The sequence below is a fragment of the Beggiatoa alba B18LD genome, from assembly GCF_000245015.1.
Lineage (GTDB): Bacteria > Pseudomonadota > Gammaproteobacteria > Beggiatoales > Beggiatoaceae > Beggiatoa > Beggiatoa alba.
Genome location: NZ_JH600070.1, coordinates 2014305 through 2071975, shown reverse-complemented (window position 1 = coordinate 2071975; position 57671 = coordinate 2014305). Strand labels below are relative to the sequence as shown.

Sequence of the window (57671 nt, the reverse complement as noted above, 5' to 3'; positions counted from 1 at the left end):
GCTATGTTATTCATGGTTGGCTCTTTAGCTGCTTGCAATACCCTTGCAGGCGCAGGCAAAGATGTACAAGCAACAGGTAAAGCCGTAGAAGATGCTGCTAAGAAATAATTTAAATTAGCCCGTTTGTAAAAAAAGACCTGCTAGGTTTTGAAAACTTAGCAGGTCTTTTTTTGCCTGAATCAGAATTCACAGAATTTTCAGAATTTAAAACCCTTAAACCAAAAAATTAAGGTTAATCATGCTTTTTAATTCTGCTAATTCTGAAAATTCTGTGAATTCTGATTCAGACAAGTTGTTGTCTTTTTAAAAGAAACTCGCCGAACTCAGGTTATTTTAGAAAACTCGCAAAACTAGCGTTAATTAATGCGTCGGCTTCATTAACTCTTCTAAACTTGGAGCGGGAACAAGCGGATGTGTGCCTGTTGTGCTAGGTTCGCCAATAGCATCACCAACAGCGGTTTGAGCGACTTCTGTGCTGACAAAATCAGATTGTGGTTTTAATAAACGCTCCATCTTATATTCAGGCAAGACATACGCCCAACCTGTTAAAGTTTGTTGCAATTTCTCGGCTTCTTTGCGTGCAGACTCCACAGGGTCAGGCTTATCTTTTTCTGCTTCTGTGCTTTCCTTCGCTGTCTTATCCGTTGTAGCAGTTTCCTCAGATTTAGCAGGCGCGTTAAAACTAACGGTAAATTGTCCATAATGTTTGCCGTCTTTTTCCACCGTTTTTAAGGTAACGCTTAAACCATCAAACGTGGTGAATGTCGCCGTAACGCCTGTTTTTTCATCGCCTTTTAATTCTTTACTGGCAATCACATCGTCTAACGTTAAATTGCTCAATGTCGAGGCTAATTGATTAATCATGCTGGGCTGGCTGACGTGTGCACCTTCGGGCAGGGTCGCAAGTTGATAATTTTCATCATTGGCATTGACTTTATTAATCTGAATTTTTTGCCCGTCTGGCTGAGTCACCTCAACGGATTGAATCCGTTGCAGGGCAATATTAGTGAGTTCTTTAGAAATCCATGACAGTGGGGCTTTTTCAATGGGTAGCGAGCCTTGCACTAACCAGCTTTGTTTATCCCCGACTTTACGAACGAAAATTTCTTGTTGAGTATTATCGGCTTTTGCCAGTTGCTGATTACCGACTAAAAGGCTTGCAACGCTAGAATCGTCGGGCTTTTTCAAAGTGATTAAGGTCGATTTGGCATTAGTCGCGGTTACATCTTCCACGCCAATTTTATCGTACCATTCAGAATTAACTGTTTTTGGTTCTAAGACTTTTAAATGGCTGATGCCCATTAAGACATTGCGCACTTTGGTTAAATCCGCAGGATAATTACTTTTTTCTTTCATGCCCCATAAGCCATCGATAGAGCGGCTTAATGTCATGCTTTGTTCAGCAGTTTTAATGTCAATTTCGCTGACTTCGTTAATAACAGACATTAAATCAGGGAATAGGATACTGGCTTGTTTGTTGTCTGTTGAATTAGCTTGATGTTTTTGTTGTGTGAGTTGTACCGCAAAAAAAATGGTAATTGCCGTTAAGACGGCAAGAATACTTAAACCTTTTATATTCATTGCAATAAATCCTTAAAAAGCAAGTGAATTGTGCATAATTGTGGGACAGGCAGTTTTAAAGTCTGCCTATCCCTTTCTGCCGATTTTTCCGAAACGATTAAATTAACGCTTCAGCTGTTGTCGACGGCGTAAGCGATAGACACCAAAGAAAATACCTGCAAAACCAACGAGGAAAGGCACAAATGCGATATTGATAAATTTCAATCCCGCTTCTAAACCTTCAATGTTTTTTTGCAACTCATGTTGTACATCGCGTAATTCCTTACGGATTTTGACTTTTTCTGCGCGGAAGCGTTCGACTTCTTGCTGTTGTTCCGCTGTTAATACCAATTTATTGCCGTCTTGGCGTTGGTCTTGGAGTTTACGCAATTGCGCTTCAGTGTCTTCTAAACGCGCTTGTAACTCTTTGGCTTTTTGTGAAAATTGTGCTTCTGCCTCTTGTTTTAAGGCTTCAACCCGCGTGAATGGGCGGGCAAAACTGCCACGATTGCGCACGCTGATTAAATCATTACTGCCTGATAAATTATCCAGCGCGTTGGTGACAAAAGAGCCATTAGCGGCTAAAGGCATAGCAACCCGTTGACCTAAAAAGTTTTGCACCCGTACCCACATTTGGTCATCTAATAAATCGGTATCAGCGACGACAATCACGTTAATTGAATCTTTAGATTCAGTGAGTTGCTCGACGGGTTTATCGTCTTTCTTCTCGGCTTCAGGTTGTGCAGGGTCTTCGGCTTTCTTCTCAACATGGGGCTTACCGTCGGGAAACGCTGTTTTTACTTTGCCTGTAATGCGTACAGCAAGGGTAAATTTACCTTCAGATTTAAAATTTTGCACCAAGCTAGTAGGGTCGGACATGAATTGCAATTGAGCAGAATCTATCTGCATGGCTTTATCGCTGGTTTCAATTAAAGGGGTGATTTGGGTTTGCGCACCCTCTTTTTTCTTCAAAATCCCTGTTGATGCAAAGGTAATCATGTCTAATTTCGCCGTGATAACATCGTCGCTATTAAAATTCGGCGTGTTTAAATCTATCCATACAGGGTAATCAATAATAATGGGACGACCACCACGCGCTGCTTGAACTTTTTTCGCAAGACTCAAATCACCAACAACTTTACTTTCTACCAATTCCACGCCCCAATTATCTAATAAACGTGGTAAGGCGGAATTACGCGCTTGTTGCATCGCTGCCATGGGGTTATTAGGGTCATTTTGTGGCGTTTCGACTTCGGAGAATGGGTCGATAAAAGCGAGTAAACGCCCACCACGTAAGACGAACTGGTCTAAAGCGTATAAAGTGGCATCGCTTAAATTTTTCGGATGTACCAGCATCAACACGTCAATATCAGCAGGAATACTGTCGACGGTCATTTCTAAAGGACGTACTTCAAACAATTTACTGATTTGTTCATAAATCATCCAAGGTTCAGCCCCCCCGCGTTGCAAAAAGGCGGGCATCCGACTGCCTTGCATCGGTAAACTGCTCATTAAACCAATGACTTTTTGTTTTGGGTTGGCTAAACGGTAAATGATTTGGGTTAAATCATATTCCAGTAGTTCAGCCCGATTTGGTTGGAAAAAGCTGATAACTTCCTCTGTACCGATGGCATTTGTACCAACAAGACCGAAATAAAAGAGGGTATCATCAGTAATCGGCACACCTTGCAATCCATAACCAACGGCGCGGTCTTCCTCTTCCGTAAAGGGTTCTGGGTCTATCAGTTGTAAATTAATTTTACCCATAGACAGACGTTGATATTCTTCCAATAATTCGCGGACACGAATCGTATAGCTGTTTAAGCTGGGTAAATTGGTAGCGAGTTTTTCCGAGAGATAAAAACGCAAAGTTATCGGCTCTTGTAAACTATTAATAATATTTTTAGAGCCTTGCGATAAGGTATAAAGTTGATTTGCGGTAAAATCTAAACGGGCAGATTTTAATGCGGTATTGCTGGTGATATTGACCGCAATCAGTAGCGCAAGCCCCAGCAGTAACCCTGTTGTTGTTAAAAGTTTATTCATGGCGTATAGACTCCTAGTCGGCTTTTTTCATTTCAATCAAGGTTGCTGTGGCAAACAACCAGAAAATAATGAGAGAAGTGAAATAAATAACACCACGTATGTCGATAATCCCTTTACTTATCGTATCGAAATGCGTCAAAAAGCTAAACGCGCTAATGGTTTCGACAATAATTTGTGGAGCCCAGTTAAAAAAGTCTAAAACCATCGGGAAGCCACTGAGAATAAAGGCTAAACACACAACCGCCGTTAATATAAACGCAATCACTTGATTTTTAGTCAAGGCTGACATGCAAGAGCCTATCGATAAAAACGCGCCTGCCATGAGAAAACTGCCCAAATAGCTGGCGAAAATCACGCCGTTATCAGGATTGCCGAGATAATTCACGGTGAGCCAGAAAGGGAAAGTTAAACATAGCGCAATCCCTGTAAATGCCCATGCCGCCAGAAATTTACCTAAGACTGCTTCAGTAATCGTAATCGGTAAAGTCAACAATAATTCAATATTGCCACTTTTACGCTCTTCCGCCCATAAACGCATGGCAAGTGCAGGAATTAAAAACAGATAAAGCCAAGGATGAAACATAAAAAACGGTTGTAAATCTGCTTGTCCACGGGCAAAAAAATTGCCGAGATAGAAGGTAAAAATACCGCTTAAAAATAAGAAAATAATAATAAAAATATAGGCAATGGGGGTGGCAAAATAGCTGTTAAACTCACGCTTAAAGACCACCTGCAAATTGTGCAACATGCAAGCCTCCTGCTTAATTAATGGGTTGCTGTAGTAATTTGACGGAAAACGTCATTTAATCGCCCTCTTTCCGCATGTATTTCTTCTACAATCCATTGCTGTTCGTGTGCTTTTTGGCTCACTGCGGTAATAATAGATTGATTCGTTTTAGGAAAGAGTTGGTAACTGAGTAGCGCATCTGTTTCAACCAAAGGTTCTAAGGTTTCTATACTGGCGATACTGAGTAAAGACTCTCGTACACTTTGAGTAGATAATTGATTTTTCTGTAAAGTTAGCGTTACTGCATTGTGATAACGTGATTTTGCCTCTAAGGCTTCAGGCACACCATCCGCCAGAATTTTACCCCGCGCAATGATAACGGCACGACTACACACGGCATCGACTTCTTCCAAAATGTGGGTAGAAAGAATAATGACTTTTTCCTGCGCCATCGTTTTGATTAAGCTACGAACTTCATGCTTTTGATTAGGGTCTAATCCATCGGTGGGTTCGTCTAAAATCAAGACTTCAGGGTCATGTAAAATCGCTTGAGCTAACCCCACACGGCGTTTAAAGCCTTTTGACAGTGTTTCAATCGGTTGTTGCAATACGCCTTCTAAATTTACCCGTGCAATGGTTTCATCGATACGTTGGCGTTTTTCCACGCCTTTAAAACCGCGAATATCGGCGATGAAATCCAAAAAATCTAAAGGGGTCATGTCAGGATAGGCAGGCGCACCTTCAGGTAAATAGCCAATACGACGTTTTACCGCTAACGGTTTTTTTAAAATATCATCGCCAGCGACTAATACTGTGCCAGCCGTTGGCGTTAAAAACCCTGTAATCATTTTCATGGTGGTGGATTTACCCGCGCCATTAGGGCCTAAAAATCCGAGCACCTCCCCACGTTGGACTTGAAACGAAATATTATCGACGGCGGTAAACGTGCCGAATTGTTTCGTTAATTGTTTTATTTCTACAGTAGTTTCCATTGTTTAGCTATCTCATGAATTATTAAAATCAAGGGAAAGACAGGAACTTAAGTAACGATAACATCATTATTAAACGTGTCGTTAAGTAGGGATAGGCTATCTGAATTCAAGCGATTGCCGTAGTCATAAGAATTCGATGAGAAAAAGAAGGGTTTTATTTTTAAGCTGTTAGATTCGCTATTAAATTTTATTAATCTGCTTAAGTTAGCTTTAAGACACTGTTTTATTGTTTTTTTTGTATTAGAATATGATTTTTCTAAAAATCTAGTTGTTTAATACAAAGATGAAGAGGGTTTAATCAACATGGGGATGTTTGACTTTTTGGGCATAGGAACGGTGATTTCTGGCGCGGGTGGTGTGGCATTGGGTGCAACCATTATGGGCGTTATGAAAGGCAGGAAATTAGACAAACTGGAAGAGCGTTTAGGCGGTGCAGATACGGCAACACAAGAACGAGTTATCCGAAAAATTGCGATATTAAAAACGTTAGCCTATCGCGATGGTGATTTTTCCCCCATTGAGCGTATTTTTATTTACCGTTATATATTGGGACACAATGAATTATCTACTGATACTAAAGTAGCGTTAGCATTGGATTTAGATGAGCCACTACCTGCTACTTTTTCCTCGATGCTAGACCGTTTACGGGCGTTAGTATCTTTTAGTGATTTGTTTATTTCACAAGAGGAAGCCATTGGTTTTATTTGGGTGATGCGAGAATTAGCCAGTGTCGATGGCTCTTTTGATAAAGATGAGCTTGAATATATCCAAAAAATTTGTAAAGACTGCAAAGTCCCTGCTCATGCCATCCCAAGTGAACAGTTGTTATTAACAGATGCAAGTAATATTTAATACAAAACGGGTTAAATTTCTTAAGCTTCAGCGATTGGTAGATTTAACCTGAGTTTGGCGATTTTCTTTTAAAAAGACAACAGCTTGTCTGAATCAGAATTAACAGAATTAACAGAATTAACAGAATTAACAGAATTTAAACCCCTTAAACCAAAAAATTAAGGTTAATCATGCTTTTTAATTCTGCTAATTCTGAAAATTCTGTTAATTCTGATTCAGACAAAAAAAGACCTGCTAGGTTTTTAAAACCTAGCAGGTCTCGGTTTTATTTTATAAAACTTGCAAAACTCAGGTTACTATAAAACGATGCGGAGGACTACCAGTCCTAAATTTAAATCACTTTATGGTACGGTTACTATAAAAAGGTTTTTCCCTCACCTCATGGCTGCCCGATTCCTTTTGAGCGTCAGGCGAGGTGAGGGAAAATAAGATTAACGTTTGTCTATCGTGACGTAGGGACGGCTTTCGGGTCCGATGTATTCCGCGCTAGGACGGATTAATTTGTTGTTGCCACGTTGTTCCATAACATGTGCTGCCCAGCCTGTGATGCGGGACATGACGAATATGGGGGTGAATAAGGGGGTAGGAATGCCCATGAAGTGGTAGGCACTCGCGCTGTAAAAGTCTAAGTTGGGGAATAATTTCTTTTCGTCCCACATGACTTTTTCAACGGCTTCAGAGATAGCGTAAAGGTTTTGTCCGCCAACGTCTTCGGATAAGGTTTTAGACCATGCTTTGATGGTGGCGTTGCGGGGGTCGTATTTGGAGTAAACGGCGTGACCAAAGCCCATGATTTTGTCTTTGCGTTCTAACATGGCTTTTAAGCCTGTTGTCGCTTCTTCGGCATTGTGGAATTTTTCAATTAATGCCATGGCAGCTTCATTCGCACCACCGTGTAAAGGTCCGCGTAATGAACCGATTGCGCCTGTGATGCAGGAGTAGAAATCGGAAAGGGTCGCGGAGCAAACGCGGGCAGTGAAGGTGGATGCGTTGAATTCGTGCTCGGCGTACAGGACTAATGAGGCATCCATGCAACGTTTGTGTTTTTCGTTGGGGGCTTTGTCGTGGAGCATGTGCAGGAAGTGACCCGCTAGGCTTTCTTCGGGGGTGTAGCCGTCAATGCGTTGTCCGTAGGTGACAAAGCGGTACCAGTAGCAGAGGATACCGGGGAAGGTGGCTAGTAAACGGTCGGCAACGGTGTGTTGTTGTTCGAAGGTTTCTTCAGGTTCTAATGTGCCGAGAATAGAGCAACCTGTGCGCATGACATCCATCGGATGGGCGTTTGCGGGGATGAGTTCTAACGCGCTCTTTAAGGCACTGGGTAAGGCGCGGAGGCTGCGTAAGCGTTGTTTGTAGTTGTCTAATTCAGCTTGGGTAGGCAGTTTGCCGTAAAGGAGTAAGTAGGCAACTTCTTCGAAGGTGGCTTTTTCGGCGAGTTCTTCGATTTCATAGCCGCGATAGGTTAAGCCTGAGCCTGCTTTACCTACGGTGCAAATGCTGGTTTGTCCTGCGACTTGTCCGCGTAAACCGCCTGCATTTTTGTCGACAACTTTGGCTTCTGACATGTTATTTTCCTTCTTTGCTAAATAGTGCGTCTAATTTTTGTTCGTAATCGTGATAACCGAGAACTTCGTAGAGTTCGTTGCGGGTTTGCATCAGGTTTACAACGTCTTTTTGTGTTCCTTGTTGGCGAATCGCGCCATAGACTTGAATGGCGGCGTTGCTCATGGCACGGAAAGCGGACAGGGGATATAACACGAGTCTCGCGCCTACGTTGCCCAATTCTTCCACGGTGAATAAGGGGGTTTTGCCAAATTCGGTAATATTCGCTAAAACAGGGACTTTAACGGCTTCGGTAAAGCCTTTGTAGTCTTCTAGGGTGTAGAGGGCTTCGGCGAAAATCATGTCTGCGCCTGCTTCTACATAGGCACATGCGCGGTCAATGGCGGCTTGTTTGCCTTCGTTGGCGTAGGCATCGGTACGTGCCATGATGACGAATTGTGAATCGGTTTTTGCGTCAACGGCTGCTTTAACGCGGTCTGCCATTTCTTCGGTAGAAACCAGTGATTTGTTGGGACGGTGTCCGCAACGTTTGGCTTGAACTTGGTCTTCAATGTGAACAGCGGCAACCCCTGCGCGTATCATTTCTTTAACGGTGCGGGAGATGTTAAAAGCCGCTCCCCAGCCTGTGTCGATGTCAACTAATAAGGGAACTTCGGTGGCGGCGGTGATACGGCGAGCATCTTCTACCACGTCGTTTAACATGGTAATGCCTAAGTCTGGTAAGCCAAAGGACGCATTGGCAACGCCTGCTCCAGATAAATAGATGGCTTTAAATCCAGCGCGTTCTGCGAGCATTGCGCTGTAAGCGTTGATAGTGCCGACAACTTGTAGTGGTCTTTCGGTGTCGACTGCATTGCGGAAGCGTGCGCCTGCGGAGGTGGCTTGCGTCATTGCTAAACTTTCCTTTGTTAGGTAAGGGGTTGTTGTGTATGACAGTTAGCGTTTACGTCAACTGCAAGGGTAAATTTATAAAAATAAGTTTTTTCATCGGTGTACAAAAGGGTACACCGATAAAATTAAAAGTTAATCGTTATACGACAACTCGAGCGTGATAACCGAGTTTTTCCAATGATTCGGTAATTTCATCCAGAATCATGGGGTCGTCAATGGTTGCGGGCATTTTGTATTCTTGCCCATCAGCAATTTTTTTCATCGTTCCACGCAGAATTTTGCCTGAACGGGTTTTTGGTAAGCGTTTTACTACGGTTGCCACTTTAAAGGAAGCAACAGGACCAATTTTATCGCGTACCATGCGAACTAATTCGTCGACAATTTCTTTGTCTGAGCGGGAAACCCCTGATTTTAAAACGACCATACCTAAAGGTAGTTCGCCTTTGAGTTGGTCAGCGACACCAATCACGGCGCATTCTGCAACATCAGGATGTGAGGCAAGGACTTCTTCCATCGCGCCTGTAGAGAGGCGATGTCCTGCAACGTTGATGATGTCGTCAATCCGACTCATGATGTATAAGTAGCCATCTTCGTCGATATAGCCTGCATCGCCTGTTAGGTAATATCCAGGATGGGCATCTAAGTAGGAGCTTTTAAAGCGTTCGTCGTTATTCCACAAGGTGGGTAAACATCCCGGTGGCATAGGTAGGCGAATGACAATTGTCCCCATTCCCGCGCCTTTGATTTCTTGTCCGTTTTCGTCTAGGACACAAACGGCATGACCTGGTACAGGTTTGGTGGGTGAACCCGGTTTGATGGGCATGGCTTCAATGCCTAAGCAGTTTGCCGCAATTGCCCAGCCTGTTTCCGTTTGCCACCAGTGGTCAACAACGGGTTTTTGTAGAATTTCTTGCGCCCATTGTAAGGTGTCGGGGTCGCAACGTTCGCCCGCGAGGAATAGGGCGCGGAAGTTGGACATATCGTATTTTTTTAAATATTCCGCGTTCGGGTCTTCTTTTTTAATCGCACGGAAAGCCGTTGGTGCGGTAAAGAGAACGCTAACTTTATGTTCGGCAATTACACGCCAGAATGCACCAGGGTCGGGCGTGCCGACGGGTTTGCCTTCATAAACAACGGTTGTGCAGCCATAAATTAGGGGGGCATAAACGATATAAGAGTGTCCAACAACCCAACCCACATCAGAGGCAGCCCAGAAAACATCCCCAGGTTGTACGTTGTAAATGTGTTTCATTGACCAATTAAGGGCAACAGCATGACCACCATTGTCACGTACAACGCCTTTAGGAATACCTGTTGTGCCTGAGGTATAAAGGATATATAAAGGGTCTGTTGCAGCCACAGGAACGCAATCAATCGGTTGGGCTTTTTCGGTTAAGCTCACCCAATCTAAATCCCGTCCTGCTTGCATACTGGCTTGAACTTGCGGACGTTGGAAAATAATACATTTATCGGGTTTGTGGTCAGATAATTGAATCGCTTCATCTAACAAGGGTTTATAAGGTATAACTTTTTTACCTTCTAAACCACAAGAGGCGGAAATCATCATAACGGGTTTTGCATCGTTAATCCGTGTCGCTAATTCTTTAGACGCGAAACCACCAAAGACAACAGAATGAATTGCCCCAATCCGTGCGCAAGCAAGCATTGCAATCACGGCCTCAGGAATCATGGGCATGTAGATAATGACGCGGTCGCCTTTTGCGACTCCATTGCTATGCAATACACGGGCAAATTTTGCGACTTGTTCGCGTAATTCGTTATAGGTGTATTTTTTAACCGTTTCGGTCACTGGACTGTCATAAATAAGGGCTAATTGTTCGCCCCGTCCTGCATCAATATGACGATCTAAAGCGTTGTAACATGTATTAATTTCTGCCCCTGAAAACCAACGATAAAAAGGTTTACAGGTATCATCCAATACTTTTACAGGCTGGGTGTACCAATGTATCGACTTTGCAGCGTCTCCCCAGAAACTTGCAGGGTCTTGGATAGATTGGTTATACAGGGACTTATAGTCCAGTTTACTCATATCCCTCTCCTCTATTGTGGTGGTGTTTTGTCTGGTGTACAGGTTGTTATATTTAATTTCTGCATTATAGACAGACTCAATCTATAAATAAATAGCTATTGAAATAATTAATAATGGTTATTCACTGAATTGCTTGACGCACCTAATCATGCTTGAAGTTTGAAGATAAACAACTATGTTTTTAAAGAGTTTTGTAAAAAAGCCAGTATTAAATTACTTATTGAAATTAAAGGAGTTTATGATGCGTGTTTTATATAAATCGCTTGCTTTGTTGGTCGTAACGGAATTGATCAGTACGTCTGCAATCGCGGTAGAACCTAGCTTAAGCTTATGTACGGGAAGTAAAACAGGTACTTATTTTCCTGTGGGGGAAATGATTGCAACACAGGCAAAAGGCGTGTTAACCGTGAATGTGGTAGAAACTAAAGGGTCAGCAGATAATCTTAAGAAATTAAAGGATAAAACTTGTCAAGCAGCAATTGTACAAGCCGATGCTTATTTTGCAGAAGAAGATACGCAAGTACGTAGTGCTTTAAAGCTAGAACAAACAGCAACTTTATATGATGAATATGTGCATTTAATTTGCAATCGGGAATCTGGCGTTAGTGGCGTGGGTGATTTAGAAGATTATCCTGATAAATACACCTTGCTTGTTGGTGTTAAAGGCAGTGGCTCTGCGCTGACTTGGCGGTCATTTGGGTTATTAGATGAGGATTACAGTAAAGTGCCTACTTTACCGATAGGCGAAGGACGCGCTTTAGCACAACTCGTAGAAGGCAGAGAAGCACAATGTTTGCTCTATATCGGTGGTTTAAACTCCGATACGATGAAGAGCTTTAATGCACAAGGGGATAAGCTGAAGTTAGTCCCAGTCGACGATGGCGATTTTGACAATAAAACCGACCAACTGGGCAAACGGATTTATCATTTTACGAAAATTCCTTCAGGCACTTACGATAAGCTACAAAGTGGCTTTTTTAGCAGTAGTGTCACAACGTTAGCGGTGCAAGCGGTGGTCGTGACTGATAAAACTTGGATAGAAGCCAATTCAGATGCTTATAACGACTTTGTCACAGCGGTTTTTGATGCGACTCCGCATATTAAACGCTTAGTAACAGGGAATAAATAAGCGGTATTAATTTACTGTTTAGGATAGATAAAGAAAAGGACTGCCAGTCCTTGAAGGACTGGCAGTCCTGATATGTGGCTTTCTCATTGATAAAATTACGATTTTATAACTTTCTCAAATTCAGTTTTCATCACACCACAAACAGGGCAAACCCAATCGCTGGGCATATCTGCCCAAGCTGTCCCCGCAGGAATGCCCGCATTTGGTATGCCTATCGCTTCTTTATAAACAAAACCACAAGCAAGGCAAATATAAGCCTCATCATTTTTATTATCTGTCTGCGGTGTTACTTTTGATTCAGGCATTTCAACTGCAACCCCCCACTGTAATTCTTGATCTTGGGTATAACGTTTACCCAACTGCCACGCAATTTGAGCGCGGGCGGTTTCTACGCCAATATAAAAAGCGTGAGAACCATCTTCCGCCAAATTTAAATGGGGAAACAATTGAAAAGGGTCTTGTGCTAAATAATGCCCATCACGGTTATAAATATGAATCCCTGATTCGCTGGTTTGAATACGAAAACTTGGGTCGCGCACAGTTTTTGCCAACTCTTTGATTTCGTCCGCGCTATCAGGAAACGGACGTTTTTCATGTAAGCCCATTAAGCCACGATGTATGCCTTTCGGTAGAGATTGATGCGTTTTTGCAAAATACATCAAACGGCGGGCGAAATCCGCTTCACGAATTGCACGGCGGGCGTGTGTACTCACCTCTGTTGCAAGCACAGCGTTAATATTCAGCTCATTGATAATTCCCATTAATAAGGCATTCATGCCCGCTGTATCGGCATCGGTCAACTCGGTAATATTGCCTATTCCCATCATGATAGGCACATCGGGCAGTGTCCGCCGTAAACTGTGATAACGCACTAAGGAATCAGTAAAACCGAAGGGAATAGGGTCTAAAATTGGGTCGGCAAAAAAAGCGCGTTGTTTCTGCTGTAAATGGGCAATTGCTCGATACAGCGAGTCCATATCTTCAGGCTGTTCAGGGATTAAAACAGGTGTCGATGCAACTTCATCGACAATCCATAACGTGCTTTCTTTCAAACTGAGTAAATAATCTGCGCCAGCTTTTCCCGCCTGTAACAGCTCTGTTGCCTGCATAGAATCTACACTGACTTTAAAGCCTTGTTCATGCAATGCGGTAATGCAATCCGCCAAATGCGGGAAAGGCGTATCAGGCAAACAGCCCAAATCAATCACATTCGCGCCCATTGCGTGATAATACTGCGCCCGTTTTACCACTGCCTCAATGCTACGTTGTGAGGCATCGACAATTTCGGCAAAAATTAAAACATCATATTGACTTAAATCAGCTTTATGGTGTTTTTTGCCAAAAAACTCGGGTAAATCTTTTAAATCATCCGTCCCCCGTTCAACAGGAATACCTAAATGCACACTTAAGGCATTTAAATCTCCACGACAACGCCCCGGCACAATAATACGGGTTGCTTGGCGCGTATCGGTTAAACGACGTTTTATCATGTCCGCCGTCATTAATCCTGCAACGGTTAGCCCTAATTGATGAACTTCATAGGTAAAGGATAATGGCTCTATAGACGCAAGCACGCGCTTTAAATTCGCCTCTGCCAACTTTCCTGTTAAAAATAAAATATGTTCTGCCATCGCTACAGTGGAAATAAATCCTATCCTTTCGTGTATTTTTTATTGTTTTGACTAAAAAATAAAGACCTGCTAAGTCTTTAAATCCTAACAGGTCTTTTAATCCGTGTTAAAAAGACAAATGTCCTAACACTTACGGTTTAGGCACTTGTAAATAAGTCGCAAATTCAGTGCTACTTTTCTCGACAAACTCGCCATTTTTTTCTTTAACCACGAGGAAAACGGCTATTTTTTCCCGTTCTGCTAAAGCAAGACTGGCTTCTGCGCCCATAACCATAAACATGGTGGCTAAACCGTCTGCAGTCATAGAGGTATCTGCGACAACGGTCACAGAAACTAAATTATGGGTAATCGGTTTACCTGTATGCGGGTCTATGGTGTGTGAATAACGCACGCCATCCTTTTCAAAATAATTTCGATAATCGCCTGAGGTTGCAAGCCCATGATTACTTAAATAAATCACATGTTGCACAGCTCGTTCATTCGCAACGGGTTTTTCAATGGCAATACGCCAATATTGTCCTGCGGAATTTTTCCCTTTTAATCGTAATTCCCCGCCAATATCGACTAAATAATTCGTTATTCCTATCTTTTCTAAATAATTAGCAACTTGGTCAACGCCATAGCCTTTCGCAATAGAAGATAAATCAATATACATGTTGGGATGGTCTTTTTTCAGCGCAAGGTCTGGTGTGGTCTGTAAATGCAGTTTTTCGTAGCCAACAAACTCACGAATGTTCTGAATTTCTTCTGCGCTGGGAATACGGTCTTCTGCCATAGGGTCACGCGGGCCAAAGCCCCATAAATTAACCAAAGGACCTACGGTAATATCATATTGTCCTTGACTTAATTGGCTGATGCGTTGTGCTTCAGTCATGACGAGCGATAATTCAGGCGAGATAGAAATCCAATCCGTACTTGAGTTCTGATTAATTTTACTTAATTCAGAATCTTTCTGATAAGTTGACATCCGATTATTGACAATAATCAGAATATTATCGATTTCTTGTTTTAGTTTTTCAGGCGTATAGTTTTCAGGTAAATGAGGAAGTGCAATGGTATAACCAGTTCCCATCGTTGAACCTGTAATTGTCGTGACGGGAGGGGTTTGTTGACCGCAAGCAATAACTAATAAAGTCATTAATAATAAAGTAAATATAAGAGAAAAAGCGGATTTCTTCATGGTTTGAAATGACATCATGTGAATACGAAAAGGTACTACAAATTATATACGCCTTTATCATTAAATCGTTGTGTTGTCTTTAATACCGTAATACACAAGAAAAAACCCCGCTAAATGTATTTATCTAGCGGGGTTATTTTATATGACTATGTCACTGTTAGACTGGATTATAAATCACTGGGTTTACCAATAACACGCAGTTTAAACAGTTGACGCTCACCATCTTCACTCACTAAATCAGCTTCTTCAGCGACTTTTACTAAATTAATGGTAGGACGTAAACGGGTGCTGGTGTATCCAACTTGAATATCAAAGGTTGGGCTAGACTCAATTAATAACCCTCTATAAATAAAGTGAATTTTGCCATTTGCTAAGAATTTATATTCGCCGTATTGGAAAGCGTCTGCTAATAAATTCCGTGCTAACACCATAATATCTCTGTCCATCACTGTCGGATAAGCTGTTTGCATCATGCCATCTTCAAAGACAACGGTTAACATCGTACCATCTTCGTTAAAGCTGACCCCTTGAGGCGTTCCAGCAGGTGCTTTGATGATAAAGGGTGAGAAGACTGCGGAAACAACGCGATTTAACTTCTGAATCTCTAAACGTACTTCACCTTTTTTCTTCACACGCACTTTAAGACCGATATTATTGAAATAAGCCGTTTTACGCGGTGCAGGAATTAAGGTAAAGCGGATGCCTTCTAGGGTGGTTAAGACATATTTCCCTTCGTCATCAATGGTTAAACCAGCAGGTTCAGAATCATCAACTTGTTCTACGCCATCCTCATCTGGTAATAAAGATAATTCAACATCTTTCGCGTCACCTGTGCCTTTAACGGTTATTAAACCGTCTTCTTGTGCAACCGTGAAGTTTGCAAAATTCAAACTGGCTAAGGTTTGATTAATCACGGTTACTAAGGTTTCTTGTGGCGTTGTTTCATCTTTATTTAAGGTTAAAGCGACGTTTAAATCAGGAATACCTTCAGGTAAGGAAACAACAATCGATTCACCTTTTTTCAGTTTGAATTTAGGTAAAGCTAACTTACCTTTCGGGAATTTAATCTTACCGTTGAGCGGATTAATAATCCAAGTAGTGGGCAAATATTGGTAAATCGTGGTCATTGAAATCTTCTTAAAGTCTAAACTGAAGATTACAAGGGTTAAATCTTCTAAATCTAAAGAAGAAACAACGGTTGTACCTAGCAGGGTTAAAATGTCTTCACCCATATCTGCATAAATGTCTTTACTTAACCCTGCAACATTAGACGTTGTTAATCCTGCTAATGTTTCTAATTGCAGATTTTGGAATTGTTGCACGCTAAAGCCACGGATTGCGGTGTAAGTGATGTAAGACAATTGAGTTGCAGTTAATTCCTTTACCGCGTCCACATCAATTGCAGCAACTTGTTCCACACTCAAGCCAATGCAGGCTTTAGGTTTAATTTTTCCAAGTTTTTCCCCTGAAATCTTCGCAATTGCTTTAATACTAAAACCTGCCAATTGAGAAGCGGTGATGACTTCAAAGTGTTTCTTCGCCAGTTTAACAACCTGTTTTTCGGTAAACCCAATAAAGGCAGTAGGACGAATAAAGACAAATTGTTCAACGGTTAAGCCTTCTAATGCATCTTCAGGGATTAAAGCAATTTGTTCTGCTTTAAATAAAGCGAACACTGCGGCAGGAATTTTGCTGATTGTTATTGTGGTTAGCACAGTGAAGTTAATCGTGATTTGAGTACCAACGGTGCTAGGATTACCGTTTGCATCCACAACGACCACAATAACAGGTCCTGTTGTCGTTGGATTACCAACGTCATCATCCATATCATCATCATTATCTTCACATGCCCCAACCGTCGCACCATTTTTTAAATGGGCGGGTAGTGCAGGTTCAGCAATGCTCATGGTATGTTTTTTGTAACAGATAGTGACTTTTTCTGCTTTTGCAAACACGGTATTAATGTTAAACAGTAGGAAAAGTGCACTTAATAAAACTAAGTATTTTTTCATTATTGACTAACTCCAAGTGAAGTTAAGAAGTACTACGGTGTTTTTCATTCTAGCGACTAAATATTATTTAATAAATAGATTATTTACATGAAATTCACCGATATGCCATTTATCAGATGTTTTATACCATTTAGAACTTATCATCTGTGATTTGGAATAGGGCTTGATTTTTTTTAAACACACTCTATGCTAACTAACAAAGTTAGCACTCTAATAGAGAGAGTGCTAAAATTAAAGGTGGGAGGTATCTTAACTATGTCAAATACACTTGCTTTAACGATTGATAGTCAATTAGCCGTATTAAGTCACGATGTTGAACGCTACGCACGTGCAGTGAAAACAGTGCCTATGTTAAGCGCGGAAGAAGAACGGGAATTAGCCGAGCGTTTAGTCAAAGAGGGTGATTTAGAGGCTGCAAGGGTTTTAATTCTGTCCAATTTACGCTTTGTCTTACACATTGCAAATGGTTACAGAGGTTATGGCTTGCCCCAAGCAGATTTAATTCAAGAAGGTAATATTGGCTTAATGAAAGCGGTGAAACGCTTCGATCCAACGTTAGGCGTGCGCTTAGTTTCCTTTGCCGTTCACTGGATTCGGGCAGAAATTCATGAGTATATTTTGCGTAATTGGCGCATTGTCAAAGTTGCAACGACAAAAGCACAACGTAAATTATTCTTTAACTTACGCAGTTCTAAAAAACGCTTAGGTTGGATGTCAAATCAAGAAGTTGAATCTGTCGCTAGTGATTTAGGCGTGAGTGTCAAAGATGTGCTAGAGATGGAAAAGCGCATGAGTTTAAACGATGTCTCATTTGACCCACCTGAAGAGTCAGAAGATAGCAATGATGAAGTACTTTCCCCAGCCGCTTATTTAGAAGATACCCGTTACGACCCAGCAGTATTAATTGAAGAAAACGAATGGGAACAACATAACGACGGACAATTGCATACCGCCTTTGAACACCTTGATGCACGCAGTAAAGACATTATTTGGCAACGTTGGATGAGTGATGAAAAGGCAACATTGCATGATTTAGCCGCAAAATATAATGTATCCGCAGAACGTATTCGCCAAATTGAAAGCGAAGCCATGAAGAAGCTAAAAAAGAATATTGTGATTGATGCTTAATGCAAGTATTTGTTATTACTTGATATAAATCTATACTCTTAAACTCCTGCAAGCGTTAAGTTTATGCTGATGTTGCGGGAGTTTATGTTTTTTGTAGTGTTTACATTTACATTGTTATAGTAAACGTACTATAAAACGATGCCGATGACTGCCAGTCCTCCATGTTATTCCCGCGCAAGAAGGTAACACGCCTATCAGTGCATGGGTCATTGTGCCGATAGAATTTACCCTAAAAAAACCGCTAATCCTCTTTATAAAAACAATAGGTTTCTCGATGTGCAACTTTTATAATAAGCGTTTTATTATATTAACAATGGGGTTTAAACCATGTGGACAACCTGCACAACGTGTAAATTCATTTTTCAAGTTGATTTCGCCATGTTTAACAAAGCAGTTAAATGCCCGCGTTGCAGTAAAGAATTTATGGCAGAACTCACTTTTGACCCGCCACCCCCACAACTGAATGTTGCCGATGAACTTGCCAGTAGCGAAGGCAATACGCCCAATGCAAAACAAAAAACCCAACTGTTGAAAAAAGAGGCATTAGAGCGAATTGCCTTAATTACTGAAAAAATGAATGCGATACAACCGCTTATTCAAAATATTACCCAAAGCAACCAAAACGAAAGTACGACAAAATTAGTCATAGACCGCGTTTTGCAAGATGTTTTAGGCTATGAAATCAGCGATATTTTGATGGAAAAGGATATTCAGGGAAAAAAAGCGGATTATGTCTTATCGGTACAAGGTAAACCCGTCCTCGTCTTAGAAGCGAAGCGCGTCGGCTTAGAGCTAAAAGATAAACAAATCCTACAAGCAACTGCTTACGGGCTTTACTCAGGGATAAAATGGGCATTATTAACCAATTTAAGGGTTTGGCAACTGTATCATGTCACCCTGATTGAGAATAAAGTCACCCCTGATTTAATTCTAACCATAGATTTACAAGACGGCTTAGATAAACAAGAAGCCCAATATTTCTATATGTTTTCTAAGCATGGCATGGAAAACCAAGCCTTTTTAGAACGCTTACGTCAAAAAGTTGTCGCATTACGGCGCGAAAATTTATTAAATGCCTTATTATCCGATGATGTTCTGCGCCAAATGTGTGAATTTTTAATGAAGTCAACACAATGCAAACTCACTGAGCCAGAAATTAAACGCGCGATTGAAGAACAAATTATCAATCGATAAGCATTAATACAACACGCTCAATTTGGCAGAAGTTTGCCCATAAAAAAAGGGGGAACACGCAATAATACGCGCTTCCCCCTTTTTTTAATTACACCATTAATCAATGCCCTGCAACATCACGACGGAAAAAGCTATAAGCTGCTCTATGGTCAGGATTATTGAAATAACGGGGCATAACCGCCTCTACCGTTGTCGGCGTAATGCCTAACTTTGCAAAATCATTACCTTCTTTAGGACAAATACTATCTGTTTGAGAAGATAAATAATTATCTAAAGAATAAGGTTTACCGGGAATCCGCTCGAAGATTTTGGCTTGCAAGAAAGATTGACTTTCACTTAAAGGAATAATCCAACGCTTTACGCCTAATAATTCGCGGGCGGTATAATTCACTAATTCCAATAAGCTATAAACTTTAGGGCCACAGAGATTATAACGTTGACCATGATGTTCACCGTTTTTGTTTTCTATGACTTTAACCAATGCATCAACAACATCATTCACCCACACAGGAGCGAATTTTGCGTTAGGGCAAGGAACAGGAAAAACAGGGGCTAAACTGAGCAGGTTAGCAAAACGATTAAAGAAAGAATCACCATTCCCAAAAATCACAGAAGGACGGAAAATAGTAGAGCTAACCCCTTTTGTAGCAAGGATTAAATCTTCTGCTTCGCCTTTACTACGTAAATAATTGCTTGACCCTTTTTTAGCGTCTGCATTTAACGCGCTGACGTATAAAAATTTTTCAACTTTATTGGTTTTACAAGCGGTTAATAAATTCTTAGTCGCTTCTACGTGGGCTTTACGAAAGCCACTGCCATCATTACCGACTTCATTTAAAATACCAACTAAATTAACGACGGCATCAGCCCCAGCCAATTGTTTATTTAATTCGGCTTGGTCAAAAATATTGGTCGAAATCACTTTAACAGTGGGTAAAACTAATAAATCGCGATGTTTCTCACGTTGCCGAGTTAAAACATTGACTTGGCAACCTTGATTTGCGAGGCGCGTAGTCAAATGTTTACCAAGAAATCCCGCGCCCCCCACAATACAAATTTTACGCATAACTGTTTTCCTTGTAGTCAAATCAAGAATACGGGTAAAAATTCACATTATACATTTTTTGCTTTTAAGATGACGCGATTCTTTAGAAATTGCTATCTAACAGAGTAGATTATCTAATAATCCATGTTGTAATCTTGCAAAATCGCCTCAATCTGTCCCGCTTCAGGAATACGCATTTTTTGCGCAGATTGCAACGCCTGACAAAGTAATTGATTGGCTTCGGTGCGGCGGGGTGAGCTAAATTGCATGAATAAAATAGCTATTTGTACCTGAGTAATTAATAAACTCCGCACATCGCCCAAGCGTTCATAGACAGGCATTTGTTCTTCTTGGCGTATCCGCAACGCCTCATCCAGTTCGCCTCGCGCTTGCAGGATGTCGGCGATTTTTCCTAACGTCACCGCCCGCGCCCGCACATCGCCCAAGCGTTCATAGACAGGCATTTCTTCTTCTTGGCGTATCCGCAACGCCTCATCCAGTTCGCCTCGCGCTTTCAGTATGTCGGCGATATACCCATACATGACAGCAATATGCCTTTCATCATTGATACGTTTAAATGCAGGCAATACTTCTGTTTGTAAAATTTCTAGTGCTTCGTCTAGTTTTCCACGACGTTGTAAAATATCACTGATTTGCCAACGAGCTATTGCATATCCCCGCTCATTGCCTAATCGTTGGTCGAGTTGGGCTTTTTGTTCGGCAAATTGATAGGACTGGTCTAAATCGCCTAAATTGGCAGAGCAACGGCAGGCTGTCCATAGCACATCGCTACGGGCTTCATCAGTGAGCGACGTGGCAAGGAGTTTTTCACAGAGTTGTCGCCAGCTTGTCCATGAGCCATTTAAATCAGCATACGATGACCCTGCTCGTTCTATAGTTTGTCCTTGTTCTAGCAGGACACGTTCTAACCATGTACGGAGTGCGTCTTGTTCTTGGTTGAGTTCACGCCATGCTTGATAACCTTCATCAGTGTCATATCTTGGCAGGCGTTGCATAAACCAGTCTGTTAAACGTTGTTCTATGGCTTGGCAGTCTGTGGCTTGGGTGCGGAGGTATTGGGCTATTAAGGGATGTACTCGCCAGCGTAGGGGCTTGTCTTTTTCTCGGATTTCCATCAGTAAGCCGAGTTTGCTGGCTTGATAAAGCAGGGTTTTTGCGGTTTCTTCGGGGCAGTTTAGTAAGGCATGGGCAAGACTAAAGCCGATATCGCGGGCGTAGCAAAAACCTAAGGCGGGTAAGGTTGTTTTATGTTCGGGGTGTTGATGGGTAAAGGCAAGAAAGGAAACGGAAAAGGCGGCATGTAGGGTGCAGTGTTGGCGGTTGCGGTTGCTGGCATCGCTGAGAAGTTGTGATTCTAGGCATAATTGCGTGTTATGTAATTCTTTTAAAAAGTCTTCTGCGGTCTTGTAGCCTTCGCGGTTGGCTAAATATCCCGCGCATAAATGAATGGCTAGGGGTAAACCATCTAAGGCAGTGACTAGTTTTTTAAGGGTTTCGTGGGGTAATGGAGAAGCATTTAACCATTCAAGTTCTTCTTGTAATTGTTTAATGCCATCTGCTTCGCCGAAAGGTTTTAATTGAATTTGTTTAAAGGTTTTACCGCGCCCTAAGTCTTTAAACCGTCCACTTAAGACTAAGCGACAGCCTTGTAATTGGGCGACTAACTGCATTGCAACCTTAGCGATTGTTTCTGTATCAATGTTTTCAATGTGTAATAGTACATTTTGCGCTTTCAGCGCATGACGCACTGCTGCATAGTCAGGCAACACCTGCAAGCGTTCTGCTAATTGCCCGATTAAACTTTCTGGGGTTTCTTCGCCTAAAGGATTTAATGCCAGAATTTCATAACGATATTGACGGGGAGAATTCAGGGCGAAATGGTCAACCAGATAGGATTTTCCCACCCCTGCCATCCCTTCCAAAACAGCAGTAATGCTCACACTTTGTTGATTATCTAACGCAATTTGTAATTGTTCGAGTTCTTTTTTACGACCAATAAAGAAGTCTTTGGCTTGGGGGTTGGGCAATGAAGAGATGAGCAACACATTTGTTGTATTTAATAAGAGTTTTTCAAGATGCGGTCTTGCTTCAATCATTTCATTAACTAATTCATGCGTTTTTTTGTGATTTTCGCAATATTCAAGCAGTGCAATAATTAATTCGGATAGTCCTTCAGGTTGCTTATCTAATTTGATATTTAATAGGAAAATAATGTGTTTAACTTCAGACTCTGAAAAAGAGTTATATAGCGATTTATGCAACAATTTCCGCATGATTAAATCCTCAATTCTTTTAACCGTTAAACTACCCTAGAGTTTTGCAAATTTCTTTTAAAAAGACAAATATTTGTCTGAATCAGAATTCACAGAATTTTCAGAATTAGCAGAATTAAAAATCCTGATTCACATTAATTTCTTGGTTTAAGGGGTTTAAATTCGGTTAATCCTGAAAATCCTGATTCAGACAAATGTTTGTCTTTTTAAAAAATCTCGCCATACTCGGGTTAAACTAACAAATAACAGAGAGGAATTATCTAACAAATCGTCTATTATCCGCTAAGACGAATGCCCATTTAACTAACATATGCCTGAATTAATCAATGTTGCAATGCCCTGTTTGTCAATTTGAAAATTCTGAAACCGCGACAGCTTGCCAACAATGTGCTTGGCAATTTAATTTTTATTTAAATTTAACGCCTGAAGACGAAGCCACTTATAAAGCCCAATTATTAGAAGCTCAAACGGCTTGGAAAGCGCAAACCACAACCCCGCCCGCTTCAGCTAATTCTCAGCCCACCGCAACAACGCCTAAATCACCGACAAGTCTGCCTGATTTAACTCAAGATGTTTTTGAATCAGAGGAAGAATTTAGGCAACGGATTGAGCAACATAATCCCTATTTTGCAGGAACAGCAACGTTATTACGCGAAAAATACGACGCGCAAAAAGCCACTTTTCCGCTTACTGTGAGCTGGGAAAAATGGTTAAGCCCTGCGGATAAAGGTTTATATGTTAAAGCGGATAGAACAACCGCTAAATTGTTATATCAACAAAATCCAGAACAACCAATTCAAGTACATCTGACTGTTAAAGAGGGACAAGTTGTTATTACTAAGTTAAGTATTCAATGTGAGGAAAATAGTTTATTAATTCATCAGGATGAAGATGACCAAGTTTGGGCGTGGGCGCAACAATACGACCAAGCCGAAGCCTATTTGCAATATTTAAACAGTCACACGCTAAAAACGCATTATTTAGAAGCTAAAAAACGTTTAAAATTAAAAGCATTAGACGCAAAACGGGCTGAGATGACAACGATTTTACTCTATTTAACGTTTACCATTGTCGGCACAACCGTTGGCACAATTACTGCGATTCAACTGATTGGCTCATTAAACGCGGCTTTATTGGGCGGTGTGACAGGGACGATTATCATTGTTGGGGTTGGCTATTGGATATTAATGCGCTTAAACACGTTAAAATACCGTGCAGGCAATACGTTATACTCACTGGAAATGTTCAATGGTAAACGCTTACTCTCAAAACACGCTAGCATCAGCCAAGACAAAACGCCACAATTAACCCTGCAAGGATGGGCAGTTGATGACATTGCCAAACAAGCGGCAGGCGGGGTTTTAATTTGTATTGATGAGATGGATACCCTTGCTTTATATGGCAAAGAACGTGCGGATGTTGTTCGTAATTTGCAAAATACGGCTTATCAATTTTCTGGCTTTTCCGCCGTTATCAATATTCAACAATTGGCGAAAGGTGAACATGCTATTCGATTGAAAATTATTACCGCCGACAAAAAAGGTTATTACTTATCAGATAAAGCTTTTACTCTACTTGTGTTATAACAATTTGTTACAAGTACACGGCAACCGCCGTCGATGATACATTTAATAGAAAATAGAAAAAGGAATTGATATGACAACTATTACTGAATCTATTCAACAACTCATGCAATTAAAAGGGGTTATTGGTGTTGCTATCGTAGATATGGAATCGGGCATGTGTTTAGGAATGGCAGTGAATCAAACGGATTTCGATATGGAATTAGCCGCCGCAGGCATGACGGAAGTAGTAAAAGCAGAATTACAACTTAAAGAATTATTACGCTTATCTTTACCCTTAGAAGATATGTTGATTACCTTAGATAAACAGTATCATGTGATGCGTTTACTTCAACAACATCCGACTATCTTTTTATACACCGTTTTACACCGTGACACAGGCAGTTTACCCCTTGCCCGTTTAGAATTACGTCGCTTAGAACGCGAATTTGTTTTAAGTGCTTAAATAACTTTGTGCGCTTGATTAATGAGTTGAATAATTTCGTCTAATGCATTTTGTGTAACAGGCGAATAATCACGGGCGCACAAGGTTTGCAACGCTTCTAAAATCGCTAACTCTCGCAATTGTGTTTCTGTAATTTCTATTCCCTGCTGTGTTTTTAGCAATCGCTGTTTTAAACAGTCATACTCGGCAAAATCTTCCCGCTTTAAAAATAAAACGGGTTTGCCTAAGCCTAAACATTCTGATACTAAGCCATAACCTAATTTACCTAAAATGACATCTGCGCTTGCGGTAAAATCGGCATAAGCAAGCCCCACTTTATCGGCTGGAATTAAATGATAATTTGCGGGCGCATTTTCTAACGGTTCTATTCCAAAAAATTCGAATTCGTTAAAAGCCGCTAACTTTTCCCACTGAACCCCCGCTAATCCATAATTGCCGATATATACCAAAACCCACTTTTTTGCAGGATTTAGTCCTAAACGTTGCGCAATCACCGCACGTTTTACCGCACCTTGACGGAATAATATCCCGACTTCATGCCGTGTTGGAAAAACCTGCATCGGTAAACTCGGTGATAAGCACAAGGCGCAAGTGGCTAAAGCATAATCCGTCGCAATTTGTTGTAATAAATGCTGATACTGTGGATAGTCTGTTAAAAATGGTTGATAAATATCCCACCAATTAAAATTAGTGATGGCGAAAGCAGGAATTTTGGCGCGGTGCGCGATAGGAAAAGCCAGCGGGGCAATATCGGCAATCACCAGCGTAACGGCTAGTTTTTGCAATAAAGTCGCATACTCAGTGATAAGTGTCTCACGTTGTGCATTAATCTGGGCATAAGTCGCAAGCGTTGCTTGTTTATCAATATAAACAGTATCTTGTTGTACACAACCGCAATCAATGGCTTGGGAAATTAAGTGAAAGGGGCGCGAAATTTCTCGTTGAAAAAATTCACGCGGTAAACTGCTGATAATGGTTATTTGTGTGCTTAATGGTAATGCATTGATAATGGCGCAACTACGCACCCCGTGCCCGTAACCGTGACCCGTAATAAAATAAGCAAGATGTGGAGAAAAATACATTGTAAGCAACTGATTTATAACTAATTTATAAGGACTGATTGCCATTAATTAGCGAGAGAAAAACGCGAATTAAAATGTTTATTCTATCACCCATTCAATTATCCAGCCTTCTTCTTGCTCAGAAACCTGAAAGCCATCACAAACGCCTAAATGTGGAATAAATGCTAGTTTTTCATTGACATAAATTAGCGGTAAAAAAGGGCGTAACCATGCGGGCATGTGCGCTGTTTGTAATAGTGTTTTTAGCTCACGGCGTAACCCACGTAATTGGCAAGTTTCTCCCCCTTGGCGTAACTGAACTTTAAATATATCCGTTGGTTTAATCCCTTGTCCTAAAACGGGTTTAATTCGTAAGTATCCTAAAGGTAGGGTTAAGAAAGCGGGGGGCAACCATGTTTGTTGATAGTGTGCTGGTTTTATGGGTAATGGAGGGAGTGCGTATAGGATATTTTGGTAGCGACGAATTTCTACCCCTTGCCACTGTACCAGTGGTTGCGCGTCTATTTTGGCAGGGAGCAGGGTTTCAAGGATTTGGGCTAATTGTGCGGTACTGGGTGGGGTGAACTGTAGTTGTTGTAGCCAATAGCGTAAAAGGTTACGTTGGCGAGCAGGGGAAAGACAGGTTAATGCATTAATATTTAATTGGTTTTTTTGATTAGTTTGGCAGTTATTTAAATCAGTTTGTGCCAATTCTTGTAAAAGCGTGTCTGCTTCTGCTTGATGTTGTGCGACTCGACAAAGGGTTTGATTAATATTCGCCCAACGTTGTTGCAAACGGGGAATAATTTCATGGCGGAGGAAGTTACGAGTAAAGCGGGTATCGTTATTTGATGGGTCATTAATATAGTGTAGTTGTTGTTGATTTGCCCATGTTTGCAAGGTTGCGCGGGGTGTATCGAGTAGCGGGCGAAATAGCGTTGCTTGTGCAAACGGGCTTAACATCGCCATAGCTGCCAAGCCCGTCGTCCCCGCGCCACGGAATAATTGTAAAAGCACAGTTTCGGCTTGGTCATCAGCATGTTGCGCGATAATTAAAAGGTCGTTTGCTTGAAGGTGTTGGCTAAAAAGATGGTAACGAGCTTCACGGGCGCAGGCTTCTAAACTCTCGCCTTTGGGGACTTGCACTTGTGCATAAGAGACGGTACAGGGAATTTTTAAGGCTAAACAAGTGACTTGGCAGTGTTTCGCCCAACTATCTGCATCTGCTTGTAATCCATGATGAATATGAATTGCGCGTAAAGTCACATCAGGAAAGTGAGGACGCAGGCGAGCGAGTGCGTGTAGCAATACGGTTGAGTCTAGCCCCCCGCTGTAAGCCACCCACCAACAAGATTTTGCACGCTGGGTTTGTAAACGGCTTGCTAATCGTGTTAGGAAAGGGTCATCAGCAGGGTCAAGCATGAAGATAATAGCGTCAGTAAAGCGATTAAGCTTTTTTCGGTAAAATGATGCGGGCAGGTTGGGCAGGGCGATATAAAACGCTGGTTCGTCCAATCAATTGCACGATTTCCGCGCCACTGGCTTTGCTTAGAGCATCCGTTATTTCGCGCCGTTCTTCGCGGTCATCGCTGGCAATGCTAACTTTAATCAGTTCATGGGCAGCTAATGCGCTGTCTAATTCAGCTAATAGTGCGTCAGTAATACCTTTACTGCCAACCATCACGACTGGTTTTAAAGCGTGGGCAATACTGCGTAAATAACGGGTTTGATGGGAGGTTAACGACATTGTGTTTAATATTCCTAAAAACAGCAAAAAGGGCAAAAGTATTCAAGATTCATGTAAAAAATACAAGTCTATCTACCGATAGAGCAATTCAATTTATGCAATTTTTACCCCAAACAATCAGTTAATTTTGAGGGCGATAGGTTTGTCGTATTGTTTGACAACGGTCTAAATGTGGGTGTTGGCAGAGATAAACGTGATACAGTGATAGTTGCGGGCTAATTCCATACAGTCGACGGTCAACTTTTGTGAAACAATGCGTTAATAACGTTTGAATTTCTTGCCATGTATTAATGTGTTCATGACGCATTAACACGCCGTAATCTAATTTATATTTTAAACGAAATTCTACCCCCGTTGAGATTTGCCACGCTAAACGCCACAAAATCCCTCCCTCGGCAGGAATAGCGACCCGTAACACACCGTCAGGATTTAATAATAAACCACTTTGGGCAATCACTAAGGGTAAATGCTCTAAATGTTCAAAGGTTGCAATTGATATAATCCGTTGATAACGTTCTGTAACCGTCATAATGTCGCGGAAAAAATGCCGCACTTGCTGACGATGTGGCGAGTTTTCATATAAAGCGGTATAAGGCTCAACCACATCATAAATAGGCTGTTGAGGCTCATACGGCAAATGATTCAACGTACCTGCACCGATTTCTAACGTTGTATAAGACTTTCTTGTATTGGCACAATCTTCAGCAATTTGCTGATGCATCCAACGTTCAAAACGATGCGCAAAACGACTCGCTTGGCTACCACCATCACGATTACTTTTATAATGTTGATGATAAATAGTTTGATAAGCCATCGGTAAGGGCGGGCGTTGTTTGGGAAAACGCGCTAATAAAGCATCTATCGTGAGCATAAGACATCAAAAAATGGGCGTAAAAAAAGACATGCCATTGTACGCAATTTTGTAGCAAAACCTGCGATTTTTTTAATCAGTTGCAAATAAGTGAGTTAATCTTAAGAATGGAGAAAACAAACCACTGTCACTGATTATTCATTTGACAATGTATATAATGAAAGGCAAGTAAAACAGCTGAAAGCAAGATACGCGCAATGCACGTGTAGAAAAGGGACAGAACGTAGAGACAGGGATCACGTTCTGCCCAAAAAGAACATAGATGCGAGGCGTATTATAAAACGGTGATTTTGCAAAAACGTGACAGGAACATTGCTAAACTATGACAAACAATAACCCAGACAAAAGCATGCAATTACAAGATGGCTTACTCAAAACTTTATGCGACGGTAAAGTGATGGTATCTATTTATTTAACCAATGGAATTCGACTCAGTGGGCGGATTAATACCTATGATAGATACTGTATCGTGCTCGATAACGATTCTCATACAGCAAGCCAAGTCGTTTACAAGCACGCTATCTCTACCATTTCTCCGCAACAAGCAGGAGATGAAAAACATACGGGGCATAATACAGGACATGGTAGTCATGGTGGCGGTCATGGAAGTCACGGTAGTCACGGATAAACATTCACAGTTTATTGCTCACGCTAACAACCCGCATCATTGAATTGTCTGCAACGCCCTTTCTGTTTTGTAATAGCAAGGGCTATTTTATTTTCCCATGTCTAAAGCCAAAACTGCCTACGCCTGCAAAGCCTGCGGTGCTGTCCTGCCTAAGTGGTCAGGACAATGCCCTGACTGCCTCGCATGGAACAGCCTAGAAGAAACTGTCTTAGAAGAACCCAATAAAAACCGTCGACTCAGCGGATATGCAGGCAATCAGCCCCAAGCCGTTTTAATGCTTGATGCAATAGAAGCCCAAGAAGAAACGCGGATGCTCAGTGGATTGAGCGAATTAGACCGCGTGCTGGGTGGTGGCGTTGTCAGTGGTTCGGTTATCCTCATCGGTGGAGACCCTGGTATTGGCAAATCGACCCTACTTCTGCAAACCCTCGCAGAAATGAGTCAGATAGCATTCAATGATAGCCCGCCTGTAACACACAAAAAAGCGAAAGCAAGTCCTGATTCAAACCCGATGCCCCTCTACGTCACGGGCGAAGAATCCCCCCAACAAGTCAGCCTCCGCGCCCAACGCCTCGGGCTAAACGTCAACCGTATCAAACTCCTCACTGAAACCCATATCGAGCGCATCCTGCAAATTGCCAAAGCAGAACAACCGCGCATCATGGTTATAGACTCGATTCAAACGGTTTACACCGACGTATTACAATCCGCGCCGGGTTCTGTTGCCCAAGTACGCGAAAGTGCCGCCCAACTGGTTCGCTTTGCCAAACAAGCCAATACCGCCATTTTTCTCGTGGGACACGTCACCAAAGAAGGCGCGTTAGCAGGCCCGCGTGTGTTAGAACACATGGTCGACACAGTTTTATACTTTGAAGGGGAAAGCGATAGCCGTTTTAGAGTCATTCGCGCCATAAAAAACCGCTTTGGTGCTGTGAATGAACTCGGCATTTTTGCCATGACGGATAAAGGCTTAAAAGAAGTCAGCAACCCCTCAGCGATATTTTTATCCCGTCATGAAGAAGAAGTCGCGGGCAGTGTCATCATGGTAACGCGCGAAGGTAGCCGTCCCATGCTGGTTGAAGTCCAAGCCCTCGTCGACACCTCACACATGCCTAACCCGCGCCGTGTCACGCTCGGCTTAGACCAAAACCGCTTGGCGATGCTCCTTGCTGTCCTCAGCCGTCACGGTGGCATTATCACCTATGACCAAGATGTCTTTGTCAATATCGTTGGTGGGGTACGTGTTAGCGAAACGGGCGCAGATTTAGCCGTTTTACTCGCCATTTTATCCAGTTTAAAAAACGTTCCTTTATCCAAAGAACTCGTCGTTTTTGGAGAAGTTGGACTTGCGGGAGAAATTCGCCCCGTCCCCAATGGTTTAGAACGTTTACGCGAAGCTGCAAAACACGGTTTTAAAAAAGCCATTGTTCCCAAAGCCAACGCCCCAAAAGACCCTTTGCCCGATATAGAAATCGTGCCCGTTGTGCGGTTAGTTGATGCGTTGTACAGTGTTTAAAATCCTTTTTTTAACCTGAGTTCGGCGAGTTTCTTTTAAAAAGACAACAACTTGTCTGAATCAGAATTTTCAGAATTAAAAAGACAAGAAAATTAAAAGAATAAAAAATTATGTTTTTAATTGTTTTTAATTCTGCTAATTCTGTGAATTCTGATTCAGACAAAAAAAGACCTGCTAGGTTTTGAAAACCTAGCAGGTCTCTGTTTTGTTTTATAAAACTCGCCGAACTCAAGTTACCATAAAGTGATTTAAATCTAGGACTGCCAGTCCTTCGCATCGTTTTTATAGTGCGTTTACTATACCTAAAAATTTACTCGCCATGCTTGGGGTTAATGCTTATGCCATCGCTATCGTTTGCAGTATTGCTCTTTGTTTAATCACAATCAGTGTGATGTCGTCAAGGGGGCGTAATGTGCCTAAATGGTGATGAACATCAGCAATAACCGCTTTTTTGATGTGTTTAGAGGATAAATGCCAGTGCTTACTAATGACTTCGCATAGACGTTTTACGCCATAAACTTCGCGTTTGTGGTTCAATGCTTCTGTGACTCCGTCCGTATAAAGGACAATGCCTTCATTTTCTTGTAAATAGATGTCTTTATAAGCAATCCAGTTTTCTATATCAGGTTCTAAACCGACGATAAATCCTAAATCGCGGGTGTCTATTCGTTTCACTATCCCTTGATGATTTATAAATAGCACTTCTTCATGTTGTCCACTTAAGCGAACTTTTCCTTGTTCGTAATCTAGTAGCGATAGGGTTAAATTTTTATCAGAATCCATGCGTTGTACATTATCGTAAATCGCACGATTTAGAACACTGAGGAAGAGTTTCGGGTCTGTTACGTTATTGGTCAGTAGGGTTCTAACTGCCATTTGTACCATGAGCATCAGAACACCGCTTTCTAGTCCGTGTCCTGTTACGTCACCAATGCCGATTTTTATCGAACCATTATTTTGTAGGATGTCGTAGTAATCGCCACCGACTTCGGTTGCAGGTTCCATAAAGACGGCAATGTCTAATTCTTCAATGTCTGCGAGTTCGTATTCTTTGGGCAAAACCATTTGTTGTAGTCGACGAGTAATGGATAGTTCAGCTTCCATGCGTTGATTATCAGCTTTTAATAACTTGTTTAGTAATGATATTTCTTTGAGTGCGTAGCGTAAGGTGTTTTCTTGGGCATTAATGCGTTTAACGACAAAACCAATAATGGAGAGGGAGAGTAACACGGCGACACCGCCTAGGAGGGTGACTTGTCGGACGGTTTGTTGATAGGCAATGGTGGCAGCTTGTAGGGATTTTTCCGCCTCTACTTCACGCGCCTGACGAATGCCTTGTAGTTCATCGATGATTTGGTTGCTGAGTATTTGTGCTTGAATCAGGAGTTGTTTGGCTTTGTCCATTTGTCCTGATTGGGCGTGAGTAATGACTTTGCCTAAAGTTTCTTGACCTTGAGCAAGTAGCGGTTTTTGATTTTCTAATAGTTGTTGTTCGTGAGGGCTTAAGTTGAGGTGATAAAGTTGTTCTCGAGCTTTGATGAATTCGCGGGCATATTCGCTGAATTTTTCCCATTCGGCATCAATGGCGAAGGGGTCTGTCATGTTGGTGATATTGTGAACGCTGATAATCCGCTCGCGTACAAGGTCACGCATGTAGTTAATAAGTTTTGATTTTTTATTGTTTTCAGTTACTAGTTCTTCGAGTTGTTGGTTGACAATCATGAGGCTTTTAAGCCCCAGCCAAGCAGCAAGGCTCAGTACGGAGAGGATGCTGATAAAGCCTAGAAAAACAAGTGCGGCTTGTTTTCTGGAAAGAATGGTATGGTTTTGCATAAAAGTAATGACCTAAAGTGTTTCATTCTATTTTTAGCTATGGGTCATTCTGGATTGTAGTGAGTCTATTGGTTTTTTTCTAAGAATATTCAAGCCTGTGTCTTGTCTGTTTGGTTATGAGTCAATGTTTAGGGATTCTGTTTGCATAGGCGTGTAATGGTTAGTTTTAATCAGCAGTTGTACACAAGTGCCTTTGCCTTGTTCTGAGTGAAACGTTAATTGCCAGCCGTGTGCTTGGCAGACTTTAAAGGCAAAGGGAATGCCTAAGCCCGTGCCGAAGCGTTTTGTCGAGGGCATGGGGGTAACGGTTGGATGTTGGGGGGTTTGGGGAATAAAGGGCATCCCCGCACCTTGGTCTGTGATGGTGCAATAGAGGTCAGTTTCTTGTGTTTTTAGGGTAATGTGAATTGTTGCGCCGAGGGGGGAGGCTTCTATCGCATTGTTGAGTAAGCCATAAATAGCTTGTTCTACTAAATTGGCATCCATCAGGACTTTGTTGGGTAATGTATCGCCTGTAAAGTGGATAGTAAGTTGTTTAGCATCTAATTTTGTTTTTAATAATTGAATGGTGGTTGTGAGTAGGTTAGCAAAGCAAGCGGGTTGTAAGCAGGGTTTTAAGGGGTGTAGATAGGAGACAAGGGAGCTAACCCAACGTTCTAAACGGTCAACGGTGGTAATAATGTCGTCGCGGGCTTCCGTTGTTTCTGCATGGGTGCAATCCATCATTTGGGCTATGGCGCGAATACTGGCTAGTGGGTTACGGACATTGTGGGCAACAACGGGGACTAATGCGCCAAGTGCAGCTTGTCGTTCGGTTTCTAATAGCGCGGATTGACTGGCTAAAAGGGCTTGTGTCATTTGATTCATGGCATTTGCCAAAGTTTGCACTTCTTCAACCCCAATCACGCTAATCGGTGGGTCATATACACCCGCACTAATTCGTCTCGCGTCGGTCGTGATTTGATAAATGGGTGAAACGAAATGTTTGCGTATGGCATGGCGTGAGCGCATGAGTAATAAAATTGCTAGCAGTGTTGGTAAGGGAATAATTAATAATGTCCACTTTATCCATTGCTGATTTTGCGCGTCTATGATTTGACGTTGTGCTTCTAGCGCACCTAAAAACTGTGTAAAGATGACATCAAATTTTGCCATAATGGCTTGTGCATTGATTGTCTGCCCTTGCGCGAGTTGTGCATAGAACGTGCTAGAGTTTAATAAAGCCTCTAAATTTGACTGAATGGTAAAATAGACTATTTGCAGTTGTCGGACGAGGGTTTGTTCTGTTTCTGAAATAGCTGTATTTGCTAAGTCATTAAGCTGTTGATTAATTAGTGTAGGATAGTCTTGGTAGAAGGTAATAAATGCTGCAGGTCCTTCCAAACGGTTTGTATTATTGACACTTTCTATCTGTTTAAATAAATTTTCGCGTATCTTATAGATACTATGATATAAGATATTAATTCGTGCAGATTCACTGGACGTTTTCTGCCACCAATAAGCCCAACTACCGCCGATTGTGCCTGTCACAATGACCAGTAGCAAAAAAGTTGTTTCATAAAGCAATAATAAGTTTTTGAGGGAATGGGGGCGACGCATTATGCAAATTCTCGATAGACCAACTCATCCAATTAAAAGCGCGTTAGCGATGGTCACAAAGCCATTTATGAACAAGGCTCGCCCTGTTAATACGCTAACAATCCGCCCAGCACACCCTAATGACGCACCGATAATGCACAATTTATTAAAAAAATTGGCAGATTCTTTAGGAATGGGGCATTTATTTACCGCAACGGTTGCTGATATTACTCGTAATGGCTTTGGACATTGTCCATATTACCATACCTTACTGGCTGAATATAATGAACAAATTATTGGTATTGTTACCTTTATGAAGAGTTATTCGACCTTTAATGGTCAACCGTATTTATATATCGATAGTTTATATGTGGAAGATATTGAACTGGGTGAAAATTTACATGTAGGGCAAAAACTGATTGCAGCCGTCTGTCAAAAAGCCATCGAACAACAATATAGCCGTGTTGATTTACACGTGCCTGATTGGAATCCGCATCAAGCCTTATATGAGAACTTAGATATGCAACGCACAGGACACATTCCTTATCAAATTACGGAACAAGCCATGCGAACCTTAGCCGAATCGTTAAATGGCTAATTTTACCATAAAATCAATAAGTAATTATAGCTTAATCCTGTTAAATCAATGCGTTTTGTTAAAGTAAAGCCCTTTTATAATATTTCCGTGTGGTTTCTAAATGGGCTTGTTTATCCCCTCCTTGTTCAATTCCTGCCTCTCTATTCCTAACGTTTTACACTTAAACCGTTTTTAAAAAAGACAAGCGTTTGTCTGAATCAGAATTCAGATAATTTTTTAATCTTGTTTGATGTGCTGAATTTCAACAACCATACGCTTTTCTACATCTACCGCAAATCAATCATATTTACTGACATACACTGAATGCTTGCTTAAATACAACACTACATTTTTATAGCGCAACTTTAATGATATAAACCCCTTGAGTATGCTTAATTTTTAGGAAAATGCACTAATTGAGTGCGTGAAGCAATATCTTGCCAAGTACGTTTTTGTTTGTCCCAAAGCATCCAAAAAACGCCAAGTCCGCCACAAGCAATTGATAAAAAAGCAACACCAAAACGAATTAACGCCCATTCCCATGAAACGGGTTGTCCGTCTAGCGTGCATATTTTTACATGCCATGCTTGCATTGCTAACGTATGACCCTTATGCCAATGCCATGCAAAATAAATAAAAATGACACCAACCAAGTAAAGGGTATAAAAAATGCTTGGTTTACCCTGAGTCCAAGGCAATGCCAATAATCCCGCAATAAATAACACGGCGAATATAAGCAAACTTTCATAAGTGAGCAGGGCAAGGTAACGTAAGAGACTGATAGGCTTACCCGCAGAAAATTCAGTCGGATTTATACTTGAAGACATACTTGAAATCTCTAAGCTTGAATATAAACTTTGATCTAAAGGTCATTAATCTTAACTTAATGGCAAATAATCGTATGATTATGAAAAGGAAATAGATTGTATTTTTTTGGGGTTAGCAACTACATTTAATCCCCTCTGACAGGGATTGTCAGCGGGATAATAAGTCGGTACGCTGAATAAACAATTTTCTTTCATTTCATAATTAAATTTTATAGTAACCAATCCGTATGGCAAATTTACCAACTCCCCAATTAGATGATGATCTGAGCGTTCAAGAGTCCAAACCAAAGTTAAAACGCCCACCGCTTTATAACGTTGTCCTTTTGAATGATGATTACACGCCAATGGAATTTGTCGTGCATATATTAGAAGTTTTTTTCACGATGAATCGGGAAGCCGCTACCCGTGTGATGTTGCAAGTACACACGCAAGGGAAAGGCGTTTGTGGTACTTACACCCGTGAAATTGCTGAAACCAAAGTAGCTCAAGTCAATAACTACTCTCGTGAGAATCAGCACCCTCTCCTCTGTACGATGGAGAAGGCTTGATAAGTGCGTCATTATAAGAGGTCATAAAAAACATGTTAAGCAAGGAACTAGAGGCAACTTTAAACGCCGCCTTTCAAAACGCCCGTCAAAAGCGGCATGAGTTTATGACGGTAGAACATTTATTATTAGCCCTGCTAGACAATTCGTCTGCTGTGCAGGTATTACGCGCTTGCGGTGTTGATTTAAACATATTGCGGCGTGATTTAAGCAACTTTTTAGAAGAAAGCACACCGAAGTTAGCGAAAAAAGATGATCGCGACACGCAACCTACTTTAGGCTTTCAACGTGTTTTACAACGGGCTGTTTTTCATGTCCAATCCTCTGGTAAAAAAGAGGTAACAGGCGCGAATGTATTAGTCGCTATTTTCGGGGAGCGTGAATCGCAAGCCGTCTATTTCTTAGATAAACAGAATGTTGCCCGTTTGGATGTGGTTAATTTTATTTCTCACGGAATTTCTAAAATCGAGAATAATCCCGAACATACCGATATATCTTCTTCTCAAGATGAAGAAACAACGACCGAACCAAGTGGTAGTAAAAATCCTTTAGAAGCCTACACCGTTAATTTAAATGAGCAGGCGATGATAGGGAAAATCGACCCCTTGATTGGTCGGCAAAATGAGATTGAACGGACATTACAAATTTTATGCAGACGACGGAAAAATAATCCTTTATTTGTCGGCGAGGCGGGTGTTGGAAAAACCGCAATTGCTGAAGGTTTAGCTAAGCTCATTACTGACGGGAAAGTCCCTGAATTACTGTTAAATAGCGTGATTTATTCGCTTGACATGGGGGCGTTACTCGCAGGCACAAAATATCGTGGTGATTTTGAAAAACGCTTAAAAGCCGTTTTAGCCCAATTGCGTAAAGAACCTAACGCGGTGCTGTTCATCGATGAAATTCATACCATCATCGGCGCGGGTGCTGCCTCTGGTGGCGCGATGGATGCCTCCAATTTAATTAAGCCTGCCTTAGCCTCTGGCGAGTTAAAATGTATTGGTTCAACCACTTATCAAGAATATCGGGGTATCTTTGAGAAAGACCGCGCCTTGTCCCGTCGTTTCCAAAAAATCGATGTGCCTGAACCCTCTGTCGAAGAGACTATCCAAATTCTGAAAGGGATTAAATCCCGTTTAGAAGAGCATCACGATATTAAATATGCCAGCCAAGCCCTGCGTGCTGCCGCTGAATTGTCAGCGCGTTATATCAATGACCGTCATTTACCCGACAAAGCCATTGATGTCTTAGATGAAGCAGGCGCAAAACAACGTTTGCAACCCGTCTCAAAACGGAAAAAAATCATTAATGTTGCAGATATTGAATATATTGTTGCGAAAATTGCCCGCATCCCGCCAAAAAATGTTTCTTTATCCGATAAAGATGTGTTGCTCAATTTAGAGCGCGATTTAAAAATGGTGGTTTTTGGGCAAGATGAGGCAATTAGCACCCTATCCGCCGCCATCAAAATGTCACGCTCAGGCTTAGGACATCAAGAAAAACCGATAGGCTCTTATCTACTTGCAGGACCGACAGGAGTCGGTAAAACTGAAGTGACGCGACAATTAGCCCGTATTTTAGGCATTGAACTGATTCGCTTTGATATGTCTGAATACATGGAGCGTCACACTGTCTCCCGCTTAATTGGCGCGCCTCCCGGTTATGTAGGCTTCGACCAAGGTGGTCTATTGACAGAAGCCATTAATAAACACCCTCATGCCGTGTTATTACTGGACGAAATTGAAAAAGCTCACCCTGATGTCTTTAATCTCCTGCTCCAAGTCATGGATCATGGGGCATTAACTGATACCAACGGACGAAAAACTGATTTCCGCAACGTCATGATTATCATGACAACCAATGCAGGTGCGGAACAAGTCAGCCGTTCTTCTATTGGTTTCAATACACAAGACCATACGACAGATGGCATGGAAGCAATTAAACGCTTGTTTAGCCCAGAGTTCCGCAACCGTTTAGATGCAATTGTGCAGTTTAAAGCCTTGAGTGAAAACACCATTAGCAATGTGGTTGATAAGTTCGTGATTGAACTAGAAGCCCAATTAGCGGATAAAAACGTCACGATTGAAATTGATGATGCCGCACGGAAATGGTTAGCAAAACATGGCTATGACCCCTTAATGGGTGCACGTCCGATGGCTCGCTTGATTAAAGAAAAAATCAAGAAGCCCATGGCAGAAGAATTACTATTCGGCAAACTAGAAAAGGGCGGACATGTCTTTATTAAAGAAGAGAATGACGATATCGTCTTACACTTTGAGGCGGACGAAAAACGCCTGATGGTGAAAGAAGAAGAACCCGCCGATATGTAGTTATAAATCATAAGGGGCGATACATCATCATGTTATCGCCCCTTTTTTTATTGCCCACTGTCCACTAATTTCTGCATATGCGTTTTCTTTTCTACTGGCTTACTGGCTGTTTATTCCTTATATCAAACGGATATGCGGAAGACTTTCGCCTAACGACACAAAAACCTTTTGCTGATGTAGTGCAAGACATTGAATACGCGATACAAGCGCAAAATTTCCGTATTACTTCAGAAAACCATATCGGACAAGCTATCCGTGAACGAGGCAACGCACAATTTCCCCTTGCGACCATCATCCATTTTTGCAACTTACAGTATGCAGAAACTCTGCTCATCCTAGAACCTGATTTATTACTCAATATGCCCTGTAGAATTGCAATCTATGAAGATAAACAACAAGTAATTATCAGCACGCCACAACTACCCGCAACAGATAATCCAACATTAAAACCATTAATAATAGAAATTAATCATATTTTACAAACTATTGTGCAAACAGGGGCAGAATAACACGATACAAATTTAACTATTCCGTTCTTTAATTGCATCAGCCAAGGCTAAAACGCGCAAAGATTCTTCATAATGTAAATTCTCGACCAATTTTCCATTCACCACTACAACCCCTTTACTGGCTTTCCGTGCCTCTTCCCATGCTTGAATGACCTCACGGGCATGATTAATATCCGCACCACTGGGCGAAAAAATCTGATTAGTGACATCAATTTGTTTCGGATGAATTAAGGTTTTGCCATCAAAGCCCATATTCTTCCCTTGCTCACAAGCAGCACAAAAACCCGTTTCATCCTCCAAATTTAAATAAACCCCATCCAGAATTTCCAACCCATTCGCCCGTGCCGCCAACACACACAAACTTAAAGGCACTAACATCCCGATACGGTCAGCAGTATGTTTAACCCGCATTTCCTTTGCTAAATCAGACGTACCCATCACAATACCCGCTAAACGCGGATGCGTTGCAATGCTTGCAATGTTTAACATCCCTAAAGCAGTTTCCGCCATAATCCAAATAGGCAACTCGGCAGACGCGCCCGCCTCGGTCAAACAAGTAACAGCCGCATCAATTTCTTGTAAGCTATTCACCTTTGGCAATAAAACGCCATCAATCGGCAACTTAGCTACCGTATATAAATCATCTTTACCCCAAGCGGTATCTAAACCATTAACCCGTACAATAATCTCCCGTTTACCATACCCGCCTTCTGTCACTGCGAGCACAATCTGCTCGCGGGCTTGCGCTTTTGCATCAGGCGCGACAGCATCTTCCATATCTAAAATTAAACTATCCGCAGGCAACATTCGGGCTTTTTCCAAAGCGCGTGCATTCGCACCAGGCATATACAACATGGAACGACGCGGGCGTAAGGCTAAACGCATAAGAAAAACTCCTTTAAAATGGGCAACAATGTTTTTTATAAACGACTATTCTAACCTGATAGCCTAACGAGGTCTTAACAGAAATCAAACCAACTAACCAACCTCAATAATCACATGGCTTAACATCCCCAACAAACATAATAAAAAGGCAAAGCTCAAATAATCAGGTGCACGAAATAAACGTAACTTCGCTAATAACGTTTCTGAAACCGCTAACGCAACCCCTAATGCACCTAATTTCAACGCAATCGCAACACAACTCACCGCAAAAGCCGATAAACTAAAGCTTTGCGCAATGCCCCACGGCAAAAATAAATTGGCAATTAACACGGCATAAATCATCAATTTAATCTGATGCGCCCACTCAATTAACGCCAAATGCCGACCGCTATACTCTAAAATCATCGCCTCATGCACCATCGTTAATTCCAAATGTGTCGCAGGATTATCGATAGGAATACGCCCCGTTTCCGCTACCGCCACCATCATCAAGCCCAACAACACAAAAAAGAACGAAGGACGCAACACCAAACCATTGGCTAAAATAAAATCAATCGTCGTCGAAATATTCGTTGTTGCTGCCGTCATCGCCAACGTAAACACCGCCATCAACATGGCAGGTTCAGTTAAAGACGACAAGGTCATCTCCCGCGATGCCCCCATTCCCCCAAACGCCGTACCAATATCTAAGGCGGCTAACGCCATAAAAAACCGCGCCAACGCAAAAAAGCCAACTAACACAATCACATCAGCTAAAGCTGCCGTGGGTAAATCCGTTGCCAACAACGGCACAACCCCAGCCGCTAAAACCGTTGTCCCAAATACCACATAGGGCGTTGCATGAAAAATCCACGAAGCCTGCTGTGCAACCACCGATTCTTTACAAAACAACTTATACAAATCCTGATAAGGTTGCCACAATACAGGCGGTTTACGATTCTGCAATAAACATTTAACGCCCCTAATCCAACCTAATAACAAAGGTGCAAAAGCAATAAATAAAACCGTTTGTAAACCTGCAATAAACCAAGAAAGGAGATTAAACATAATGAAATGAAAAAACTAAAGGAGGAAAATCAGCGGAGAAGAAAGCATGAACCGACAGCACAACCCAAGAAACACAAGCAATCTAACACAAACACACTAGACCACTTGTGCAAACTCCCAGCAATACGCGGTCATAAATTACTCGTTGTAGAAGAAAGTAATTGACTTTGTAAATTAGGCATTAAACGCTGTAAATTATTGAATAACATCTCATGCCATGCGATTTCTTCATATCCCACCATACAGAGCTGTGATTTTTGTTTATCACGTGTTTCAATAACAAAACGAGTTAACGTATTGATACCAGAGCTATTCAGCATTTTTAAGTCACGCAAGTCTAATGTTAAAGACTCACTTTGTTCTGCAATATCACGCAATAACTGCAAAACCCCTTCATACTCCTTAGACCCTCTTAACATTAAAATGCCTTGAAATACAATTGTTTTGCTATTCGCATCATAACGAATGCAATAATCTTTTGCGTTGATTTCCATGTTATATCAATGTCATTAGTAAGTAAGAACACGCTAAATCATACTGCAAAATTCGTCATAACAGCAGGTCTCTTAGTAGAAAGAATGTTACTTTGTAATTTTTCTATTTTAGAAAAAAATATTGACTGGGTTAATTTGTATTTATGGAACAGCGCGCTTTATGGCAGTTGAGCGTGAAACGAGAGTGGATAAATTATTTTCTATAACAACAAACCTGCTAAGTTTTCAAAACCTAGCAGGTTTGTTATTTTAACGTACGTTGTACACGTCAAAGATTAAAGAATTTGAACGTTGGGTGAAGTCAACGTTGTAAGTGGTTGTTCCGACTTTGGTACACGGGACGTTTAATATGCCAGTGTAAGTTGCTAAACAACTGTCTTTGAAATTATGAGGTTTCAAGGTTAACGGATTGAGTTCAAAACCTAATTGTAAGGGGTTTAATTGTGTCAATTCTACCGCGTAAATTTGAGAACCTAAGGGAGTTGGAACGCTCACGCATGGAACGCATAATTGACCTGTTTCAAGTGAGAAACTGGCTTGGCAGTTTGTTATCGCTGCATTTGTGCAACTCTTTCCAATAGTTCCTTGAATAATAATATTTTTTACTGCTTGAGAAGTTGTGCCTTTATCGTCGGTGACGGTTAAGGTAATTGCGTAATTACCTGCATTGGAAAAATTAAAAGTTGCGGTTTTACCTGTGGCGAATTGACCATTTGAACTTGACCATTCGTAGCGTTGAAGTGTGCCGTCGGGATCAGTTGAGAAACTCGCATCGACATTCACCGTTGATGCGTTTGAATTTGAACTGCTAAAGATTGCAACGGGCGGTTGGTTTAGTTTGGTTTCTGTGGTTTCGTAAAGTTGCTTTATTTCGGCATCGCTTAATGCTCGATTGTAAATGCGAATGTCGTCTATTGAACCGTTGAAATAGCAACTTCCCCCTCCATGTTTTCCAAAGAATAAGTCATTGTAGTTTGTTCTAATTATTCCAGTTCTTGCATAACTACTATCTAATTTATCATCAACATAAAATCTGATTTGTTGCATATCATAAGTCATTATAGCTAAAAACCATTGGTTACTTTGTAGTTGTGTAAGTCCAAAAAATCCTTCATTTGCTGAGGGTACATTTGCTCCACTAATTCCATGATTTATTTCTGTTCCAGTAGCAAAATGAGTTCCTACACGGTTAATCACATAAAAATCTATAGTTTCAAAAACATTTGAAGTAACCTTATTGACAATATAGTTGCAAGTATTTGGTGTATTAAGGTTAACCCAAGCAGCTATCGTATGTTGATTAACATCAAAAATATTAGAACTACTTACTTTTATATAGTTATCAATCCCATTGAAATTATAAGCACTATTCGGATTACCGTTTCTATCTTTAGTGAGAGTTGCACCATACACAGTTCCATTATTTCCATTGCCACTTTCATCTAACGCATTTGCATTAAACGGATAATACGCGACTAATCCATCGGCAGGATTAGGTAACAAAACGTTTTTATCGTAAGCCTGTAAATTAAGGAGTGCTTGATTAGCTTTTTGAGAACAATTGCTCAAATCATTCCAACACAATTCACCGATTTGACGAATATTTTCAGCCTCTGTTTCTAATGCCACAGATAAATCTTTTATTTGCTGTTGTCGAGCCGTTGATAACGATAAATTCAACAAATCTAAGGCTTTTTGCCGATCCGCTAATAACTCTTTGTATATATTTGATAATTTGATGCGCAAGGCTTCTATTTCAGGCGTTACTTCATTTGGTAAACTCGGCACATCAGGAATGTATTCATACGGACAATTTTTATAATCAGTAACGGTGGGGTTTTCCCTAACGCCTGTAATGAAATCATTACTCGCCACATAATTCGCCACACCATCTAACGCCGCTGTGCACGCCGCTAAATTATCTAAAGAACAACTAAAGACCGTTCCGCCTAAAATTCGACCCAGTTGCTCAACATTTCCTCCCTTTTGAATGGCTTCAATGCGTAATGTTCCATTCTTACGGGTTGCTTCAGAGAGTTTGCTCACTTCTGCACTAAAACCACCCGAGAACGGTTTGCAACAAATCTTCAAATTGGCAATCCCCAACGATGCACCCGCTTTGAACTCGTTCTTATGGTATTCAGAAGTAAAGTCAAAATCCATTTTAACTGAGATATTTGCTCCTTTAGTTGTTTGGCAAACATACCGATTTCCACAATAACGTTTGAAACCACAAGCATCATTACGGTATCTTAACCCTGTTGCATTCAAAGGATTCACTGAATCTAAAGTCGCATCAGCTGTACCAAAAGAAACGTCGTATTCTAAAACAAACGATTGTGAAAATTGGGTTTCTCTAAACACCTTTTCATACGACGCATTGGCTTTTGCGGTGAAGACAAAATAAGAAGCATTTGCTTCTCCTTTCACGACAAATTGCTCAAAAATATCGTTAAAACTAGAAATCACCCGACTATTAATAGTTGCTGTGCTTGTTCCAATAAAATTCTCGGTTGTGTTCAAACACGCAACTTGTTTTAATGTATTACGATCCACATCCGAACCCCACGCCAATTTTGGCACTAAGTTGTTATCAGGACGTGGTAAATTATCTAATTCTGGGCAAATTGCTTGCACCATATTTGAAAGCATCAAGAAACTTAATACTGCTGCTTTGTAAAACATAACAACCCCCTAATTCAAAATAAAAAACTTACTAATTTAATGATGGTGAAACTCCAATATAATGTTTGTGTTAGCACAACAATCTACAAAATCAACAATATGTAGCTTTATGATATAAAAATATTTTAGATTAACATGAGCATTCATACATAAATTCAGCAATAAAACCAAAAAATAATGCAATAATCTTTTGCGTTGATTTCCATGTTATATCAATGTCATTAGTAAGTAAGAACACGCTAAATCATACTGCAAAATTCGTCATAACAGCAGATATAACATGAGTAAGAAAACGATTTTAATTCGATGATGTGTTTTTTAGAAAAAAACTTGACACATTGGGATAAGCTCTATACAATGGCAGACTTTACAGCGATTGATTAAACGCTGTTAAAAATTCCCCGGTAGCTCAGCGGCAGAGCAAGTGGCTGTTAACCACTGGGTCGGCGGTTCGAACCCGTCCCGGGGAGCCAACCCTTCTTAATCTCATCATATATCACAAAACTATTTGCAATCACTTATATTAAAAAGTGATTCTGGCTTGAAAAAAATTCTCCTCATTTTCGTTTTTAATTTCAATTCCCGTTAAAAACCGTTCTTCATTTATTTGTTCAATGACTGACTGACTGGCTGATATAAACTTACATTCGATTCTTTGAAACGATTCTTTCCCATATTGGGTGATTGCATCCAATAGGTTATTTTTTGCTTGTCCTCATTCGCTCACTAGTTTTCAGTAACTCCAATTCTGTAAGATTCAAAATTAAAATAGATGGTTACTGTATTTTCAGGCGCAAAATCGCTTTAGCTATTTTAACGCGAGTACGGCGAGATAATAGATATAAAACAGAGGATTAATGATAAAAGCGGAATGGAAGAAATAAAAAGTTGTACCTAAAAGAAAAGTAGGAATAATGGAACATCACCAAACGTCCACCTCCACTTTCCAAAGGTACAACCATGGATATGATAACAATCCTGTTCTACTCAATCGATGACTTTTGTAAATGGTTTATGCCTTTATGGGAACAAATGTTGTTAGAAGAAGGAAATCCCAAGAAAAGTCAGCGAGACGGGATAATGTCAGCGTCGGAAGTGATGACCTTGCAGGTGTTATTTCATCAGTCTAATCAACGTCATTTCAAAGGATTTTATACCCACTATGTCCCGCATGTATTTGGCTGGGCGTTTCCGAAACGGGTCAGTTATCAGCGGTTTGTTGAGTTATCCCAGTCAGTGATGATACCGCTCAGTGCCTACTTGCACAGTCGGCGGGTAAACTCTCGTGGGATTGCCTTCATTGACTCTACGCCATTGAAAGTTTGCCACAATCGGCGAATTTCACAGCATAAAACCTTTGCAAACCTAAACTTGATGAGAGCTTTAATTTGCTAAATCCTTCTCAACCTCTTTTTATTTAAGCCCTTTTTCGCCGTACTCGCGTTAAAGCTATTTTACGCCTGAAAATATAGCAAACCTCTGTTTTGATTTTTGAATCTTGCAGAACTGGGGTTAATAAAGCAACCTGTTTTTGTATAAAATCAACATTACAACACCATGACCCAACACCACGACACGCTACGCGCCGTTACATGGCAAGATAATAAACTCCAGTTAATCGACCAACGTAAACTACCACATCATCACGAAATTTTAAGTTTAGAAACCGCACAAGCGACTGCGCAAGCTATTCATGACATGGTTGTGCGTGGTGCGCCTGCGATTGGTATTACAGCCGCTTATGGTGTCGTTTTAGCGGCTCGGGAGGCTTATCGCCAATCGCCGACCGATTGGATGGCATTGATAGGTAAAGATATCGAAGCCCTTGCCAATTCTCGCCCGACAGCAGTTAATCTTTTCTGGGCATTACGTCAAATGCAAGCCCTGTTTCCACAGATTAACGGCGACCCCGAACCCGTGTTGCTCGCTGCCGCGCAACAAATTCAACAAGCCGATATCGCCGCGAATTATTTTATGGGCGAATTAGGCGCAAGTTATTTGCCACAAGGCAAGAGTGTCTTAACACATTGTAATACAGGCTCATTAGCCACAGGGGGCTACGGTACGGCTTTAGGCGTGATACGCAATGGCTATGCAACAGGCAAAATTAAGCATGTTTATGCAGATGAGACTCGCCCATGGCTACAAGGTGCGCGTTTAACCGCATGGGAATTGGTGCAAGACCAGATACCTGTGACGTTATTAGTCGAAGGGGCGGCGGCGGCGTTGATGCGTCAAGGACAGGTTGCATGGGTGATTGTCGGCGCGGATAGAATTACGGCGAATGGTGATGTCGCGAATAAAATCGGCACTTATAGCCTTGCGGTATTAGCGCGTTATCACGGCATTAAATTTATGGTTGTCGCGCCGAGTTCTACTGTCGATATGCAGTTAGCAACGGGGCAGCAAATTGTGATTGAAGAGCGTTTGAAAGAGGAAGTTTTACGCTTAAACGGACAGACCATTGCAGCAACAGGGGCATTAGCATGGAATCCTGTGTTTGATGTCACCCCCGCCGAATTAATTGATGTGATAATCACGGAAAAAGGCGCGATAGAAAACCCCACTACCGAGAAAATGCAGGCAGTTTTTAACGCCTCGCTTTAACCGCTATTTTTTAAACTTCTCGTTAAGGACTGGCAATTTTTTAAATTGTTCAGTCCTAACTTATTAATAAACTAAGGTAACCTGAGCTCGGCGAGTTTCTTTTAAAAAGACAACAGTTTGTCTGAATCAGAATTTTCAGAATTAAAAAGACAAGAAAATTAAAAGAATAAAAAATTATGTTTTTAATTCTGCTAATTCTGAAAATTCTGTTAATTCTGATTCAGACAAACAAAGACCTGCTAGGTTTTAAAAACCTAGCAGGTCTCTGTTTTGTTTTATAAAACTCGCCGAACTCAAGTTAAGGTATTAAACATGGCATGCAACTGTGATACTTCTTGTGAATTAGAAGCCCTCAAGAAAAGCCAAAGCAAGACACTGGTTTTAGTAATGTGGCTTAACATCGTTTTATTTGTTGTGGAATTAACCACAGGCATCTTGGCACAATCTACGGCATTATTAGCCGATTCTTTAGATAATTTAGGCGATGCAATTACTTATGCGTTAAGTTTATACGCTGTTTATCGTGGAGCACGGACTAAAGCGTGGGTTGCTTTATTTAAAGGTGGGTTAATTTTTCTCGCGGCAGTTTTTGTTTGTTTTGAAGTGGTTGAAAAACTGATGTCGCCTGTATTACCTTCTTACAGTGCGATGAGTATAATGAGCTTAATCGCTTTAGTAACAAACGGTTATGTTTTATATTTATTAACTCGGCATAAAAATGATGATATTAATATGAATTCTGTCTGGCATTGCTCGCGTAATGATTTATTGTCGAATTCTTCTGTATTAGTCGCCGCGTTTGGTGTTTGGATGTTTAATTCGGGCATTCCCGATATTTTGATTGGTTTTGGTTTAATTATTCTTTTTTTCTGGTCAGCGGGGCTTGTTTTGTGGAAAGCGGTGAAACAATTACGCACCCTTCCGCCTGATGAAAATCCGCCCGTTGTTGTCGCAGAAGCCAAACAGGCAACGGTCACATTGGTTTCTTTAGAATCGTTGAAGAAAAAGAGTTAGCTGATGGCTTTGATAATGGGTTGACTTGGTATCAAGACCGTAGGGTAAAGAATTGTCTGAATCAGAATTCACAGAATTAGCAGAATTAAAAAGTGTTATCCGACAGACCTGCTAGGTTTTGAAAACCTAGCAGGTCTCTGTTTTATTTTATAAATCTCGCAGAATTTAGGTTATTACAAATCCTTATTTGTTTAATCTCTCTCAAACTCTCTAAAATGTGCGTTCTTATTTCACCCATTGATTGATTCATAGGCGACAAGGAATATATCTTGGAAATTTCGCATATTATTGTTTTGGCAGTTATTCAAGGACTCACTGAGTTTTTACCTATTTCTAGCTCTGCACATTTAGTTTTTATTCCTCAATTGTTAGGCTGGCAAGATCAGGGGTTGGCATTTGATGTGGCGGTACATGTTGGGACTTTAACCGCTATTTTGTGGTATTTTCGTCAAGATTTACGCCCATTGCTTCATGCATGGTGGCAGTCATGCTTAACTCGTGAATTAACCGCAGAAAGTCGTTTAGTTTGGGGGGTTATTCTTGGCACAATTCCTGTGGCATTGATAGGGTTAATTTTATCTGTGTTGGATTTGGATGAGGCTTTACGTTCTACAGTTATCATTGCAACAACAACGATTATATTTGGATTATTATTAGGATATGCAGATAAAACGGGATTACGAGCGCGTTCAGAATATCAATTAACGGGTTGGGATGTTTTATTCATTGGACTTGCACAAGCTATTGCGGTAATTCCAGGGGTTTCACGCTCAGGCATTACAATGACCGCTGCTTTATTATTAGGGTTAAACCGCACAGCTGCTGCGCGATTTTCGTTCTTATTATCTATTCCAATTATTGTGTTAGCAGGCGGAATGGAGACGATAAAACTGGCAAAACAGGCTGATCAATTGGTTTGGTTAGACATGGGATTAGGGGTTTTATTCTCTGCAATCAGTGCTTATTTATGTATTCGTTTATTTATGGGCTTATTAGAGCGAATGGGCATGATGCCATTTGTTATTTATCGGTTGTTTTTAGGGGTCTTTTTACTCGTTTGGATAGGCTTTTAAAATGGTTTGGGGTGGGCAGCCTCGCAATGACTGCCTATCCGATATTTTAAGGGTAAACACTTAAACGTTGTCCGTCATAGCTTGCATAAAGTAATTGATAATATTCTTGTTCTTGGGTTTTACCAACTACTACTTTTCCTGTGTAATCAAGGCTAATCAGTCCAAAACAGTAATCACGGACACGGGCTTCTAATAAGGTTTTATCTACCGCAATTTGTAGCGGAATACCGTCTTGCACACGTGTCACAATCCGTGTTGCAACGGCATGGTCGATGATTTGTTCTCCAATGCCTGTGCAAGAAACACCAGCCACCGAGCTTGCATAAGTGCCTGCAACAGTAGGGCTATCGCTCACCCGCCCTGGAATTTCTCCACCAATCCCGCCCGTCGATGTGCCTGCACAAATAACCCCTTTACTGTCTAAAGCAACTGCACCTACAGTTCCTGTTTGGTGCATACTCTGCTGTTCATATTCCTGCTGACGGGCTGAGGTAATGGGATTGTAGTAGGGGATATTCCGTTGTTGTGCGTAACGGGTTGCGAGTTCACCCGCGAGAATACTGTTGGGTTCTTTTGCTAATAGTTGAGCAATATCAATGGGGTTTTTTACATGTTGGACATTAATCACGCCTGAAAAATGTCCTGTTTGGCTATCAATTAGTCCAGCGGACATGCGTGCTTGTCCATCAGATTGGAGGACTGAGCCTGTGCCTGCATTAAATAAGGGTTCATTTTCTAAAGCACGCACGGCATATAACACCGCATTCCGCGCACCAACTGAGCAGAGAATATCAAAAGATTCTTTAACAACTGCTGCCAATGCATCGTGAAATTTTTCTTGCGTATGACGAGCTTGAGTGAGCGTTTTACGGGTATCGAGTAGCCCACCATGAATAACGAGCTTAGGGGCAATCTCTGGATAGGTTTGCATGATTGTTATCAACACACAAAGGAAAAGGTATTTATGGGGATGATGGTATGTATCGTGTGCTTATTCAAGCAATAGATAGAGGGGAATTATCGGGAAAAGTACAGGGTGAATGAATCACCCTGTTTTATCATCAGATTTATGCAAACGCCGTCGGTGTTTGACGATGCCAATCAGTTTGTTGTTGATATTGATGTGCCACATTTAATAAACGTGCTTCACTGAAATAATTGCCTATCAGTTGTAAACCAATCGGGCGATTTTGCACAAAGCCCGCAGGAATAGACATGGCGGGTATTCCTGCTAAATTGATAGCAATAGTATAAATATCAGACAAATACATGGTAACAGGGTCATCGACCTTTTCCCCAATATTAAACGCGGGGGTCGGTGCTGTTGGGCTTAATAAAACATCAACCTCTTGGAATGCCTGTTTAAAATCATTGCTGATTAAACGGCGGATTTGTTGCGCTTTGAGATAGTAAGCGTCGTAATAGCCTGCGGATAAGGCATAAGTGCCAATCATAATTCGACGTTTAACTTCTGTGCCAAATCCTTCACCGCGAGAACGTTTGTATAAATCCATAAGGTCACTGGGTTCGGCACAGCGATAACCAAAACGCACCCCATCAAAACGGGATAAATTCGAAGAGCATTCAGCTGGGGCGATGATGTAATAAGCAGGTACAGATAAGTGATTATTTGGCAGGTCAACCGTTTTCACCGTCGCGCCTAATTCTTTCAAAACATCAATGGCTTGTTCGAGTCGTTTGGCAACATCGGCATTTAAACCTTCCCCGAAAAACTGTTTCGGCAGACCTAAACGTAAGCCTTTTAAGCTGTCATGCAAATGGCGCGTATAGTCTTCGCTGGGACGTTCTAATGATGTGGAGTCTTTAGGGTCAAAACCTGCCATGGTATTGAGCAGTAGCCCCGCATCTTCTGCATTACGTGTCATTGGTCCCGCTTGGTCTAAACTAGAGGCATAAGCAATCATGCCGTAACGTGACACAGTGCCATAAGTTGGCTTTAACCCTACTAAATTGCATAATGCCGCAGGTTGGCGAATAGACCCCCCTGTATCTGTCCCTGTTGTGGCAGGGGCGAGACGAGCTGCCAGTGCTGCTGCTGAACCACCTGATGAACCACCAGATACCGCGTTTAAATCCCAAGGGTTTTTAACTGCACCGTAATAACTTGTTTCATTAGATGAACCCATAGCGAATTCATCCATATTGGTTTTGCCTAGTGTTACCGCGCCTGCTTGGTTAAATTTGTCGATAACCGTGGCATTATAAGGTGCGATAAAATTATCTAACATCTTTGAGCCACAAGTTGTTTTAATACCTTGTGTACAAAAAATGTCTTTATGTAAAACGGGAATGCCTGTTAATGCGGTTGCCTGACCTTGTTGTAAGCATTTGTCAGCGGCTTCTGCCTGTTGTAAGGCTAATTCTTCTGTCAAGGTAATGACACTGTTGAGTTGAGCATTATATTTTTGAATACGCGCTAAAAAATGACGGGTCAGTTCAACGCTGGAAAATTGGCGTTTTTGAAGGGCGTTCGCAAGTTCAGTAAGGGTTAAATCGTGCATATTAAATTAAGTCATTTAGTTGATTTTAAAACGGATACGAGCAGATAAAAGTAATTTTATACAGATACCATGTTATTCAATGACTTTTGGTACTAAATATAAACCTGCTTCTACTTGTGGAGCAATAGATTGGAAGGTATCACGTTGATTTAATTCAATGACTAAGTCAGGACGTAAACGAGCTGTTGCATCTAAAGGATGCGCCATCGGTACAATACCCGTTGTGTCAACGCTATTCATTTGTTCGACGAACGCTAAAATATTAGACAAATTATGCGTATAAAGCGGTATATCTTCCTCTGATAAGGAAATACGCGCCAAATGGGCAATTTTTTCGACATCTTTGCGTTGTAAAGACATAATCACAGATTCCTGATGCAGTATAATGTGCAGTGTACTGAGAAACGGGTATAAATTATGCTCTAGCCTATAAAAATAGGTAGATTACATGATTGTTGATTACAAAAGATTAATTAAACAGAATAATAAATTTCATAATCAATTGGTTGTAAAAACACGGGCTGCAACTATTACAATATAACATTGATTCACTAACCCTATAACACAGCATATGATTTGAGAACGCTTGTAAAAAATGAGCGTGAAAGAAAGGGTTAGATGAAAAAAAGCCTACTACTTGCTTAAGTTTCAAATGCTTGATAAATTTGTCGATTGTTTTGTTGTGATGCCGCATTGTTGATAATAGAAAGATTTTAAAACTGCTTTTTCACCGTTTAATAAAGATAAATCATGATAAAAAAGCGAAAAAAATCAATCTAAAAGCGAAACCACAAACCGTTACAAAAGTACCGAATAATTTGTATATCATACCCTAAGACGACGATAAACGGGGTATTTTTATTTAACACATTGATTTATAGGGGTTGTTCCCCTGTGAAAATGTTGTATCGTTTTTCACATTTATTGTCATAGGATTAATTAAACTCCATGTTCAAACGCCTGCGCGGAATTTTTTCCAACGACTTGTCTATCGATTTGGGTACAGCAAATACCTTAATTTATGTCAGAGGACAAGGTATCGTTCTTAATGAACCCTCTGTTGTTGCCATTAAACAAGGACGCGACGGTAGCACAAATGCAAAACATATCGCTGCTGTGGGGGCTGAAGCAAAATTAATGTTGGGGCGCACGCCTGAACATATCGTTGCAATTCGTCCCATGAAAGACGGCGTTATTGCTGACTTCACTATTACGGAAAAAATGCTTCAGCATTTTATTCATAAAGTCCATGAAAATCGGTTTTTACGCCCTAGCCCTCGCGTATTAATTTGTGTTCCTTGTGGCTCTACACAGGTAGAACGGCGTGCAATTCGTGAATCTGCTGCAGGCGCGGGCGCACGGGAAGTCTATTTGATTGAAGAACCGATGGCGGCTGCAATTGGTGCAGGATTACCCGTGAGCGAAGCAGTTGGCTCTATGGTGCTAGATATTGGTGGTGGTACGTCTGAAGTTGGCGTTTTATCTCTTAATGGGATTGTTTTCTCTGATTCTATTCGGGTTGGAGGAGACCGTTTTGATGAGGCGATTATCAGTTATGTGCGGAAACATTATGGCACGCTGATTGGTGAATCAACCGCAGAACGGATTAAACATGAGATTGGCTCAGCCTACCCAGGGAAAGAAATTATTGAAATTCAAGTGCGTGGGCGTAATATCACAGAGGGAATACCACGCAGTATTAAGTTAAACAATCATGAAGTGTTAGAAGCCTTACAAGAACCCTTACAAAGTGTGGTCAAAACCGTTAAAACGGCATTGGAGAAAACCCCGCCTGAATTAGGTTCTGATATTGCTGAAAAAGGCTTAGTCCTGACGGGTGGCGGTGCGTTATTGAAAGATATAGACCGTTTATTGATGGAAGAAACAGGATTGCCCGTTTTAATTGCCGATGACCCTTTAACCTGCGTTGCGCGGGGGGGTGGTAGAGCTTTAGAAATGATTGAACAATATGGTCCTGATGTTTTTTCTTTAGAAGCGGCTTAACCCTAGATATAGACAACCATCGATATGGTTAGGAGTAACCTATTAATCCGTTATTTATACAAGGGTATTCTCCCACTTTTCGCGTATTTATCTTTGTGAGCCTGTCATTAATTTTGATGACAATAGACCATCGGTTGCATTATTTAAAGTCTGTGCGCTCACATCTATCCGTGGTTGTCTATCCGTTGCAGTATCTTGTTGATTTTCCTGTTAAAGCGAGTCATTGGCTTTCACAGGGATTTGGCTCGCGCTTGCAATTACTGTCAGAAAATAGTGAATTGCGCGAAGAAAATTTGCGCTTACGTTTTACACTGCAAAAATTACAAGATTTAAAAAATGAAAATGAACGCTTGCGTTCTCTCCTTGGTGCGACAACACAATTCACTGAGAAAGTGTTAGTAGCTGAAGTCTTAGCCGTTGATTTAGACCCATTTACACGACGTATGCTTATCGATAAAGGGTCTGAACAAGGGGTATTTGATGGACAACCGTTGTTAGATGCACGTGGGGTGATGGGGCAAATTGTCAACGTTGGCCCACTATCTAGTACGCTGATGTTAATCACTGACCCTAATCATGCTTTGCCTGTACAAGTGGAACGAAGTGGATTGCGCACAATTGCTGTCGGAATGGGGGCTGTCAATCGCTTAGAATTGCTCTATCTGCCCAATAATTCGGATATTGTTGTCGGTGATAAATTAGTCACTTCAGGTTTAGGTGGACAATTCCCCCCTGGTTATCCTGTTGGGGAGGTGGTTGAAGTCAATCCTGATATTGCTCGCCCTTATGCACAAGTACAAGCGATTCCCCACGCTTTATTAGAACGTAACCGCGAAGTCTTATTGATTTGGAATATAGAGCCAGACCCTATTATTGTTAAAGATCACCATCCTGGAACGACGACTCCCCAATAATCACAATCAATTATGAGCTTAGAAAAACATCATGGCGGCTGGGTTTTATTGGTGACGTTTAGCGTTTCCCTAATGTTGGCAATTATGCCTTTACCAGGTTGGGCCGTTATTTGGCGACCTGATTGGGTTGCCTTAGTGCTCATCTACTGGTGCATTGCAATTCCGCAACGAGTGGGGGTTGCAACGGGCTGGATGATTGGGATTTTATACGATGTATTGAGTGATACCTTATTGGGACAACACGCACTTATCCTCTGCTTTCTTGCCTATCTCAGTGTTAAATTACATCGACAAGTGCGCGTTTTCCCATGGTGGCAACAGGCGATTTTTGCAGGGTCTTTAGTGGCTATCAGTGAATTGTTAGAAGCATGGATACGCGGAGCGATGGGACATCCGCCCGTCGGTTGGTCATTTATCTATCCTGCACTGACTAGCATGATACTGTGGCCATGGATATTTATCATCCTGCGCGATATGCGACGGACTTATCAAGTATTTTAATATTTTATTTTGCTAGGGTTGTTTTTGGCATTTATCCCGAGATTGGGGAAAACAACGCGGCGGACGTTTAAACTCATCCGCTAATAAAATATCCATATACGTTTGTCGCTGAACAGGTCGGTATAACTTCCCTATTTTTTTATAAAATAAAACTTCCAACACGGTGGCATTTGTCGCACTGGTAAATGTGCGATTATGCCCCCCAGTCAATTCATAACGTCCTTCATACCACCCTTTATCCCCCTGATAAGTGCTTTTCATCAAATTCATTAACTTATCCGTGTAAGGCGTTTTCCATAATCCCCATAACCCAAAGGTTGCGCGGGTGGACACAAGGGCTAAATGTGGCAAATAATTGCCTTTAGCATCTAGCGTATTCCATGCAAACCCCCCTGCAAAAATACTATCTAAAACAATATACGGTTCTGCATTAGAAGCATTTTCAGTACGCGCTGTAAAAATATTATTTTGCGCATAGCGACGGGCTTGCACAGCATAAATATTCATGGCTTGGTCAGCCATAAAAGTATCCGTATGTTGCAACGGCGTACTCCTCGCATCATCAGTTTTATCCCAATTCAGCTCTAACCCATACAACAAATAAGGCAAGCTCACAACAGGGGAATAATTCCCCACAAGGCGCGGGTCACGGTCATCGTGAACAATATTCACGCCGAGAATATTTGTAACCGCATAGGATAATTGCGCCCGTTGCATGGTAAACCCCCACATTTCAAAGCCTGCTTGTGCGTATTCGGTATAGCCGATGCGAGTATCAGGATAGGTTTGTACGGCTTGCGCCTCTCCCCGTGCCGAACCTTGTAATTGCCCACAATTATCAATAATGTCACAAAATTGCCAACGTAAAACGGCTTTATCAACATACTCACTATAGGCAGGTAAACGGGTTTTTAAGATATGTAACCAAATTAATAAACGCCCAATATCCACCGCAGACCATCCGATTTCATCAGGCTGATTACCCGCATTCACCATTTGTCCATCGCCAGCGTGATATAACTTATTGGGCAATTTACCAAAAGATAAATTCATGCGATTGAGAAAATCGAGCAAGGTAGAAATTCGTTGGTCAAAGGCATAAGCATCAATTAATGCCAACTCTTTTGCTGCCAATGTTGCCGCAATTGTATCCGCAATATCCCAGACACTGACGGATGGATAACCATCGCGCGAATTTACTAACCCTGTGGCAGGATTATAATTATTCTCAAAATATAACCATGCAATTTTTGCCCATTGCTGTTCTTCTTCGGTTAAATCCCCATACCGTCCTTGATGAAAAATAGGCGATGTTGATAAATTTTCTGCACTGCGATGTAAACTACGAACAACAACACCACAACCACTTAAATAAACTAAGCAAAACAGATAGCACGATAGCAAAAAAGCGTGTTTCATGCGTGATAATTATCCTAAGAGGCTTAAAAACAATAAGACAAACAATTGTTTTTAAAAATCTGATTTTTAAGAAAATCTAAAGATGGTTCAGCCAATTGACCTAATTATCTGACTAAACATTGTTGAGTGACTTTTGCAGACGCTGTTTTTAAAGTCTTTTCCCATAAACCAACTGACTGTTTTTGTAATGCCTCAAACGGTAATAACACCCCTTGGGTTTTAAACAATAAACTTTCTAAAATAATACCGTTATTATTCGCCGTGAATGTTTGGATTTTGCCACGCCCATCTTCATAAATACCCTCATAAAAACCTTTAGTTACATCATATTCATCGTTTACAACTTGAAATAAGGCGTTCGTGTAAGGCGTGTCCCAAACCGCCCATAAACCAATTGCTCCTTTTAACGCAATCGACGCAAATTGAGGCACATGAACCCCTGTTTCAGTAATCGTATTCCATGGAAATCCATCCGAATAAATCGTGTCATAAACAAAATAAGGGTCGCCATCTAATTGATGTTCAGTGCGAGCGGTGAATTGACCTGTATGCTGATAACGTGCTTCTTGTACTGCGTAAATCCGTTGTGCAAACTCACGCATGGTTTTATCCGTGTATCGTGCAGGCGGTATCGTCGGTGGAGAGATAGTATTCCAGCCCAACTCTAACGCATCTAAAACATAACTTTCTGTCACGACATAATTATGGGCAGCCAATTCTCGGGGGTCACGACTATCATAAGGAATATCGATACCATATAAATTAATCGTTTGATAAGGCTCTATTTTACTCGCCTTTGTTGTATCAAAACCCCACAATTGAAAGCCTTTTGCCGCATACTCTTCATAGCCTAGCCGTCCCTCTTGCACATAAACGGTGTTTTTCTGCTCATCTAAATGCGCCCCGAATAACATGCCATCTTTATCAATTAAATTGCAAAAATTCCACCGTAGCACGGCAGTATCAATTAAATCGGCATATTTTGGCTCAGGATAACGCAATTTTATGATTTTAAAAATAATCAATAAGCGTCCTAAGTCTAGGGCAGAATAGCCTATTTCCCCCACTTGATTGCCATAATTGACTTTTTCAGTGGTTTGGGTGTTATAAACCTTATTAGGAACTTCTTGACGAAATAAATCTAATCGACTCAAGGTCGTGAGTACAGTCATTAAACGGTTGTCAAACTCTTCAGGCGAAATAATCTTTAATTCATAAGCCGCCATCAGCCCACCTAAATAAGAACCTGTATCCCACATCGTGACAGAAGGATAACTTTGCACTGCATTGACTAAACCAGTCTCTTTTTGCACATTATTAATAAAATACTGCCACGCAATTTGAGCAATTTGCTGTTCTTGTACGGTTAAAGGACTTTGCTGACGTAACTGTGTTGCATTGTGGATGACCCTTGAAGTAATAGAACTTTTTTCTATTTCTAAAGGTGTGCTCACAGGCTCGCTGGTTGAATAAATAGAACCACAAGCAACCAGTAATACCATGCTGACGATTAAGAAAAAAAGATAACGCATTATAAATACTCACTATTATTGAAACTTCAATAACTTTCCAGCACGCTGATAATTAAGACTTTCTAAAACTATTGCATTCGTATTCGCTGTAATGGCTTTATTAGCCTGTTGATTTTTCTCATATAAACCTGCATACCAGCCTTTTTTCTCATCATACAACTGATTAACTTTCTCAATCATTAACTGCGTATAATCAGTTTGATACAACACATGCCAGCCAAAAACTGCCTTTAAACTTAAGCTCTTAAACTGACTTGCATCTTCCCCTTTATCCGTGATGGTATTCCAAAAATGCCCACTACTATAAATCGTGTTGTAAACAAAGTAAGGAGCTTGATCAATATGATCCTCACTGACAGCGGTCAACAACTGCGTATCCTTATAACGCGCTTCTTGCACTTGATAAACGCGATACGCCAATTCACGCGAGGTATCATCCCAGCCAAATTCTAAGCCGTCCAAAATATAAGACTCACTCACCACATAGTTATGCGCATCATAACGGTCAGGTGTTCTATAATCTGTTGGAATATTAATGTTATACATTGGTAATAATTTCAGAAAATCAGTGTAATGCAATGCCACACTCACATCTAATCCTAATAATGCTAAAGACTTAGCTGCATATTG

49 protein-coding genes and 1 tRNA gene (2 of these 50 cut by a window edge) are annotated in these 57671 nt (G+C 41.2%); 21 read left to right on the top strand and 29 right to left on the bottom strand.

Features of this window, described 5'->3' with window-relative positions:
- Positions 1-108, top strand: partial view of an entericidin A/B family lipoprotein gene (locus tag BEGALDRAFT_RS08415; protein ID WP_002685660.1) — the 3' portion only. It extends 24 nt beyond the left edge of the window; the window shows 108 of its 132 coding nt (coding positions 25-132); the start codon falls outside the window, past its left edge; it ends in the stop codon at positions 106-108.
- Positions 109-360: 252 nt separating this feature from the next.
- Here the strand turns inward: BEGALDRAFT_RS08415 and BEGALDRAFT_RS08410 are convergent, their stop codons facing one another.
- From BEGALDRAFT_RS08410 to BEGALDRAFT_RS08395, 4 genes are all read right to left on the bottom strand, one after another.
- Positions 361-1581 carry a DUF4340 domain-containing protein gene (locus BEGALDRAFT_RS08410; RefSeq protein WP_002685658.1) on the bottom strand — a complete coding sequence of 407 codons (1221 nt, stop codon included), beginning with the start codon at positions 1579-1581 and terminating at the stop codon, positions 361-363.
- A 102-nt stretch (positions 1582-1683) separates the two neighbouring features.
- A complete protein-coding gene (locus BEGALDRAFT_RS08405) occupies positions 1684-3606 on the bottom strand; it encodes a GldG family protein (RefSeq protein WP_002685656.1) in 1923 nt (640 codons plus the stop codon).
- A gap of 13 nt (positions 3607-3619) precedes the next feature.
- Positions 3620-4354, bottom strand: a complete 735-nt coding sequence (locus BEGALDRAFT_RS08400) for an ABC transporter permease subunit (RefSeq protein ID WP_002685653.1) — start codon at positions 4352-4354, stop codon at positions 3620-3622.
- Positions 4355-4371: 17 nt separating this feature from the next.
- Complete coding sequence (locus BEGALDRAFT_RS08395) at positions 4372-5325, bottom strand: ABC transporter ATP-binding protein (protein ID WP_002685646.1); 954 nt, start codon at positions 5323-5325, stop codon at positions 4372-4374.
- Between the two features lie 303 nt (positions 5326-5628).
- On the opposite strand from BEGALDRAFT_RS08395, the gene BEGALDRAFT_RS08390 reads away from it, so the two are divergent.
- Positions 5629-6177 (top strand): tellurite resistance TerB family protein, encoded by a 549-nt coding sequence (locus tag BEGALDRAFT_RS08390; protein ID WP_002685645.1) that lies wholly within the window; start codon positions 5629-5631, stop codon positions 6175-6177.
- 431 nt (positions 6178-6608) lie between these two features.
- On the opposite strand, the gene prpC is transcribed toward BEGALDRAFT_RS08390, so the two are convergent.
- The 3 genes from prpC to BEGALDRAFT_RS08375 all read right to left on the bottom strand — a co-directional run bounded on the left by prpC (position 6609) and on the right by BEGALDRAFT_RS08375 (position 10723).
- On the bottom strand, positions 6609-7742 hold the full coding sequence (gene prpC / locus BEGALDRAFT_RS08385) for a bifunctional 2-methylcitrate synthase/citrate synthase (RefSeq protein WP_002685643.1): 1134 nt from the start codon (positions 7740-7742) through the stop codon (positions 6609-6611).
- A gap of 1 nt (position 7743) precedes the next feature.
- Complete coding sequence (prpB, locus tag BEGALDRAFT_RS08380) at positions 7744-8631, bottom strand: methylisocitrate lyase (RefSeq protein ID WP_002685641.1); 888 nt, start codon at positions 8629-8631, stop codon at positions 7744-7746.
- Between the two features lie 139 nt (positions 8632-8770).
- Positions 8771-10723 carry a propionyl-CoA synthetase gene (locus tag BEGALDRAFT_RS08375; RefSeq protein ID WP_269719563.1) on the bottom strand — a complete coding sequence of 651 codons (1953 nt, stop codon included), beginning with the start codon at positions 10721-10723 and terminating at the stop codon, positions 8771-8773.
- 196 nt (positions 10724-10919) lie between these two features.
- Between BEGALDRAFT_RS08375 and BEGALDRAFT_RS08370 the strand changes: the two genes are divergently transcribed.
- Positions 10920-11810: a TAXI family TRAP transporter solute-binding subunit gene (locus tag BEGALDRAFT_RS08370; protein ID WP_157237567.1), complete on the top strand. Its 891-nt coding sequence runs from the start codon at positions 10920-10922 to the stop codon at positions 11808-11810.
- Positions 11811-11905: 95 nt separating this feature from the next.
- Here the strand turns inward: BEGALDRAFT_RS08370 and BEGALDRAFT_RS19665 are convergent, their stop codons facing one another.
- From BEGALDRAFT_RS19665 to BEGALDRAFT_RS08355, 3 genes are all read right to left on the bottom strand, one after another.
- Complete coding sequence (locus BEGALDRAFT_RS19665; protein ID WP_002685637.1) at positions 11906-13441, bottom strand: DUF6513 domain-containing protein; 1536 nt, start codon at positions 13439-13441, stop codon at positions 11906-11908.
- Positions 13442-13571: 130 nt separating this feature from the next.
- A complete protein-coding gene (locus BEGALDRAFT_RS08360) occupies positions 13572-14639 on the bottom strand; it encodes an FAD:protein FMN transferase (protein WP_002685636.1) in 1068 nt (355 codons plus the stop codon).
- 149 nt (positions 14640-14788) lie between these two features.
- A complete protein-coding gene (locus tag BEGALDRAFT_RS08355) occupies positions 14789-16633 on the bottom strand; it encodes a hypothetical protein (protein WP_002685634.1) in 1845 nt (614 codons plus the stop codon).
- Between the two features lie 255 nt (positions 16634-16888).
- Here BEGALDRAFT_RS08355 and rpoH point away from each other — a divergent pair, with 255 nt between their 5' ends.
- Together rpoH and BEGALDRAFT_RS08345 are read left to right on the top strand one after the other, a co-directional pair.
- Complete coding sequence (gene rpoH, locus BEGALDRAFT_RS08350; RefSeq protein WP_002685633.1) at positions 16889-17761, top strand: RNA polymerase sigma factor RpoH; 873 nt, start codon at positions 16889-16891, stop codon at positions 17759-17761.
- A 327-nt stretch (positions 17762-18088) separates the two neighbouring features.
- Positions 18089-18955, top strand: a complete 867-nt coding sequence (locus BEGALDRAFT_RS08345; protein ID WP_002685632.1) for a type I restriction enzyme HsdR N-terminal domain-containing protein — start codon at positions 18089-18091, stop codon at positions 18953-18955.
- A 100-nt stretch (positions 18956-19055) separates the two neighbouring features.
- On the opposite strand, the gene BEGALDRAFT_RS08340 is transcribed toward BEGALDRAFT_RS08345, so the two are convergent.
- Both BEGALDRAFT_RS08340 and BEGALDRAFT_RS08335 read right to left on the bottom strand, forming a co-directional pair.
- The gene (locus tag BEGALDRAFT_RS08340; protein WP_002685631.1) at positions 19056-20021 is read right to left on the bottom strand and encodes a complex I NDUFA9 subunit family protein; all 966 of its coding nucleotides are present in this window, start codon (positions 20019-20021) and stop codon (positions 19056-19058) included.
- A gap of 113 nt (positions 20022-20134) precedes the next feature.
- Entirely contained in the window at positions 20135-22294 is a 2160-nt protein-coding gene (locus BEGALDRAFT_RS08335) for an NB-ARC domain-containing protein (protein ID WP_002685630.1), read from the bottom strand.
- Between the two features lie 326 nt (positions 22295-22620).
- On the opposite strand from BEGALDRAFT_RS08335, the gene BEGALDRAFT_RS08330 reads away from it, so the two are divergent.
- Positions 22621-23880: a hypothetical protein gene (locus BEGALDRAFT_RS08330; RefSeq protein WP_002685629.1), complete on the top strand. Its 1260-nt coding sequence runs from the start codon at positions 22621-22623 to the stop codon at positions 23878-23880.
- Between the two features lie 70 nt (positions 23881-23950).
- Positions 23951-24322 carry a hypothetical protein gene (locus BEGALDRAFT_RS08325; protein WP_002685628.1) on the top strand — a complete coding sequence of 124 codons (372 nt, stop codon included), beginning with the start codon at positions 23951-23953 and terminating at the stop codon, positions 24320-24322.
- On the opposite strand, the gene BEGALDRAFT_RS08320 is transcribed toward BEGALDRAFT_RS08325, so the two are convergent.
- The 4 genes from BEGALDRAFT_RS08320 to BEGALDRAFT_RS08305 all read right to left on the bottom strand — a co-directional run bounded on the left by BEGALDRAFT_RS08320 (position 24319) and on the right by BEGALDRAFT_RS08305 (position 28001).
- Positions 24319-25404, bottom strand: coding sequence for a glycosyltransferase family protein (locus tag BEGALDRAFT_RS08320; protein ID WP_040294919.1), 1086 nt, complete (start codon positions 25402-25404; stop codon positions 24319-24321). The genes BEGALDRAFT_RS08325 and BEGALDRAFT_RS08320 overlap by 4 nt on opposite strands.
- 78 nt (positions 25405-25482) lie before the next feature.
- A complete protein-coding gene (gene tilS / locus BEGALDRAFT_RS08315) occupies positions 25483-26805 on the bottom strand; it encodes a tRNA lysidine(34) synthetase TilS (RefSeq protein WP_002685625.1) in 1323 nt (440 codons plus the stop codon).
- 25 nt (positions 26806-26830) lie between these two features.
- On the bottom strand, positions 26831-27130 hold the full coding sequence (gene yhbY / locus BEGALDRAFT_RS08310; protein WP_002685623.1) for a ribosome assembly RNA-binding protein YhbY: 300 nt from the start codon (positions 27128-27130) through the stop codon (positions 26831-26833).
- A gap of 121 nt (positions 27131-27251) precedes the next feature.
- On the bottom strand, positions 27252-28001 hold the full coding sequence (locus BEGALDRAFT_RS08305; RefSeq protein WP_002685621.1) for a class I SAM-dependent methyltransferase: 750 nt from the start codon (positions 27999-28001) through the stop codon (positions 27252-27254).
- A 349-nt stretch (positions 28002-28350) separates the two neighbouring features.
- Between BEGALDRAFT_RS08305 and hfq the strand changes: the two genes are divergently transcribed.
- Both hfq and radA read left to right on the top strand, forming a co-directional pair.
- Entirely contained in the window at positions 28351-28629 is a 279-nt protein-coding gene (gene hfq, locus BEGALDRAFT_RS08300; protein ID WP_040295413.1) for an RNA chaperone Hfq, read from the top strand.
- A gap of 97 nt (positions 28630-28726) precedes the next feature.
- A complete protein-coding gene (radA, locus tag BEGALDRAFT_RS08295) occupies positions 28727-30145 on the top strand; it encodes a DNA repair protein RadA (protein ID WP_002685605.1) in 1419 nt (472 codons plus the stop codon).
- A gap of 336 nt (positions 30146-30481) precedes the next feature.
- Here the strand turns inward: radA and BEGALDRAFT_RS18160 are convergent, their stop codons facing one another.
- Positions 30482-31978, bottom strand: a complete 1497-nt coding sequence (locus BEGALDRAFT_RS18160) for a SpoIIE family protein phosphatase (RefSeq protein ID WP_002685603.1) — start codon at positions 31976-31978, stop codon at positions 30482-30484.
- A gap of 114 nt (positions 31979-32092) precedes the next feature.
- Entirely contained in the window at positions 32093-33577 is a 1485-nt protein-coding gene (locus BEGALDRAFT_RS08285) for a sensor histidine kinase (RefSeq protein ID WP_002685601.1), read from the bottom strand.
- Position 33578: 1 nt separating this feature from the next.
- Between BEGALDRAFT_RS08285 and BEGALDRAFT_RS08280 the strand changes: the two genes are divergently transcribed.
- Positions 33579-34154, top strand: coding sequence for a GNAT family N-acetyltransferase (locus tag BEGALDRAFT_RS08280; protein ID WP_002685600.1), 576 nt, complete (start codon positions 33579-33581; stop codon positions 34152-34154).
- 371 nt (positions 34155-34525) lie between these two features.
- Here BEGALDRAFT_RS08280 and BEGALDRAFT_RS08275 read toward each other — a convergent pair whose 3' ends face one another.
- Entirely contained in the window at positions 34526-34960 is a 435-nt protein-coding gene (locus BEGALDRAFT_RS08275; protein ID WP_002685598.1) for an RDD family protein, read from the bottom strand.
- A 227-nt stretch (positions 34961-35187) separates the two neighbouring features.
- On the opposite strand from BEGALDRAFT_RS08275, the gene clpS reads away from it, so the two are divergent.
- From clpS to BEGALDRAFT_RS08260, 3 genes are all read left to right on the top strand, one after another.
- A complete protein-coding gene (gene clpS / locus BEGALDRAFT_RS08270; protein WP_002685595.1) occupies positions 35188-35508 on the top strand; it encodes an ATP-dependent Clp protease adapter ClpS in 321 nt (106 codons plus the stop codon).
- Between the two features lie 32 nt (positions 35509-35540).
- On the top strand, positions 35541-37835 hold the full coding sequence (clpA, locus tag BEGALDRAFT_RS08265; RefSeq protein WP_002685594.1) for an ATP-dependent Clp protease ATP-binding subunit ClpA: 2295 nt from the start codon (positions 35541-35543) through the stop codon (positions 37833-37835).
- A 77-nt stretch (positions 37836-37912) separates the two neighbouring features.
- Complete coding sequence (locus tag BEGALDRAFT_RS08260) at positions 37913-38344, top strand: DUF302 domain-containing protein (RefSeq protein WP_002685593.1); 432 nt, start codon at positions 37913-37915, stop codon at positions 38342-38344.
- A 12-nt stretch (positions 38345-38356) separates the two neighbouring features.
- On the opposite strand, the gene BEGALDRAFT_RS08255 is transcribed toward BEGALDRAFT_RS08260, so the two are convergent.
- The 4 genes from BEGALDRAFT_RS08255 to BEGALDRAFT_RS08240 form a co-directional block, all read right to left on the bottom strand.
- Complete coding sequence (locus tag BEGALDRAFT_RS08255; RefSeq protein ID WP_002685592.1) at positions 38357-39229, bottom strand: HpcH/HpaI aldolase/citrate lyase family protein; 873 nt, start codon at positions 39227-39229, stop codon at positions 38357-38359.
- 93 nt (positions 39230-39322) lie between these two features.
- The gene (locus tag BEGALDRAFT_RS08250) at positions 39323-40276 is read right to left on the bottom strand and encodes a respiratory chain complex I subunit 1 family protein (protein WP_002685591.1); all 954 of its coding nucleotides are present in this window, start codon (positions 40274-40276) and stop codon (positions 39323-39325) included.
- Positions 40277-40407: 131 nt separating this feature from the next.
- Entirely contained in the window at positions 40408-40770 is a 363-nt protein-coding gene (locus BEGALDRAFT_RS08245; RefSeq protein ID WP_002685590.1) for a slr1659 superfamily regulator, read from the bottom strand.
- A gap of 249 nt (positions 40771-41019) precedes the next feature.
- Positions 41020-43455, bottom strand: coding sequence for a LamG-like jellyroll fold domain-containing protein (locus BEGALDRAFT_RS08240; RefSeq protein WP_002685589.1), 2436 nt, complete (start codon positions 43453-43455; stop codon positions 41020-41022).
- Positions 43456-43853: 398 nt separating this feature from the next.
- On the opposite strand from BEGALDRAFT_RS08240, the gene BEGALDRAFT_RS08235 reads away from it, so the two are divergent.
- The 5 genes from BEGALDRAFT_RS08235 (at position 43854) to BEGALDRAFT_RS08215 (ending at position 48149) form a co-directional block, all read left to right on the top strand.
- Positions 43854-43928 (top strand) — tRNA-Asn (locus tag BEGALDRAFT_RS08235).
- Between the two features lie 487 nt (positions 43929-44415).
- Positions 44416-44850 (top strand): transposase, encoded by a 435-nt coding sequence (locus tag BEGALDRAFT_RS08230; RefSeq protein WP_002685588.1) that lies wholly within the window; start codon positions 44416-44418, stop codon positions 44848-44850.
- A gap of 162 nt (positions 44851-45012) precedes the next feature.
- Positions 45013-46062, top strand: coding sequence for an S-methyl-5-thioribose-1-phosphate isomerase (gene mtnA / locus BEGALDRAFT_RS08225; protein ID WP_002685587.1), 1050 nt, complete (start codon positions 45013-45015; stop codon positions 46060-46062).
- Between the two features lie 312 nt (positions 46063-46374).
- Entirely contained in the window at positions 46375-47076 is a 702-nt protein-coding gene (locus BEGALDRAFT_RS08220) for a cation transporter (protein WP_002685586.1), read from the top strand.
- 269 nt (positions 47077-47345) lie between these two features.
- Positions 47346-48149, top strand: coding sequence for an undecaprenyl-diphosphate phosphatase (locus BEGALDRAFT_RS08215; protein WP_002685585.1), 804 nt, complete (start codon positions 47346-47348; stop codon positions 48147-48149).
- 46 nt (positions 48150-48195) lie between these two features.
- Here BEGALDRAFT_RS08215 and BEGALDRAFT_RS08210 read toward each other — a convergent pair whose 3' ends face one another.
- The 3 genes from BEGALDRAFT_RS08210 to gatC form a co-directional block, all read right to left on the bottom strand.
- A complete protein-coding gene (locus tag BEGALDRAFT_RS08210) occupies positions 48196-49080 on the bottom strand; it encodes an isoaspartyl peptidase/L-asparaginase (RefSeq protein ID WP_002685584.1) in 885 nt (294 codons plus the stop codon).
- A gap of 136 nt (positions 49081-49216) precedes the next feature.
- A complete protein-coding gene (gene gatA / locus BEGALDRAFT_RS08205; protein WP_002685583.1) occupies positions 49217-50671 on the bottom strand; it encodes an Asp-tRNA(Asn)/Glu-tRNA(Gln) amidotransferase subunit GatA in 1455 nt (484 codons plus the stop codon).
- Positions 50672-50743: 72 nt separating this feature from the next.
- Positions 50744-51031: an Asp-tRNA(Asn)/Glu-tRNA(Gln) amidotransferase subunit GatC gene (gatC, locus tag BEGALDRAFT_RS08200; protein WP_002685582.1), complete on the bottom strand. Its 288-nt coding sequence runs from the start codon at positions 51029-51031 to the stop codon at positions 50744-50746.
- Positions 51032-51619: 588 nt separating this feature from the next.
- Here gatC and BEGALDRAFT_RS08195 point away from each other — a divergent pair.
- From BEGALDRAFT_RS08195 to mreD, 3 genes are read left to right on the top strand one after another with little or no spacing between them, the layout of a single operon-like run.
- On the top strand, positions 51620-52675 hold the full coding sequence (locus BEGALDRAFT_RS08195) for a rod shape-determining protein (protein WP_002685580.1): 1056 nt from the start codon (positions 51620-51622) through the stop codon (positions 52673-52675).
- Positions 52676-52716: 41 nt separating this feature from the next.
- A complete protein-coding gene (gene mreC, locus BEGALDRAFT_RS08190; RefSeq protein ID WP_040294918.1) occupies positions 52717-53589 on the top strand; it encodes a rod shape-determining protein MreC in 873 nt (290 codons plus the stop codon).
- Between the two features lie 12 nt (positions 53590-53601).
- Positions 53602-54090: a rod shape-determining protein MreD gene (gene mreD, locus BEGALDRAFT_RS08185; protein WP_002685575.1), complete on the top strand. Its 489-nt coding sequence runs from the start codon at positions 53602-53604 to the stop codon at positions 54088-54090.
- A 12-nt stretch (positions 54091-54102) separates the two neighbouring features.
- On the opposite strand, the gene BEGALDRAFT_RS08180 is transcribed toward mreD, so the two are convergent.
- The 3 genes from BEGALDRAFT_RS08180 to BEGALDRAFT_RS08170 all read right to left on the bottom strand — a co-directional run.
- Positions 54103-55509, bottom strand: a complete 1407-nt coding sequence (locus BEGALDRAFT_RS08180; protein WP_002685574.1) for a DUF3131 domain-containing protein — start codon at positions 55507-55509, stop codon at positions 54103-54105.
- Between the two features lie 104 nt (positions 55510-55613).
- The gene (locus BEGALDRAFT_RS08175) at positions 55614-57041 is read right to left on the bottom strand and encodes a DUF3131 domain-containing protein (RefSeq protein ID WP_002685572.1); all 1428 of its coding nucleotides are present in this window, start codon (positions 57039-57041) and stop codon (positions 55614-55616) included.
- A gap of 15 nt (positions 57042-57056) precedes the next feature.
- Positions 57057-57671, bottom strand: the final stretch of a protein-coding gene (locus BEGALDRAFT_RS08170; RefSeq protein WP_002685570.1) for a DUF3131 domain-containing protein. 696 nt of this gene lie beyond the right edge of the window; 615 of the gene's 1311 nt are visible here — the last part of the coding sequence; the start codon falls outside the window, past its right edge; the stop codon is at positions 57057-57059.

Bases quoted from the DNA above. Each gene is read 5' to 3' on its own strand.
- BEGALDRAFT_RS08410 (WP_002685658.1), bottom strand. From the start codon at position 1,581: ATGAATATAAAAGGTTTAAGTATTCTTGCCGTCTTAACGGCAATTACC.
- BEGALDRAFT_RS08405 (WP_002685656.1), bottom strand. From the start codon at position 3,606: ATGAATAAACTTTTAACAACAACAGGGTTACTGCTGGGGCTTGCGCTA.
- BEGALDRAFT_RS08400 (WP_002685653.1), bottom strand. From the start codon at position 4,354: ATGTTGCACAATTTGCAGGTGGTCTTTAAGCGTGAGTTTAACAGCTAT.
- BEGALDRAFT_RS08395 (WP_002685646.1), bottom strand. From the start codon at position 5,325: ATGGAAACTACTGTAGAAATAAAACAATTAACGAAACAATTCGGCACG.
- BEGALDRAFT_RS08390 (WP_002685645.1), top strand. From the start codon at position 5,629: ATGGGGATGTTTGACTTTTTGGGCATAGGAACGGTGATTTCTGGCGCG.
- prpC (WP_002685643.1), bottom strand. From the start codon at position 7,742: ATGTCAGAAGCCAAAGTTGTCGACAAAAATGCAGGCGGTTTACGCGGA.
- prpB (WP_002685641.1), bottom strand. From the start codon at position 8,631: ATGACGCAAGCCACCTCCGCAGGCGCACGCTTCCGCAATGCAGTCGAC.
- BEGALDRAFT_RS08370 (WP_157237567.1), top strand. From the start codon at position 10,920: ATGATGCGTGTTTTATATAAATCGCTTGCTTTGTTGGTCGTAACGGAA.
- BEGALDRAFT_RS19665 (WP_002685637.1), bottom strand. From the start codon at position 13,441: ATGGCAGAACATATTTTATTTTTAACAGGAAAGTTGGCAGAGGCGAAT.
- BEGALDRAFT_RS08360 (WP_002685636.1), bottom strand. From the start codon at position 14,639: ATGATGTCATTTCAAACCATGAAGAAATCCGCTTTTTCTCTTATATTT.
- BEGALDRAFT_RS08355 (WP_002685634.1), bottom strand. From the start codon at position 16,633: ATGAAAAAATACTTAGTTTTATTAAGTGCACTTTTCCTACTGTTTAAC.
- rpoH (WP_002685633.1), top strand. From the start codon at position 16,889: ATGTCAAATACACTTGCTTTAACGATTGATAGTCAATTAGCCGTATTA.
- BEGALDRAFT_RS08345 (WP_002685632.1), top strand. From the start codon at position 18,089: ATGTGGACAACCTGCACAACGTGTAAATTCATTTTTCAAGTTGATTTC.
- BEGALDRAFT_RS08340 (WP_002685631.1), bottom strand. From the start codon at position 20,021: ATGCGTAAAATTTGTATTGTGGGGGGCGCGGGATTTCTTGGTAAACAT.
- BEGALDRAFT_RS08335 (WP_002685630.1), bottom strand. From the start codon at position 22,294: ATGCGGAAATTGTTGCATAAATCGCTATATAACTCTTTTTCAGAGTCT.
- BEGALDRAFT_RS08330 (WP_002685629.1), top strand. From the start codon at position 22,621: ATGTTGCAATGCCCTGTTTGTCAATTTGAAAATTCTGAAACCGCGACA.
- BEGALDRAFT_RS08325 (WP_002685628.1), top strand. From the start codon at position 23,951: ATGACAACTATTACTGAATCTATTCAACAACTCATGCAATTAAAAGGG.
- BEGALDRAFT_RS08320 (WP_040294919.1), bottom strand. From the start codon at position 25,404: ATGTATTTTTCTCCACATCTTGCTTATTTTATTACGGGTCACGGTTAC.
- tilS (WP_002685625.1), bottom strand. From the start codon at position 26,805: ATGCTTGACCCTGCTGATGACCCTTTCCTAACACGATTAGCAAGCCGT.
- yhbY (WP_002685623.1), bottom strand. From the start codon at position 27,130: ATGTCGTTAACCTCCCATCAAACCCGTTATTTACGCAGTATTGCCCAC.
- BEGALDRAFT_RS08305 (WP_002685621.1), bottom strand. From the start codon at position 28,001: ATGCTCACGATAGATGCTTTATTAGCGCGTTTTCCCAAACAACGCCCG.
- hfq (WP_040295413.1), top strand. From the start codon at position 28,351: ATGCAATTACAAGATGGCTTACTCAAAACTTTATGCGACGGTAAAGTG.
- radA (WP_002685605.1), top strand. From the start codon at position 28,727: ATGTCTAAAGCCAAAACTGCCTACGCCTGCAAAGCCTGCGGTGCTGTC.
- BEGALDRAFT_RS18160 (WP_002685603.1), bottom strand. From the start codon at position 31,978: ATGCAAAACCATACCATTCTTTCCAGAAAACAAGCCGCACTTGTTTTT.
- BEGALDRAFT_RS08285 (WP_002685601.1), bottom strand. From the start codon at position 33,577: ATGCGTCGCCCCCATTCCCTCAAAAACTTATTATTGCTTTATGAAACA.
- BEGALDRAFT_RS08280 (WP_002685600.1), top strand. From the start codon at position 33,579: ATGCAAATTCTCGATAGACCAACTCATCCAATTAAAAGCGCGTTAGCG.
- BEGALDRAFT_RS08275 (WP_002685598.1), bottom strand. From the start codon at position 34,960: ATGTCTTCAAGTATAAATCCGACTGAATTTTCTGCGGGTAAGCCTATC.
- clpS (WP_002685595.1), top strand. From the start codon at position 35,188: ATGGCAAATTTACCAACTCCCCAATTAGATGATGATCTGAGCGTTCAA.
- clpA (WP_002685594.1), top strand. From the start codon at position 35,541: ATGTTAAGCAAGGAACTAGAGGCAACTTTAAACGCCGCCTTTCAAAAC.
- BEGALDRAFT_RS08260 (WP_002685593.1), top strand. From the start codon at position 37,913: ATGCGTTTTCTTTTCTACTGGCTTACTGGCTGTTTATTCCTTATATCA.
- BEGALDRAFT_RS08255 (WP_002685592.1), bottom strand. From the start codon at position 39,229: ATGCGTTTAGCCTTACGCCCGCGTCGTTCCATGTTGTATATGCCTGGT.
- BEGALDRAFT_RS08250 (WP_002685591.1), bottom strand. From the start codon at position 40,276: ATGTTTAATCTCCTTTCTTGGTTTATTGCAGGTTTACAAACGGTTTTA.
- BEGALDRAFT_RS08245 (WP_002685590.1), bottom strand. From the start codon at position 40,770: ATGGAAATCAACGCAAAAGATTATTGCATTCGTTATGATGCGAATAGC.
- BEGALDRAFT_RS08240 (WP_002685589.1), bottom strand. From the start codon at position 43,455: ATGTTTTACAAAGCAGCAGTATTAAGTTTCTTGATGCTTTCAAATATG.
- BEGALDRAFT_RS08230 (WP_002685588.1), top strand. From the start codon at position 44,416: ATGGATATGATAACAATCCTGTTCTACTCAATCGATGACTTTTGTAAA.
- mtnA (WP_002685587.1), top strand. From the start codon at position 45,013: ATGACCCAACACCACGACACGCTACGCGCCGTTACATGGCAAGATAAT.
- BEGALDRAFT_RS08220 (WP_002685586.1), top strand. From the start codon at position 46,375: ATGGCATGCAACTGTGATACTTCTTGTGAATTAGAAGCCCTCAAGAAA.
- BEGALDRAFT_RS08210 (WP_002685584.1), bottom strand. From the start codon at position 49,080: ATGCAAACCTATCCAGAGATTGCCCCTAAGCTCGTTATTCATGGTGGG.
- gatA (WP_002685583.1), bottom strand. From the start codon at position 50,671: ATGCACGATTTAACCCTTACTGAACTTGCGAACGCCCTTCAAAAACGC.
- gatC (WP_002685582.1), bottom strand. From the start codon at position 51,031: ATGTCTTTACAACGCAAAGATGTCGAAAAAATTGCCCATTTGGCGCGT.
- BEGALDRAFT_RS08195 (WP_002685580.1), top strand. From the start codon at position 51,620: ATGTTCAAACGCCTGCGCGGAATTTTTTCCAACGACTTGTCTATCGAT.
- mreD (WP_002685575.1), top strand. From the start codon at position 53,602: ATGAGCTTAGAAAAACATCATGGCGGCTGGGTTTTATTGGTGACGTTT.
- BEGALDRAFT_RS08180 (WP_002685574.1), bottom strand. From the start codon at position 55,509: ATGAAACACGCTTTTTTGCTATCGTGCTATCTGTTTTGCTTAGTTTAT.
- BEGALDRAFT_RS08175 (WP_002685572.1), bottom strand. From the start codon at position 57,041: ATGCGTTATCTTTTTTTCTTAATCGTCAGCATGGTATTACTGGTTGCT.